The 57,671-nt window shown below is 42.0% G+C and carries 55 protein-coding genes (2 of these 55 cut by a window edge); 38 read left to right on the top strand and 17 right to left on the bottom strand.

The features are described from left to right. Positions 1 to 375, top strand: partial view of a DUF6492 family protein gene (locus ABWV72_RS06090; RefSeq protein WP_216047844.1) — the 3' portion only. Its footprint begins 528 nt before the window's first position; only the last 375 of its 903 coding nucleotides appear in the window; its start codon lies beyond the left edge, outside the window; its stop codon occupies positions 373 to 375. A 104-nt stretch (positions 376 to 479) separates the two neighbouring features. On the opposite strand, the gene ABWV72_RS06085 is transcribed toward ABWV72_RS06090, so the two are convergent. Then, positions 480 to 689 carry a cold-shock protein gene (locus ABWV72_RS06085; protein WP_008846166.1) on the bottom strand — a complete coding sequence of 70 codons (210 nt, stop codon included), beginning with the start codon at positions 687 to 689 and terminating at the stop codon, positions 480 to 482. A gap of 454 nt (positions 690 to 1,143) precedes the next feature. On the opposite strand from ABWV72_RS06085, the gene ABWV72_RS06080 reads away from it, so the two are divergent. After that, the gene (locus tag ABWV72_RS06080; RefSeq protein ID WP_303500315.1) at positions 1,144 to 2,649 is read left to right on the top strand and encodes a S10 family peptidase; all 1,506 of its coding nucleotides are present in this window, start codon (positions 1,144 to 1,146) and stop codon (positions 2,647 to 2,649) included. On the opposite strand, the gene ABWV72_RS06075 is transcribed toward ABWV72_RS06080, so the two are convergent. Beyond that, positions 2,636 to 3,379 (bottom strand): substrate-binding periplasmic protein, encoded by a 744-nt coding sequence (locus tag ABWV72_RS06075; RefSeq protein WP_216047842.1) that lies wholly within the window; start codon positions 3,377 to 3,379, stop codon positions 2,636 to 2,638. The two genes, ABWV72_RS06080 and ABWV72_RS06075, sit on opposite strands and share 14 nt — an antisense overlap. 143 nt (positions 3,380 to 3,522) lie before the next feature. Between ABWV72_RS06075 and prmA the strand changes: the two genes are divergently transcribed. The 7 genes from prmA to ABWV72_RS06040 all read left to right on the top strand — a co-directional run bounded on the left by prmA (position 3,523) and on the right by ABWV72_RS06040 (position 10,299). Further along, a complete protein-coding gene (prmA, locus tag ABWV72_RS06070; protein ID WP_216047841.1) occupies positions 3,523 to 4,401 on the top strand; it encodes a 50S ribosomal protein L11 methyltransferase in 879 nt (292 codons plus the stop codon). 404 nt (positions 4,402 to 4,805) lie between these two features. Next, the gene (gene dusB, locus ABWV72_RS06065) at positions 4,806 to 5,798 is read left to right on the top strand and encodes a tRNA dihydrouridine synthase DusB (protein ID WP_216047840.1); all 993 of its coding nucleotides are present in this window, start codon (positions 4,806 to 4,808) and stop codon (positions 5,796 to 5,798) included. A gap of 29 nt (positions 5,799 to 5,827) precedes the next feature. Beyond that, positions 5,828 to 6,121, top strand: coding sequence for a DNA-binding transcriptional regulator Fis (fis, locus tag ABWV72_RS06060; protein WP_040523552.1), 294 nt, complete (start codon positions 5,828 to 5,830; stop codon positions 6,119 to 6,121). Between the two features lie 129 nt (positions 6,122 to 6,250). Further along, complete coding sequence (purH, locus tag ABWV72_RS06055) at positions 6,251 to 7,849, top strand: bifunctional phosphoribosylaminoimidazolecarboxamide formyltransferase/IMP cyclohydrolase (RefSeq protein ID WP_216047839.1); 1,599 nt, start codon at positions 6,251 to 6,253, stop codon at positions 7,847 to 7,849. Between the two features lie 564 nt (positions 7,850 to 8,413). Beyond that, a complete protein-coding gene (locus tag ABWV72_RS06050; protein WP_216047923.1) occupies positions 8,414 to 8,647 on the top strand; it encodes a hypothetical protein in 234 nt (77 codons plus the stop codon). Between the two features lie 127 nt (positions 8,648 to 8,774). Beyond that, on the top strand, positions 8,775 to 10,061 hold the full coding sequence (purD, locus tag ABWV72_RS06045) for a phosphoribosylamine--glycine ligase (RefSeq protein WP_303500310.1): 1,287 nt from the start codon (positions 8,775 to 8,777) through the stop codon (positions 10,059 to 10,061). Position 10,062: 1 nt separating this feature from the next. Continuing rightward, positions 10,063 to 10,299, top strand: coding sequence for a VF530 family protein (locus ABWV72_RS06040; RefSeq protein ID WP_216047837.1), 237 nt, complete (start codon positions 10,063 to 10,065; stop codon positions 10,297 to 10,299). Here ABWV72_RS06040 and ABWV72_RS06035 read toward each other — a convergent pair. Next, entirely contained in the window at positions 10,279 to 10,887 is a 609-nt protein-coding gene (locus ABWV72_RS06035; RefSeq protein WP_342805744.1) for a 3'-5' exonuclease, read from the bottom strand. The genes ABWV72_RS06040 and ABWV72_RS06035 overlap by 21 nt on opposite strands. A gap of 75 nt (positions 10,888 to 10,962) precedes the next feature. Here ABWV72_RS06035 and ABWV72_RS06030 point away from each other — a divergent pair, with 75 nt between their 5' ends. The 6 genes from ABWV72_RS06030 to envZ all read left to right on the top strand — a co-directional run bounded on the left by ABWV72_RS06030 (position 10,963) and on the right by envZ (position 16,021). Next, complete coding sequence (locus tag ABWV72_RS06030) at positions 10,963 to 11,391, top strand: ion channel (RefSeq protein ID WP_216047835.1); 429 nt, start codon at positions 10,963 to 10,965, stop codon at positions 11,389 to 11,391. Between the two features lie 26 nt (positions 11,392 to 11,417). After that, positions 11,418 to 11,810: a cupin domain-containing protein gene (locus tag ABWV72_RS06025; RefSeq protein ID WP_353369318.1), complete on the top strand. Its 393-nt coding sequence runs from the start codon at positions 11,418 to 11,420 to the stop codon at positions 11,808 to 11,810. Positions 11,811 to 11,911: 101 nt separating this feature from the next. Then, positions 11,912 to 12,814: a phosphoribulokinase gene (locus tag ABWV72_RS06020; RefSeq protein ID WP_216047833.1), complete on the top strand. Its 903-nt coding sequence runs from the start codon at positions 11,912 to 11,914 to the stop codon at positions 12,812 to 12,814. After that, positions 12,814 to 13,797 (top strand): Gfo/Idh/MocA family protein, encoded by a 984-nt coding sequence (locus ABWV72_RS06015; protein WP_353369316.1) that lies wholly within the window; start codon positions 12,814 to 12,816, stop codon positions 13,795 to 13,797. Before ABWV72_RS06020 ends, ABWV72_RS06015 begins: the two co-directional genes overlap by 1 nt. A gap of 169 nt (positions 13,798 to 13,966) precedes the next feature. Continuing rightward, a complete protein-coding gene (ompR, locus tag ABWV72_RS06010) occupies positions 13,967 to 14,689 on the top strand; it encodes an osmolarity response regulator transcription factor OmpR (protein ID WP_216047831.1) in 723 nt (240 codons plus the stop codon). 39 nt (positions 14,690 to 14,728) lie between these two features. Then, on the top strand, positions 14,729 to 16,021 hold the full coding sequence (gene envZ, locus ABWV72_RS06005; protein ID WP_342805750.1) for a two-component system sensor histidine kinase EnvZ: 1,293 nt from the start codon (positions 14,729 to 14,731) through the stop codon (positions 16,019 to 16,021). Between the two features lie 154 nt (positions 16,022 to 16,175). Here envZ and ABWV72_RS06000 read toward each other — a convergent pair whose 3' ends face one another. From ABWV72_RS06000 to ABWV72_RS05980, 5 genes are all read right to left on the bottom strand, one after another. Then, a complete protein-coding gene (locus ABWV72_RS06000; protein WP_353369313.1) occupies positions 16,176 to 17,156 on the bottom strand; it encodes a leucine-rich repeat domain-containing protein in 981 nt (326 codons plus the stop codon). Positions 17,157 to 17,347: 191 nt separating this feature from the next. Continuing rightward, complete coding sequence (locus ABWV72_RS05995) at positions 17,348 to 20,320, bottom strand: TonB-dependent receptor (RefSeq protein ID WP_502902121.1); 2,973 nt, start codon at positions 20,318 to 20,320, stop codon at positions 17,348 to 17,350. A gap of 513 nt (positions 20,321 to 20,833) precedes the next feature. After that, positions 20,834 to 21,826, bottom strand: a complete 993-nt coding sequence (gene dgcA / locus ABWV72_RS05990; RefSeq protein ID WP_353369311.1) for an N-acetyl-D-Glu racemase DgcA — start codon at positions 21,824 to 21,826, stop codon at positions 20,834 to 20,836. Further along, positions 21,823 to 22,821, bottom strand: coding sequence for an N-acetyltransferase DgcN (dgcN, locus tag ABWV72_RS05985; protein ID WP_353369309.1), 999 nt, complete (start codon positions 22,819 to 22,821; stop codon positions 21,823 to 21,825). Before dgcN ends, dgcA begins: the two co-directional genes overlap by 4 nt. 89 nt (positions 22,822 to 22,910) lie before the next feature. After that, positions 22,911 to 23,807 (bottom strand): LysR family transcriptional regulator, encoded by an 897-nt coding sequence (locus ABWV72_RS05980; RefSeq protein WP_353369307.1) that lies wholly within the window; start codon positions 23,805 to 23,807, stop codon positions 22,911 to 22,913. 323 nt (positions 23,808 to 24,130) lie between these two features. Between ABWV72_RS05980 and ABWV72_RS05975 the strand changes: the two genes are divergently transcribed. The 4 genes from ABWV72_RS05975 (at position 24,131) to ABWV72_RS05960 (ending at position 33,296) form a co-directional block, all read left to right on the top strand. Beyond that, a complete protein-coding gene (locus ABWV72_RS05975) occupies positions 24,131 to 27,175 on the top strand; it encodes a TonB-dependent receptor domain-containing protein (protein ID WP_353369305.1) in 3,045 nt (1,014 codons plus the stop codon). Positions 27,176 to 27,243: 68 nt separating this feature from the next. Continuing rightward, entirely contained in the window at positions 27,244 to 28,824 is a 1,581-nt protein-coding gene (locus ABWV72_RS05970) for an N-acyl-D-amino-acid deacylase family protein (RefSeq protein WP_353369303.1), read from the top strand. A 7-nt stretch (positions 28,825 to 28,831) separates the two neighbouring features. After that, positions 28,832 to 31,417, top strand: a complete 2,586-nt coding sequence (locus tag ABWV72_RS05965; RefSeq protein WP_353369301.1) for a M14 family zinc carboxypeptidase — start codon at positions 28,832 to 28,834, stop codon at positions 31,415 to 31,417. 163 nt (positions 31,418 to 31,580) lie between these two features. Next, positions 31,581 to 33,296, top strand: a complete 1,716-nt coding sequence (locus tag ABWV72_RS05960) for a Na+/H+ antiporter NhaC family protein (protein ID WP_216047821.1) — start codon at positions 31,581 to 31,583, stop codon at positions 33,294 to 33,296. Positions 33,297 to 33,326: 30 nt separating this feature from the next. On the opposite strand, the gene hslO is transcribed toward ABWV72_RS05960, so the two are convergent. Together hslO and hslR are read right to left on the bottom strand one after the other, a co-directional pair. Then, positions 33,327 to 34,223, bottom strand: a complete 897-nt coding sequence (gene hslO / locus ABWV72_RS05955; RefSeq protein WP_342805764.1) for an Hsp33 family molecular chaperone HslO — start codon at positions 34,221 to 34,223, stop codon at positions 33,327 to 33,329. Positions 34,224 to 34,232: 9 nt separating this feature from the next. Continuing rightward, a complete protein-coding gene (gene hslR / locus ABWV72_RS05950; RefSeq protein WP_216047819.1) occupies positions 34,233 to 34,637 on the bottom strand; it encodes a ribosome-associated heat shock protein Hsp15 in 405 nt (134 codons plus the stop codon). A 144-nt stretch (positions 34,638 to 34,781) separates the two neighbouring features. Here hslR and gspC point away from each other — a divergent pair, with 144 nt between their 5' ends. From gspC to ABWV72_RS05890, 12 genes are all read left to right on the top strand, one after another. Beyond that, the gene (gspC, locus tag ABWV72_RS05945) at positions 34,782 to 35,723 is read left to right on the top strand and encodes a type II secretion system protein GspC (protein WP_353369298.1); all 942 of its coding nucleotides are present in this window, start codon (positions 34,782 to 34,784) and stop codon (positions 35,721 to 35,723) included. Between the two features lie 11 nt (positions 35,724 to 35,734). After that, positions 35,735 to 37,783: a type II secretion system secretin GspD gene (gene gspD / locus ABWV72_RS05940; protein ID WP_216047818.1), complete on the top strand. Its 2,049-nt coding sequence runs from the start codon at positions 35,735 to 35,737 to the stop codon at positions 37,781 to 37,783. 71 nt (positions 37,784 to 37,854) lie between these two features. Then, positions 37,855 to 39,345, top strand: a complete 1,491-nt coding sequence (gene gspE, locus ABWV72_RS05935; RefSeq protein ID WP_216047914.1) for a type II secretion system ATPase GspE — start codon at positions 37,855 to 37,857, stop codon at positions 39,343 to 39,345. A gap of 2 nt (positions 39,346 to 39,347) precedes the next feature. Continuing rightward, complete coding sequence (gene gspF, locus ABWV72_RS05930) at positions 39,348 to 40,571, top strand: type II secretion system inner membrane protein GspF (RefSeq protein ID WP_216047817.1); 1,224 nt, start codon at positions 39,348 to 39,350, stop codon at positions 40,569 to 40,571. After that, positions 40,571 to 41,011, top strand: a complete 441-nt coding sequence (gspG, locus tag ABWV72_RS05925) for a type II secretion system major pseudopilin GspG (protein ID WP_353369295.1) — start codon at positions 40,571 to 40,573, stop codon at positions 41,009 to 41,011. Before gspF ends, gspG begins: the two co-directional genes overlap by 1 nt. Positions 41,012 to 41,028: 17 nt before the next feature. Continuing rightward, positions 41,029 to 41,655, top strand: a complete 627-nt coding sequence (gspH, locus tag ABWV72_RS05920; protein ID WP_216047816.1) for a type II secretion system minor pseudopilin GspH — start codon at positions 41,029 to 41,031, stop codon at positions 41,653 to 41,655. Beyond that, complete coding sequence (gene gspI, locus ABWV72_RS05915) at positions 41,652 to 42,041, top strand: type II secretion system minor pseudopilin GspI (protein WP_216047815.1); 390 nt, start codon at positions 41,652 to 41,654, stop codon at positions 42,039 to 42,041. Before gspH ends, gspI begins: the two co-directional genes overlap by 4 nt. Beyond that, entirely contained in the window at positions 42,038 to 42,667 is a 630-nt protein-coding gene (gspJ, locus tag ABWV72_RS05910; protein ID WP_216047814.1) for a type II secretion system minor pseudopilin GspJ, read from the top strand. The genes gspI and gspJ overlap by 4 nt, the downstream gene beginning before the upstream one ends. After that, entirely contained in the window at positions 42,664 to 43,746 is a 1,083-nt protein-coding gene (gspK, locus tag ABWV72_RS05905) for a type II secretion system minor pseudopilin GspK (protein WP_353369292.1), read from the top strand. Before gspJ ends, gspK begins: the two co-directional genes overlap by 4 nt. Beyond that, on the top strand, positions 43,746 to 44,939 hold the full coding sequence (gspL, locus tag ABWV72_RS05900; protein ID WP_353369290.1) for a type II secretion system protein GspL: 1,194 nt from the start codon (positions 43,746 to 43,748) through the stop codon (positions 44,937 to 44,939). Before gspK ends, gspL begins: the two co-directional genes overlap by 1 nt. 1 nt (position 44,940) lies before the next feature. After that, entirely contained in the window at positions 44,941 to 45,420 is a 480-nt protein-coding gene (locus ABWV72_RS05895) for a type II secretion system protein M (RefSeq protein ID WP_353369288.1), read from the top strand. Continuing rightward, complete coding sequence (locus ABWV72_RS05890; protein WP_353369286.1) at positions 45,417 to 46,178, top strand: type II secretion system protein N; 762 nt, start codon at positions 45,417 to 45,419, stop codon at positions 46,176 to 46,178. The genes ABWV72_RS05895 and ABWV72_RS05890 overlap by 4 nt, the downstream gene beginning before the upstream one ends. 48 nt (positions 46,179 to 46,226) lie before the next feature. Here the strand turns inward: ABWV72_RS05890 and yrfG are convergent, their stop codons facing one another. Then, positions 46,227 to 46,907, bottom strand: a complete 681-nt coding sequence (gene yrfG / locus ABWV72_RS05885) for a GMP/IMP nucleotidase (protein ID WP_353369284.1) — start codon at positions 46,905 to 46,907, stop codon at positions 46,227 to 46,229. Between the two features lie 91 nt (positions 46,908 to 46,998). On the opposite strand from yrfG, the gene nudE reads away from it, so the two are divergent. The 3 genes from nudE to ABWV72_RS05870 are packed head-to-tail and all read left to right on the top strand — an operon-like array spanning position 46,999 to position 48,990. Next, positions 46,999 to 47,577 carry an ADP compounds hydrolase NudE gene (gene nudE, locus ABWV72_RS05880; RefSeq protein ID WP_353369282.1) on the top strand — a complete coding sequence of 193 codons (579 nt, stop codon included), beginning with the start codon at positions 46,999 to 47,001 and terminating at the stop codon, positions 47,575 to 47,577. Continuing rightward, on the top strand, positions 47,577 to 48,401 hold the full coding sequence (gene cysQ / locus ABWV72_RS05875; RefSeq protein ID WP_353369280.1) for a 3'(2'),5'-bisphosphate nucleotidase CysQ: 825 nt from the start codon (positions 47,577 to 47,579) through the stop codon (positions 48,399 to 48,401). The genes nudE and cysQ overlap by 1 nt, the downstream gene beginning before the upstream one ends. 10 nt (positions 48,402 to 48,411) lie before the next feature. Further along, on the top strand, positions 48,412 to 48,990 hold the full coding sequence (locus tag ABWV72_RS05870) for a YceI family protein (protein ID WP_353369278.1): 579 nt from the start codon (positions 48,412 to 48,414) through the stop codon (positions 48,988 to 48,990). Positions 48,991 to 49,426: 436 nt separating this feature from the next. On the opposite strand, the gene ABWV72_RS05865 is transcribed toward ABWV72_RS05870, so the two are convergent. The 4 genes from ABWV72_RS05865 to ABWV72_RS05850 are packed head-to-tail and all read right to left on the bottom strand — an operon-like array spanning position 49,427 to position 53,079. Next, the gene (locus tag ABWV72_RS05865) at positions 49,427 to 49,645 is read right to left on the bottom strand and encodes a YheU family protein (protein WP_216047805.1); all 219 of its coding nucleotides are present in this window, start codon (positions 49,643 to 49,645) and stop codon (positions 49,427 to 49,429) included. Continuing rightward, positions 49,642 to 50,685, bottom strand: a complete 1,044-nt coding sequence (locus tag ABWV72_RS05860) for a hydrolase (RefSeq protein WP_303500288.1) — start codon at positions 50,683 to 50,685, stop codon at positions 49,642 to 49,644. The genes ABWV72_RS05865 and ABWV72_RS05860 overlap by 4 nt, the downstream gene beginning before the upstream one ends. Then, positions 50,682 to 51,167, bottom strand: a complete 486-nt coding sequence (locus ABWV72_RS05855; protein WP_353369275.1) for a TIGR02444 family protein — start codon at positions 51,165 to 51,167, stop codon at positions 50,682 to 50,684. The genes ABWV72_RS05860 and ABWV72_RS05855 overlap by 4 nt, the downstream gene beginning before the upstream one ends. Beyond that, positions 51,145 to 53,079 (bottom strand): ATP-binding cassette domain-containing protein, encoded by a 1,935-nt coding sequence (locus tag ABWV72_RS05850; RefSeq protein WP_342805778.1) that lies wholly within the window; start codon positions 53,077 to 53,079, stop codon positions 51,145 to 51,147. Before ABWV72_RS05850 ends, ABWV72_RS05855 begins: the two co-directional genes overlap by 23 nt. A 117-nt stretch (positions 53,080 to 53,196) precedes the next feature. Between ABWV72_RS05850 and ABWV72_RS05845 the strand changes: the two genes are divergently transcribed. After that, positions 53,197 to 53,400 carry a YheV family putative zinc ribbon protein gene (locus ABWV72_RS05845; RefSeq protein WP_216047801.1) on the top strand — a complete coding sequence of 68 codons (204 nt, stop codon included), beginning with the start codon at positions 53,197 to 53,199 and terminating at the stop codon, positions 53,398 to 53,400. 388 nt (positions 53,401 to 53,788) lie between these two features. Here the strand turns inward: ABWV72_RS05845 and ABWV72_RS05840 are convergent, their stop codons facing one another. Then, complete coding sequence (locus ABWV72_RS05840; RefSeq protein ID WP_216047800.1) at positions 53,789 to 54,004, bottom strand: SlyX family protein; 216 nt, start codon at positions 54,002 to 54,004, stop codon at positions 53,789 to 53,791. Positions 54,005 to 54,011: 7 nt separating this feature from the next. Beyond that, complete coding sequence (locus tag ABWV72_RS05835; RefSeq protein WP_353369272.1) at positions 54,012 to 55,031, bottom strand: WD40 repeat domain-containing protein; 1,020 nt, start codon at positions 55,029 to 55,031, stop codon at positions 54,012 to 54,014. Positions 55,032 to 55,317: 286 nt separating this feature from the next. Between ABWV72_RS05835 and bamJ the strand changes: the two genes are divergently transcribed. The 3 genes from bamJ to ABWV72_RS05820 all read left to right on the top strand — a co-directional run. Next, the gene (gene bamJ, locus ABWV72_RS05830; RefSeq protein WP_216047798.1) at positions 55,318 to 56,049 is read left to right on the top strand and encodes a BamJ family beta-barrel-assembly machinery protein; all 732 of its coding nucleotides are present in this window, start codon (positions 55,318 to 55,320) and stop codon (positions 56,047 to 56,049) included. Positions 56,050 to 56,597: 548 nt separating this feature from the next. Then, complete coding sequence (greB, locus tag ABWV72_RS05825) at positions 56,598 to 57,071, top strand: transcription elongation factor GreB (protein WP_216047797.1); 474 nt, start codon at positions 56,598 to 56,600, stop codon at positions 57,069 to 57,071. 119 nt (positions 57,072 to 57,190) lie between these two features. Next, positions 57,191 to 57,671 carry the 5' end (the start) of a Tex family protein gene (locus tag ABWV72_RS05820; protein ID WP_353369269.1) on the top strand. 1,868 nt of this gene lie beyond the right edge of the window, so the window shows 481 of its 2,349 coding nt (coding positions 1-481); its start codon is at positions 57,191 to 57,193; the stop codon falls past the right edge of the window.

The following is a 57,671-nucleotide window of genomic DNA, read 5'->3' as shown; positions in this document are numbered from 1 at the left end:
AAGCAACTGACCGAAGAATTAACCACACTTTGGAAAAAAGATTGGGTAAAGGCATTATGTTCATTGCACAACCCTAAACATCCTGGGAATTGGCGGATATCACGATTTTTGATGCTGAAATGGACAGAGTATTCGCTGTATTATCTGTGTTCGATGAAAAATAAAAACCTAGATAAGTTTCATATCACCGCAGGAAGTCAGACCCACCCACAGTTATTACTAATCCATGATTCTCATCCATATGAAGATTGGGATACGGCGAAAAGCTTTTCATCAGATTGCCCAGGGCTTTTCTGTGTAGTTGGCAGTAAATCTCGATTAGAACCAGAAGAAGTCTGGCAACGGATTAGTCCATTTGTGCCAGTTAAATCGTAATAACAGTCAAGCATGGCATAAAAAGGCAATAAAAAAGGCAATCATGTGATTGCCTTTTTTGAGTTTTCTATCAATTCGTTAGACTAGTCTAACGATAAATTGAATTAGATAACTTGAATGTTCTCAGCTTGAGGACCTTTTTGGCCTTGGCCGATAGTGAATTCAACTTTTTGACCTTCTTTAAGAGTCTTGAAGCCGTCACCAACGATTGAACGGAAATGAGCGAAAACATCAGGGCCGCCTTGCTGCTCGATGAAACCAAAACCTTTATCTTCGTTGAACCACTTAACAGTTCCTACTACTTTATCAGACATATTATATCTTCCTGTAAAAATTAAATTGGGTGCCAAAATTGGCAGGTTTAGCATAAAAAGAGACCGAACTTAAAAACAACAGGACGAAGAACAACGATATAACAACGAACATGTAGATATTTAACGAGGTTTTCTTAGCTAGGCGAAGCATACCCTACTTTGAGATTCTGTCAAATTAAATATGTAAATTAATCCAATAAAATCTGGCATTTAATTTGTTATTGTACAGTTTTAGTACAGAATCATTAGCATTCTCGAATTCGATTTTCACACTGAAATCGTACAATTAATGTTCTATTTGAAATCGCTAATTTTGAGTTATTGGCATCGATTTACCATTAGCATAGCGATTCTTAAGGTAAGCGAGTATTAACCATATCCAAATCTGATTTGGTTGGGTAAAATGTTTATCAAATAACATTTTTCAATAAAAAAAGATGGCAAGTAGAACGATATGAAAAAAATAATACTGATCCTCACCACAACGTTGTTTTTAACCTTGAATGCGGATGCGAAAGAAGAATCCGACAAAGAAATCAAGCAAATTCCTGAAGCACAGATGAGCGTAACCGAGCATAAAGGTAAATTTAATGGCACCAGCATTAAATATAAGGTTAGCGCTGGTGATAGTCATCTTTTAGATGCCAAGGGCAAACCTAAAGCCAGTATTTTTCATATCGCTTACACGCGCACAGACGTGAAAAATTCCGAATCTAGACCGCTATTATTTGTATTCAATGGTGGACCAGGCTCGTCATCTGTATGGATGCACATGGGCTTGTTTGGCCCAAAACGTGTGGTATTACCTAGTGATGCAGAACAAGTAGGCGCTGCACCATTTAATCTCAAAGACAATCCTCTAAGTCTGTTAGATATTGCAGACATGGTATTTATCGATCCCGTCGGCACTGGATTCTCAACGCCTCTTGGTGAGTATGAAGGTAAAGCGTTTTGGGGCGTTAAACAAGATGCTGAAATACTCGCTGAGTTTGTGCGCGTGTACATTACTGAAAACAATCGATGGAATTCACCTAAATATTTGGCCGGGGAAAGTTACGGTACCACTCGTGCTGGGGCTATGGTTAAGGAACTCCAAGAAGGTTGGGGGTCGATTGATTTAAACGGAATCTTACTGATATCTTCGATAATCGATTTTCAAACTGGTGACTTCACCGAAGGCAACGATCTACCTTACGTCACGTTTTTACCAACCTACGCTGCCACGGCTTGGTATCACAATAAAGTCCCGAATAAATCTAACTGGAATAGTTTGCAGGAATTCGTTGCTGAGACACGAGATTTTGCGCTAAATGAATACGCAACAGTGCTACTCAAAGGTGCTCTTGCTAAACCCGCAGAAATTGATAATGTTGTAAATAAACTGCATGCCTATACGGGGCTCAAAAAGCAGTACATTACACAATCTAAACTGCGCATTAATGAATTTTTGTTTATGAAAGAATTGATGCGAGATGAAGGTAAGGTTGTAGGTCGATTGGACAGCCGTTATCTAGGCGAAGACGCGAACATTGTCGTCGACCAGTTTGAGGCTGACCCAGCATCTTATGCCATTGATGGAGCCTACACAGCGGCGATACAACATTATTTTGCCAACGATATTAACGTTAAGCGTTCTGAGCCTTATCACGTATTGAGCGGCGAAGTATTTGTTAATTGGAATTGGCTATATGGTAATTCAGCGCGCAGTCAGGGATTTATTAACGTCACGCCGTTTATATCCAAAGGTATGCGTCAGAATAAGGACTTTAGAGTATTCGTTGCCAATGGCTATTATGATTTGGCTACACCATTTTTTGCCACTGAACACTCGATGAACCATCACGGAATAGATCTTAACCGTGTCACTATGAAATATTATGAGGCTGGTCACATGATGTATATACATGAACCATCGCTGAAAACCTTAGTGAATGATATTCGAGCTTTTATTCTTCCTTAGAAGAACCAATCGACGGATACCCAGTTGAAACGGCAGCGTTGTAGAATTGATATTTTTGAATTAGATGCGCATATCTTTCAGAAGAAAAATACACTACCAACGCTTTATCGAATTGTTCTTGAATTTTTGGCTCGATAAAACCAACACGATAGAGACTAGGTGAAAAAAGCTGATGAATGACCACAGGTTGTTCATCAACTTTACCTAATAATGTCCTATTTAAATGATTGAAGATATTTACATCCAGTACAATCGCTTGGGCTTTTTTGCTAAATAATAATTTCAGTTGGCGCGCCTGATCCGGTACTTCTCTGTAGTTAGGATTAGCCGAGGCCATTTTCAAAAAGCCATTACCTAAAAGCCTAAATGCCGACTGAAATCCAACGATTGATAAATTAGACATGTCTTGCACATCAGTTAATTCGATTTGGGAAGCGGCCAATGTAACAACGACGTTCTGATATTGAATATAGGCTTTGGAAAGTGTCATTTGCTTGGCTTGACGTTTACTACTCAAAGTTGCTACGGCATCAATATTGGGCATATTAAGGGTGTCGTATGAACGACCGTAAGGAATTTGAATAAATTGAGCGTCATAGCCTATGCTTTTAATAACATCTCGTATCAACTCTATTTCAAACCCAGTTCTGGCATTATTCATCACATAAGGAGGCTTATCCCACCCTACTGCTACGAATAAGTTTTGCTGGGCTGCTACAAAGTTCGACACTATTAAATTCGTCAGACAAAACAGCGCTATAAAAATTCTATGGTTAACCATTAAAAGCATTAGATTCCGATTTAGTTGAAAATTAACAAGCCGATCTTTGTCTACCTTGATACTATTGTAAAATGACTTTATAGGAAACCCCGATGCCTTGGATTCAACTAATAATAGACACCCACGCTGAAAATGCGGAACAGATTGGCGACATGTTATCGGCCAATGGTGCGCAAGCTGTAACCTTTACTGACGCCAAAGATACACCAATGTACGAACCTAAACCTGGAGAGGTCATGTTATGGCCAGACACTCAAGTGATAGGCTTATATGACGCAGAGTTCGATATGCAGCGTGTTGTATCGCAACTTGAGAAGTCTAAGATTTTAGGAAAAGGATTTTCCCACAAATTAGATCAACTTGAAGACAAAGACTGGGAGCGGGAATGGATGGATAATTTCCACCCAATCCAGTTTGGCAAGCGGCTTTGGATATGCCCAAGTTGGCGAGACATCCCCGACCCAACAGCCGTAAACGTGATGCTTGACCCTGGACTTGCGTTTGGAACCGGTACTCACCCTACTACCTCTTTGTGTCTACAATGGTTAGACGCCCTCACTTTGGAAGGTAAAACCGTGGTCGATTTTGGCTGCGGTTCGGGCATTCTGGGTATTGCCGCATTGAAATTAGGTGCAGAATCTGTAGTTGGTATAGATATCGACCCTCAAGCTCTTTTAGCCAGCAAAGATAACGCTGGGCGCAATGATGTGGCAGATAAAATAAGCGTATTCTTACCTAAGGATCAACCAGATTTGCAGGCAGATATCGTACTTGCCAATATCTTAGCGGGTCCGTTGAGAGAATTGCGCGAAGTGATTACTAACTATTGCAAATCAGGTGGCCTGTTAGTTTTATCCGGTATATTGGCCAACCAAGCTGAAGAAATAGACCAACTTTATTCGGCAGACTTTGATATGGAACCTATCGCCATCGAAGGTGACTGGGCCAGAGTATCAGGTAAGAAAAAATAATTTATTTAGATCAATTGAGGTTCAAGTTGGTTTTTAGCTAAATTTGAGCCTCAGCAATCCCTTTTAATCCCCCCTCGGGTTTCAAAAACGACTTTTTCAAAAATTTTTTAAAAATAAAATCAGACCGATTAGTCCATCCGAAGGATTTGTAACAAAACTTCACAAATTGATATGAAATAACATAAGGTTTTGTTTAACAAATAATATTTCTCCAAATCAATAGTTTAAAAAATAACTCAAAGACTGGTCAGGCCATGGAAAGCTATGTCTGTCAAGGCCTTGAACGCAAATAAATTATACTTTTGTTTAAAATTTAGCCTTTTCAAAACGTTCAAAAAACCGTAACATAGCGCCCGTTTTGACTAGCCGAACATTTATTGTTCAACAAAAGGGCCTATTAACTCATGCAGATTGGTCAATATGTATTAGACAATAATCTCATGTTAGCACCTATGGCAGGTGTTACTGATAGACCCTTCAGACAAATGTGTAAACATTTGGGTGCTGGGCTTGTGGTGTCAGAAATGCTGTCATCCAATCCTAAGGTTTGGAATACAGACAAATCAAAGCAACGGATGGATCATACGGGTGAATCAGGCATTCGCTCTGTACAGATCGCCGGCGCAGATCCACAGCTTATGGCTCAAGCGGCACAACTAAATGTTAGTAATGGCGCTCAGATTATTGATATCAATATGGGGTGCCCTGCTAAAAAAGTGAATAAAAAGATGGCTGGGTCTGCTTTATTGCAATACCCCAAATTGGTTGAAGAAATTATTCAATCAGTGGTTAATGCTGTCGATGTGCCTGTTACGCTGAAAATTAGAACGGGTTGGAACCAAGATAATCGGAACGGTGTAGAAATCGCGAAGATTGCCGAAAACAATGGTATCCAATCTTTGGCAGTGCATGGACGTACTAAAGCCTGCATGTACAAAGGCAATGCGGAATTCGAAACGATTGCTAAAATAAAACAATCAGTTTCAATACCTGTTGTTGCAAACGGTGATATCACCAGTGCTTTGAAAGCAAAAGAAGTACTGGATATGACCAATGCGGATGCATTGATGATAGGTCGTGGAGCCCAAGGTAACCCTTGGATATTTCGCGAAATATTACATTATCTGAACACCGGCGCAGAGCTTCCCGCGCCAACTATTGATGAGGTTCGTAGCGTCATGCTTGAACACGTCAGTAATGTTCACCAGTTTTATGGTGATTTTATGGGAGCCAGAATAGCCCGCAAGCATGTGGGGTGGTATTTAGCAGATCACGACAAGGAACGCGTATTTCGAGCTAAATTCAATGTAATCGAAGATGCTCAAGAGCAACTCGACCAATTGAATACGTATTTTGAAAAACTGGCAGAGTGTCATTCAATGTCACCTGCTGCTTAATTTTTTATCAACTAAAGAGCACGATGTTTATGTTCGATCAAAATGTGACTTCACCTTTCACTACTACAGTGACAACTCCATCTCAAACTCAAGCTCAAAAGCCTTTGAGAGATTCTGTTAAACAAGCTGTTAATAAGTATTTAAGACAGTTAGATAACACTGACGTCGAAAATGTTTATGAATTAGTTTTAGCTGAGGTGGAAGCGCCTTTATTGGAAGAAATAATGACTTTCACTCGCGGTAACCAAACTCGCGCAGCTATCATGATGGGTATCAACCGTGGTACGCTTCGTAAAAAGTTAAAGCAATACGGAATGAACTAATGATTGGGTTTACCCACATCATGTTTCAAGTAACAATTTAATCTAAAGAGCACCTCAGGGTGCTCTTTTTGTTTTCGCTATACCTGACTATTTGGTCAATTTAATCTTCACACAATCAAGAGTAAAAGAATGACATCTGCTAAACCCATCCGCCGCGCACTATTAAGTGTTTCAGATAAAACCGGCATAGTTGAATTTGCCACCTCTCTAGTTGAACAAGGAGTTGAACTACTATCCACTGGTGGTACAGCCAAATTACTTGCTGATGCAGGTTTAAACGTAACAGAAGTATCTGATTACACAGGTCATCCAGAAATTATGGCCGGCAGGGTTAAAACACTACATCCAAAAGTACATGGCGGCATTTTAGCCCGTCGTGGTATTGATGAAGCGGTTATGCAAGAAAATGACATTCAAGCGATTGATTTAGTTGTCGTCAATTTATATCCCTTTGCAGCAACTGTAGCCAATGAAGGATGCTCTTTAGAAGATGCCATCGAAAACATCGATATCGGCGGCCCTACAATGGTTCGCGCAGCGGCAAAAAATCACAAAGACGTTACTATAGTGGTAAATGCTAAAGATTATCAGCGTGTGTTATCTGAAATGGCTGAAAATGAAGGTTCACTGACCTACAAAACACGTTTTGATTTAGCCATTGCAGCATTCGAGCACACTGCAGAATACGACGGCATGATTGCTAACTATTTTGGTGCGCGTATCGATTCCAATGAATGTGGTGATGATTGTGAACATCAACACAGTGAATTTCCTCGTACGTTCAATATGCAACTAAGCAAAAAACAAGATCTTCGTTATGGCGAGAACAGCCATCAATCGGCGGCGTTTTATGTAGAAAATCAGATTCAAGAAGCATCCGTTGCCACAGCAAAACAACTTCAAGGTAAAGAATTGTCGTTTAATAACATTGCCGATACTGATTCTGCCCTTGAATGTGTCAAAGAATTTTCAGAACCCGCGTGTGTCATTGTCAAACATGCGAATCCTTGTGGCGTTGCACTAGGTGATGATTTGTACACGGCTTATGATAGAGCATACAAAACCGACCCTACTTCAGCCTTCGGCGGTATTATTGCATTTAACCGTGAGTTGGATGCTAAAACCGCGCAAGCTATCGTTGATCGCCAGTTCGTTGAGGTGATTATAGCTCCAGTGGTGAGTAAAGAAGCTATCGAGATTGTCGCAACGAAGAAAAACGTACGTTTATTAGAGTGTGGTGATTGGTTAGGTCAGTTAACCGATGGTTATGACTTTAAGCGTGTAAACGGTGGTTTGCTAGTACAAGAGCGCGACTTTGGAATGGTTGAAGAGCAGGATTTGACCGTTGTCAGTAAACGCCAACCAACTGCACAACAGCTAAAAGATCTGATGTTCACTTGGAAAGTGGCTAAGTATGTTAAATCAAATGCCATCGTTTATTGCAAAGATAGCATGACAATAGGCGTGGGTGCAGGACAGATGAGTCGTGTCTATTCAGCTAAGATTGCCGGCATTAAAGCTGCTGATGAGAACCTAGAAGTAAAAGGTTCAGTAATGGCATCAGATGCATTCTTCCCATTCAGAGACGGTATCGATGCGGCTGCGGCAGCAGGTATTGTCGCTGTCATTCAGCCTGGCGGCTCTATGCGTGATAATGAAGTTATCGCTGCTGCAGATGAACACGATATTGCCATGGTATTTACCGGTATGCGTCACTTTAGACATTAAGCGCGAATAATCGAAAAATCCGGCATTAGCCGGATTTTTTTTGTCTGTAGGCGGGTGCTTTAGCGCCGCAGATTTACGCCGACATGTCGTATTCCCTTCCATGGCCTGAAGGCCATGCTACAACCCCACATTTTCGAATAATAATCCATGGCCTGTAGGCGGATGCTTTAGCGCCGCAGATATACACCGACATATCGTATTCCCTTCCATGGCCTGAAGGCTATGCTACAACCCCACATTTTCGAATAATAATCCATGGCCTGTAGGCGGATGCTTTAGCGCCGCAGATTTACGCCGACATATCGTATTCCCTTCCATGGCATGTAGGCCATGCTACAAGAATGAAATCTTCTGGTCCGTGGAACATTGCTGTTGGCTAACAAAATGAAGAATTTTGCAAATTACACAGCTAAGTAGTATTTTTGACTAATAAATCGTACTAGAAACCAAGAAATTAACATCGGCAATATTTAACTAACTGTTTTTATTATGAATTTTAATTGGTATTCAATTTGCTTTTGTAGACATTAAAGCACACAACAACAGTTTTAAAGAGGAATATATATGGACATTTTGCTAGTATTTGTTTTACCGATCGTCATTTTAGGAATGATATTTGGGCATAGACAAAAAATGATGGACGCTAAAGTGAAATTAGAGTCAGGCTCTGGCAACCTAGCCGCTTTAGAGGCTGAACTTAAATCAGTAAAAGAGCGCCTCAATACCCTTGAAGCAATAGTTACCGATGACAAATATCAACTCAATCAAGAATTTTCCAAATTAAAAAGTGCTAATTAGTATCCTCGAAGCCAATTGAAGATAAAAAGCGTGCAGTTAGACACGCTTTTTACGCTTTTATTCTGTACAATTCATCGCAATATTAAGCTCTACTCCTTACTCAATCAGTTAATAAGATAATCTATTCATGAAAATACTTATCATCGGCGGCGGTGGTCGCGAACACGCTTTAGCATTCAAATCAGCTCAAAATGACTATGTAGATACTGTTTATGTGGCACCAGGTAACGCTGGTACTGCTATAGAAGACAAATTGGTCAATATCGATATCCAAGCAGATGATGTGAACGGTTTACTCGAATTCGCCGTGCAAAATGCCATCGATTTAACCATAGTAGGACCTGAAGCACCTCTAGTTCTTGGCGTAGTGGATGCATTTCAAGCTAAAGGGTTAACCATATTTGGACCATCGAAGGCTGCGGCACAATTGGAAGGCTCTAAAGCCTTTACGAAAGATTTTTTAGCACGCCACAAGATCCCTACTGGTGATTATCAAAATTTTACTGAAATTGAACCTGCACTGGCATATTTGAAACAAAAAGGTGCACCTATTGTCATCAAAGCCGACGGCTTGGCTGCTGGTAAAGGCGTTATCGTTGCTATGACCGAGCAAGAAGCTGAAGATGCGATTCGCGACATGTTAGCTGGAAATGCCTTTGGAGATGCCGGTAGCCGTGTGGTCATAGAAGAATTTCTAGACGGAGAAGAAGCCAGCTTTATTGTTATGGTAGATGGTAAAAACGTCCTATCATTCGCCACCAGCCAAGACCATAAGCGAGTTGGCAACGGCGATACAGGTCCTAACACTGGTGGCATGGGTGCTTACTCACCAGCCCCAGTAGTCACGCCTGAAATTCACCAAAGAATTATGCAAGAAGTTATCTATCCAACGGTCAATGGAATGGCAAGTGAAGGAAATCCTTATTCAGGTTTTTTATATGCCGGACTGATGATTATGGCTGACGGTACGCCTAAGGTAATTGAATACAACTGCCGCTTTGGAGACCCAGAAACTCAGCCCATTATGTTACGTTTGCAATCAGACATAGTTGCACTTTGTTTGCAGGCTACAGCTGGCAAACTTGATCAAGCAAGCATCGATTTTGATCCTAGAGCTGCAGTAGGCGTGGTACTCGCTGCAGGTGGGTATCCTGGAAGTTACGCAAAAGGTGATGAAATTCAGGGGTTGGATCTAGCGTCACAAACTGAAGGCAAAGTGTTTCATGCCGGTACTCAGCTAGTAGATGGTAAAGTTACCACTAATGGTGGACGAGTATTGTGCGCCACCGCCTTAGGAAATTCAGTGACGGAAGCGCAAAAGAATGCCTATAATTTAGTCCATAAAATAAACTGGGACGGTATGTTTTATCGTGATGATATTGCCTACCGAGCCATTGCCAGAGAACAAAGTTAAATTGGACACTAAAGATAACAAACCAGGCAAACAGGGTGATCCTCTCCATGGCATCACCCTGAAAAAAATGCTTGAAGAACTGCAGAAAGAATATGGATTTGAAGGCTTAGGCTGGCGCATAAAAGTGAAATGCTTTATTGAAAATCCGAGCATGAGCTCAAGTTTGAAGTTTTTACGAAGAACGCCTTGGGCTCGTAAGAAAGTCGAAGAGCTATACTTATCGACCTTCTGCAAATAACAAATTTTCGATAGTAAGTGCCCGCTTATTAATCCACATATTAAGGGTCGCCGCTACGCTTCGCACGTCATAGAGTGCGTTGTGAATGTGGCCCTGTAATGTTAATCCATGAAAATTAGCCAGCGCACCGCTGGACTGCTCGAAACCCGCCAAACCTAATTTACGCGCGATAAATTGTAAATTATGAAAACCTTGCTGAAACTCTGGCAGCTCAACAGCATACAATTTGCAATTTTGTTGCAACACAGACAGATCATTGCCCCAAGAATACACTGGGAGTTTCCCCTGCCGACAAAAGTGATGGAACTGCGTCAATGCAGATGCGAAGTCTACGCCCAGTTCGTCAATCATGTTCTGTTCAATACCAGTTAGGTCTGTAATGTAATCACTGAGTTGCGGATTGATGGTTGGCTTTATCAACTCATTGAAGCTAGCTAATATGGAAACTGAAGATGCGGATACAGAGAGTTTTACTGCGGCCAGCTGAATCAACTCCCGTTGCTCCCAGCTTTTTGACCAGTTGCGCTGTTTCGACCCAACCCAAGCGGTAAATTCAGTATCAAAAAGCACGCATTCAAAAACTTGCATCAATCTCCACAGAGCATATAGTTAAATTAGTCTATAAACTTATAATGTAGTACAAATGCACAAAGTCAAATTATTATGTTAAACCAGATTGTAATAGGTTCTGTCATCATCATTTTGACGATTATCGTTCAAGTGATTTTTTTAGGTATTTTATCATCTCGTTTTGATCAAATACGTAAAATGGATTCCAAAGATTATAGACATATTAAAAGCCCCATTATCATTATACTGTCGGTCCTATGGATAGTGCTGGGGCTGACCATAGACATGTGGATTTGGGCTTTTGCATTTCTGTTAGTTGGCGAATTTAGTGAATTGGAAGAATCCCTTTATTTTGCCATCGCGTCCTTCACAACCCTTGGATTTGGAGATGTGATTTTAAGCCAACAATGGCGAATTATGGGCGCACTCAGCGCGGTAAATGGGCTTCTTGTGTTCGGACTGAACGCCGCATTTCTAGTGGAGCTGATGGGCATAACCTGGGGTAAGTCCAGACGTAAATAGAAATAAAGACACTAGGGGAAATTGAAGTGCAAACAAAAACACTATTTGAAACCTTTGCTGTTATAAAACCAGATCTCAGCGTCACCACAAAAAATCTTAGCGATTCAATTTACCAAGAATTAGACGATGAGTTTTCCTCTTTTAAAGGTCATTCATTAGTCTCTGCTCATGAGTTTAATGAAAACTGGCAATCTTGGGAAAAGCACCCAGCAGGGGATGAAATAGTCATACTTTTATCTGGTCAATGTGAATTAATCATCCGCTTTGATAAAAAACAGCAACAGCGTATTTTGAGCCAACAAGGTGACTATGTCGTGATTCCAAAAAATCATTGGCATACGGCGCGGATATCTACTCCCACTCGCATATTGTTTATCACTCCAGGGCAAGGAACGCAAAATACGACAACACCTTTTTAAGACAAAATTCGAATTGAATTAAATTTTGTCTAAGTAAATGACTTGACCATTGGCCTTAGCTTGCTTATAAATAGTGGTCCTTACTCCTCAAAACGTTCACTATGTCTGTAAAACATCCAATTATTGCAATAACAGGTTCCTCTGGAGCAGGTACAACTACGACGACCAATGCCATCAGGCATATTTTTCGTAATTTAGCTGTCAATGCGGCCTCTGTGGCGGGCGATAGTTTTCACCGTTTCACTCGTCCTGAAATGGAAGTTGAAATACGTAAAGCGCAAGAACAGGGGCGGCATATTAGTTATTTTGGTCCAAAAGCCAATGACTTCATTATGCTCGAAAAACTGTTCGCTCAATATGGAGAAACAGGCTCGGGTCAGCATCGCCAATATTTGCACACATTTGACGAAGCGGTGCCGTTCAATCAAATGCCTGGAACATTTACGCCGTGGCAAGATTTACCCGCAAACACCGACTTATTATTTTATGAAGGGTTACACGGAGGCGTTACCACTCCCGAAGCCGACGTGGCTAAACACGTTGATTTGCTGGTAGGCATGGTACCCATTGTAAACCTAGAGTGGATCCAAAAAATTATTAGGGATACCACTGACCGAGGTCATACCCGTGAAGCTGTGATGAGCAGTATTGTGCGAAGTTTAGAAGACTACTTTCACTATATAACCCCACAGTTTTCTAATACCCATGTGAATTTTCAGCGGGTTCCTACAGTTGATACCAGCAATCCATTCAGTGCGCGAGAAATTCCGACCCAAGACGAAAGTTTTGTAGTGGTTAGATTCCGCCGCGAAATGAAAAATGTAGACTTCCCGTATTTGTTAAAAATGATCGATGGTTCTTTCATGTCGAGAATTAACACATTCGTGGTACCTGGCGGAAAAATGGGTCTGGCAATGGAATTGATCTTGTCGCCACTTATTGAAGAATTATTGGAACGTAAACGTAAAGCCGGTTTCCAAATGGATTGGGTGACGAATAAGTAGTGGACGATTCAACCAATTCGCTCCGTTGGGGAATAATTGGATGTGGCAATGTCTGTGAAAAGAAAAGTGCTCCGGCTTACCAACAGGTCGACGGCTTTAGGCTACAAGGAGTAAGTGCTCGCACACCTGGAAAAGCATTAGATTTCGCAACACGACATAATGTACCCAATCATTATACATCTGCACAAGCACTCATAGATGATCCCAATATAGACGCCGTTTACATAGCAACTCCACCTGACAGTCACTGTGAGTTAGCATTAAAAGTCGCCAGCGCAAATAAAATTTGCTGTATAGAAAAACCGATGGCATTAAACTTCCGTCAATGCCAACAAATAGAGCGCACCTTTGAAACTCAAAAGCTGGCGCTTTTTGTTGCTTATTATCGCCGTTCATTACCTGGTTTTGTGCAAATTAAACAAGCAATAAGTAGCGGCAAAATCGGTCAAATTAGACAAGTTTCATGGCATTACAGTAGACCGCCATCAGATAATGATCTACGCCAAAAACCAAACTGGCGCACAGACAAAAATGTTGCCATTGGTGGGTACTTCGAAGATCTTGCCAGTCACGGTTTAGATATCCTTAGCTTTCTTCTTGGAAGGGTTCAACACGCACAAGGGATTTGTACGAATCAACAGGGGCTATACACTGCCCATGACGCTATTGTGGCTAACCTGCTGTTTGAAAACGGTGTGACAGGCAACGCCACTTGGAATTTTGCTAGTCACCTTTATCAGGATAAGATGCAGGTTTTAGCTGATAAGGGCAGCATAGAATTCGCCATTTTTGGTAATCAGCCGGCTAACATATATACCAAGGATGGCAATGAAACCCTAGCAATGCCGACGCCCGATCCAATTCAAGGTCCGTTTGTTCAAGCCATGGCCGACCATTTACGAGGCGTAAGCAAACATCCTAGTCAAGCTGTAAGCGCCAGCCACACTAATTGGATAATGGACAAAATTTTGGGTGTATTGTAAAAAAGTGACTCTAACAATCACAGCGATTCAGTAATTTACCGCGCTGAAATCCCTCCCACAAACAATTTGTAACACTCCACTTAACATTGTTACTTAGCTAATCTTTTGAATTCCCTACTATTCATTTATAGTGGTGTGATATTCGGTTTATTTCCTTTTGGGGCTCGACATGGGACAAGAAACACAAAAAGTATTGGTTGTTGATGATGATATGCGCCTGCGAAGCTTACTTGAACGCTATTTAGTAGAGCAGGGATATCAAGTGCGTTCAGCCGCCAACTCTGAGCAGATGGATCGTCTTTTGGAACGTGAAAACTTTCATTTGTTGGTACTCGATTTAATGTTACCCGGTGAAGATGGCCTATCGATCTGTCGTCGTTTACGTCAAAAAGAAAACGAAATACCGATTATTATGCTAACTGCAAAAGGTGACGAAGTAGACCGTATAATTGGGTTGGAGATGGGCGCTGACGACTACCTACCTAAACCATTTAATCCACGGGAATTATTAGCCCGAGCAAAAGCCGTATTGCGTCGTAAAACCAATGAAGCGCCTGGCGCGCCCTCGATGGAAATGCAGGTGGTGGAGTTTGGTAAATACAAATTAAACCTAGCTACCCGTGAAATGTTTTCAGATGGCGAAGCGATCACCCTAACAAGTGGCGAATTTGCAGTGTTAAAATCCTTGGTTACTCATCCCAGAGAACCTTTGTCTAGAGACAAGCTAATGAATTTGGCCAGAGGCCGTGATTACAGCGCATTGGAGCGCAGTATTGATGTGCAAGTTTCTCGTTTACGCCGCATGTTGGAAATAGATCCGGCTAACCCTCGCTACATTCAAACCGTTTGGGGGTTAGGATATGTGTTTGTTCCCGATGGCGAAGCACAGTAATTGCCCCAACTCATTAATATCTGGGTTGAATAGTCACTGGTGAGAATCTTTCCTAAAAGCGCATTTGGCCAAACCGTTTTATTAATTGGCGTATTGTTACTGATTAATCAGGTAGTCTCTTATCTGTCAGTGACCTATTATTTTATTCGTCCAAATTATCAACAGATAAACTCGTTAATCGCCAAACAAATTAACATGGTATTTTTGGAAGAGGTTGATTATCTCAATCCGAAAACCCAAGACAATATCTTTAATGCCACAAACATTCGAATCTACACAGAAAAACAAGCCATTGAAAGTGGACTTCAACAGGCCATTTATTATCAATTTTTCTCTCGACAAATTTCTGATTTACTCGGTGGAGAAGCAGACGTTAGGATCTCAGCCTCAGAGCCGTTCTTAATTTGGGTCAATCCTCCACAGGACTCTAACGTGTGGATATCCATTCCCATGGCTAGCTTCACTGAAGGCGATATATCCCCCTTAACTATTTATTTGATAGTAATCGGTATTTTGAGTGTGGCAGGTGGTTGGATTTTTGTTCGCCGCTTGAATAAACCGATTCACGCCTTACAGGTTGCCGCATTAGAGGTGGCAAAAGGTAACGTGCCAGCGCCATTAAAAGAGCAAGGTGCAAGCGAACTGATTGCGGTAACCAGTGCATTTAATCAAATGTCTAAGGGAATTAAGCAGTTAGAGGATGACAGAGCGTTATTAACCGCGGGTATTTCACATGATCTGCGCACGCCGTTGACACGAATACGTTTAGCCAGTGAAATGCTACCTGATGAACAATTATGGATAAAAGAAGGCATTGTTCACGACATCGAAGACATGAACGACATTATCGATCAATTTATTGATTATGTTCGACAAGATACGCGGGAGCGTCGTGAAAAATTGTCGTTAAACGAATTGATTGAAGATGTGGTTCAAGCCCGTAATATTCAAGAAAATCACCATATCGATACCCACTTATCTGAATTACCAATGCTGATGATTCGACGAGTCGCAATCAAACGCGTACTAGATAACCTGATTGAAAATGCGTTTCGTTATGGCAGTCAAAATATTCTGATTACCAGCGGACATGACAAACGCAACAGACAAGTATTTTTTGAGGTGCGAGATTACGGTCCAGGTATCCCTGAAGAAAATATTGAAGACTTATTTCAGCCTTTTACTCAAGGGGATAAAGCCAGAGGTAGTGGCGGTTCTGGACTGGGATTGGCAATTATCAAACGTATTGTAGGGCTGCATAAAGGTAAAATCGAACTCAGTAATCATTCTGAAGGTGGGCTACGGGCAAGAGTCACCCTACCCACAGACTAACCGATTAAGCCATTGGCAAATTGATGGATGACGCAAGCTTTAAATGCTTTGCTTTAATAATTCAAGGCAGTAAGTTTGTTGTCATGTTTACAACAACCCTACTCCTTGATATGACCGCCAATCTCGGTGTTTTATTGGGTGCTTCTGGCTTGCCCTAATCGCCAACAATAGCGCGATAACTATGAGCAAAATTTGCAGGTAAAATAACGTCTCCCGCATTGAAAACAGTTCCATCGCTGGCTTGCCATTTTAGTGCTTTACCGGTGCTGGAACCCTTTGGTAAAACAAAGCTGTTCAAATCACTGTTAATTTTAAAAATATCTTCCCCAATGAACCTCAAGCCAGCAGGCAAATCCACATGGCTTAGGCGGTTAGCAAGAAACGCTTTGTGCCCAATGGACGTAAGCCCAGCAGGTAGATCCACACTGGTTAAGCGGTTATCTCTAAACGCACTATCCGCAATCGACGTAAGCCCCGCAGGCAAGTCTACGCTGATTAAGAAGTTTACATTAAACGCACTTTCCTCGATGGTCGTTATTCCAGCAGGCAACGTTAAATTGACTATGCGGTTATTTTGGAACGCAAAATCACCAATGGATGTAACCCCAGCGGGCAAATCCACGGTGATGAGGCTGTTATCTCGAAATGCGCTGCTCTGAACCGACGTCAGCCCAGCAGGCCATGTCACGCTGATTATGCTATTGGTGGCAAACGCGCTTTGTTCGATAGTGGTCAGCCCTTCAGGCAAATCCACACTGGTTATATTGTTGAACTCAAAAGCAGCATCGCCAATGGATGTCAGCCCAGCGGGTAATTCTATTTTGCTTATGCGGTTATTCTGAAAAGCGAATTCGCCGATGGATTTAAGCCCGGCAGGAAAAACCACACTGGTTAAGCCATTTGCTTGAAAGGCATTACCGCCAATCCCCTTTATCTTTTGTCCGTCGAGCATGTCAGGAATAATAATATCCGGTTGATGATTATTGCCATTAATGTCAGTAAGAATAGATGAGGTAATTATTCCATCGACTACCGTCACATCTGTTGTTTTGAGGGTATAAGGTGTTTGTGAATTGGCTATAAAACTGAGTGCAAACAAAACGATTGCACTGAATATCATTCTACTCATCTTCATATTCTATGATCTCCTGGTAAGCTGTATTTGAAGTGTTGGGAAGGTATCGCCTCTAGGCCATATCAATTTATTCGAGAACATAAAGTGCGATTTCAACTTCATGAAATGACTATATAATCGGGTCACATTTTCATATGAACCCGATTATTCTCAATTAAATATCAAATAGTTAAGGCTATTGAACTGACATTTTACCAGTGGTAGCTAGCACCAAATGTAATACGACGGTCTGTCAGTCCTTGGAAACACAATAAAGAACCCTCAGTAACACAGGATTGCTCGACTTCTGATTCCGTTAAGTTCACCGCTTCAATGCCAATGTTCAATTGCTCAGTTACATCATAACTAACGCTGGCATTAAGTTGCCCTCTGTCTTCTTGTACAACCATGAAACCCCAAGGGTAACTAGATGTACTACCAAAATCTTCTGAACGATAAGCTTCACGCCATGTATAACGCATACGTGCTGAAAGACCGTACTTTTCGTAATACAAGGTGAAGTTATACGCATTTTCAGAAAGATCCGGTAATCCATGCAAAGCAGAAACATCGATATCATCTATCCCTGTTGAAGCTGCAAAGACCGCATTCGCGCGATTTGTGGCATTATCAATTGCTTCACCACCATCGAACTTTTGGATGGTGTAGTTAGCTAGAATACCAAAGCCCGATGCCCAACCTAACTCATCTTCAAAGCCAGATAGATCATACTGGACAGCCATTTCAATCCCTTTTTGAGTAGTTTTCCCGGTGTCATTGATGGTAGTCGACCAAGGCACACAAACACCTACACCAACAGGACCGAATACATTGATATCAGCAATGGGATTCCAGATGCCGCCTTGCTCACACTCAGGACCGATAATGTCACGAAAACCAGTCTCAGGATCTTCATACGGGTCGTTTTGTTGACCAACGTGTAAGTCTTTACGTGTTTTATGGAAGTAACCTATGCTCACAACACTTGCTTCTGCAAAATACCACTCAGCAGAGATATCAAATGAGGTTACTTCTTCAGGGACTAAGCCAGGATTACCCACTGAAACGGCTGGGTTAGGGCTTGTTGAATAGGTAACTGAAGTTGAAAGGTCGTTAAAGTCAGGTCGGCGAATATCTTTTCCCCAACCCGCGCGCAGAACGATGTCGTCTGTTACATCAGCAACAATGTTGATTCTGGGTAGTAGGAAATCATAGTCACCAACGGTTGTGACCTGTGAAATAGTAGGGTCGCCATTAGCATCTGTGGTAATTGAGTTACCTGTTGAAGCCACTTCGGTTTCTAAATAACGGACACCAAAATTACCGCGTATGTATTCGGTTGAGAAGTTTGCCTGCGCGTAAATAGCGTCAGTAGTTTCTTCAATATCAAAGAATGCGTTAACTTCTGAAGTGGGTGCAGTAATGGGAATGGAACCACCATGTGCAGTAACCGCTTCATTGAGTATGCGTAACACCTTGTCTTGACCGGCCGTTATCATTTCAGGATTTACCATAAGGAAATCTTTAACAAATAACTCTCTGCCATCTGCATCACCAAAGTTATCAGGGCCTGCAGTGAGAAGCTCTGCGAACAAATCACCTCTCGGGCTATCTGAATAATTTCTTAAACTAACGTTGGCACGAATTTGGTCAGTCATACTAGTGGCTTTACTATGACGATATCCAAGGTCAAGTGTGGTAAACACAGACCAATCTAAGTCATAGACAAAATCAGCTCGAAAAGCGTCTTCAGTGTTTTCGGTAAGATCTCGCGCTGTGTCTACTGACCGTAACATATAGTTAGCTGGGTCCATCATGTCTGCTACACTTGGTGCGTTTGCCGCATCAAATGCAATACCAAAAGCGAGTGAGCCACCGGTTAAGTCATATTCGAATGGGGTTCCATTTTCATTAGATGAATTAACCGCTGCATTAGGGTTGATAAAGTTAAGAGTGGTGTTAATTCTTGGATTGGTGGATTCAGAATTAGAGGATGCCACCTCTACAGTGACTTTTAAGTTTTCACCTTGCCATTCACCGCCAAGCCTAAATATTTCACTCTTGGTTACACGTGAACTAGTATCGCCTGCAAAGCGCAAGTTGGGATCGGCACCGCCATCTTCTACCGGAATAACACCTTTTAATGCCGCTTGGATACTGCCAAGATCTTGGCCATCTAAATTACCAAAGTTAACGGTTTCGAATTCACTAGGCACGGAAATACCAATCAGGTCACTGACACCAGATGCCTGTGCAGATATACTTTCTGCGTAGCGCTGTTGATCATTGATAACGGCATCAAAGTAAAATTTCATATCCGCATTGGGAGCCCATTCTAAGGAGCCAGCAAAATTCTTTGTTTCGTATTCATGGTTATCGTAATCTTGGTTAAGAAATTGAATTCCTAAAAAATCAAACTCTTGCGCATTGACTGTACCTCCGTCTGAAGTAACAACGTTGTCTCGGTCAACTCGAGGACGGAATGCAGTCACGTCTTGCTCAGCATAACTAGCGCTAAAAACAATACCAAATTCACCGATGTCGGTTTCCCAATTGTCGCCGTAGGTTCCTGACAATCGAGGCTTCACACCATCAGTAGAAAGACTACTGGATTCACCTTGCACTCTTACTGAGGCTAATGTTTCATTTAATTGCAAGGGACGAATGGTGCGTAAGTTAATAGTGCCACCCACAGAACCTTCGATGGTTTTTGCATCAGGTGCTTTGGTAACTTCAACACCTGCAATTATTGAAGCAGAAACATCTTCAAAGTTAATGCCGCTTCGACCAGCCCCTGAGCCAACCGTAGAAACACCATTAATTTCCGTTCGGTTTGCGTTGGTGCCACGGATCTGCACGCCTGTGCCCACACCCGCAGAACGCGTAATTTGTATACCTGTGACATTTTCTAAAACCTCAGCAAGGTTTTGGTCAGGCAATTTACCAATATCTACCGCTTCGATAACTTCAACCAGATTATTTGATTCGCGTTTTTCTAAAAGTGCACTTGTAAGCGCACTGCGTATTCCGCTTACCTGTATAACTTCAAGCTCTTCATCAACTTGCGCTTCTTGCGCCAAAATGGTTGGTGCTGTCAGCATCGCAACTAACGCTGCACTGTATATTCCTGTATTTGTTCTACGACTCTTTAATACAGAACTTATTTTATTAAGTTTCGCTTTCATGTGGTCTCCATTTACTTGGTAGTGTCATATTTATTGTGTATGTCTTAGCTATTTGTAAATAAATTGTTGTAACGGCGGAGCCAACCAGTTTGTCGTCTGCGTATGCTGAGTGAGCACTGTGTATTCGTTATACATAGCAATTTTGGCCTCATACTAAGTCACCAATCTGATTGAGTATAGATGACAACAAAACCGGTTTACTAAACCGGTTTATTGAATTAAATTAACATAAAATTACAGAATGTCAATATTCGAGTATTTAGGGGGTTAAGGAATTAACACGACGAGCAGATCGCCCAGAGAAATAAAATGCGCACAGCACACAAAAGACGTTAACGAATAAGTCAGGTTGGCTATAGCCCATCCAATAGATGTTGGTATTGTTCTGTGTTTAGTTGGCATAAGACCTCTTTTGAAAGCAGAGGTCTTGTCTGATGTAGATTAGCTTAGATTGATTATTGTTGCTTTGCTAGACGCGCTTAGGTTAGGCCCAAGAGCAGAATTTGCGTGGTTTTATTCAGCTTGCCCCCACAACGATTGCGAGTTTATGCACATCTTGCCATCAACAAATCCAAACCCACCGGGACGATCCTTAGCAATTAAAGCCGGGCCATCTAAATCCACAAAGTCAGCTTCGGCGGCCAACAAATAAGCAGGTGCCATTGCCAGAGATGAGCCAACCATACAGCCCACCATGATTTTAAGATTGTGTTGCTTTGCTAAGCGCAGTAGCCTCAATGCTTCAGTCAATCCGCCGGTTTTGTCGAGTTTGATGTTCACCGCTTGATATAGAGGAAGTAATCGCTCTAAGTCATCGCTGGTGTGGCAAGACTCATCGGCACAAATTGGAATACTCGACTTAAAATCAGCCAAAGCCTGATCATCACCACTGGGTAAAGGTTGTTCAATTAGGGCCACCTTGCATTCCCTTAAAGGTTCAACCACCTTCTCTAACAACTCGATGCCCCAAGCTTCATTGGCATCAACAATAAACTCACTGTTTGGGCATACTGCATGGATTGCTTGCATCCTTGCAACCACATCTTGCTCATCAAGCTTCACTTTGATTACTTTATTTGCCGCTAACTTAGCGGCCGCTTTCGCCATATTATCAACACTATCAATGCTAATGGTTTGCGCACTGTGACAAGACGATAATTGCGGCATACCAGCTAACTCAGCGACACTGCGGTGCTGTTGTTTGCTGTGCAGATCCCACAGCGCGCAATCTAAGGCATTTCTTGCCGAACCTGCGGGTAACAAGCTGCTCAATTGGTGCAACTGTTGTGTGCTGACAATCTGATCTTTGATACTTTCTAACTGCCTACATACAGCCTGTATTGTTTCGCCATAATGACTATAAGGTACAGCTTCCGCCCAACCTCGATATTTGCCATCAGTTATAGAGACAACCACTACGTCGGCGGCGGTTTTTTCGCCACGGGAAATCCGAAAAGGAGTAATCAGTGGAAAACTTTCAGTAACAACGCGAATATCTAAACTCATAGCAAATTATCTACGATAGAAGTCACTCCGTGACGAATTGGATCACTACAGGGTAAACCGGTTTGCTGACTGATCTCTTTGCATATTTGTAATGCTGAATCAGCATCAACAGAAGATGTATTCACTGCAATACCGACAACCCGCGCTTGCGGATTGGTAAGTTGAGCAGCGGCTAAATTAAGTGCAATGGTTTGTTCAATAGAAGGCAATGCTTGATGAGTAAGCCCGCGCATATGTTGTCGACCTAGAGCATGACAAACCACCAGCGCATCTGGCTGTGAACCATGTAACAAGCCTAAGCTTACGCCAGCAAAAGCTGGATGAGACAAGGAACCTTGCCCTTCTATGATGTCCCAGTGATCAGCGCTATTTTCTGGACTAATCGTTTCTGCAGCGCCAGAAATGAAATCGGCAATAACACAATCAATGGCCACACCTGTTCCCGACACCAAAATTCCACTTTGTCCAGTTGCTCTGAAGGTGGCTGGAAGTTGCCTTCCCTGAATCTCTTTAGTGAGACTAAGAGAAGTGTACATTTTGCCAACCGAACAATCTGTGCCAACGGTCAAAAGGCGATTACCAAGACGTTTTTTACCTGTTCCCGTTCTAAACCGAGTGACGGGATGACGAATATCAATCAGTTGAAGATTAAGCTCGTCAGCCTTTTGCTGCAATACTGGAATATCGGTTAACTTGTCGTGTAAACCGCTCACAATATCCATACCAGCATCCATTGCTTCGAGTATTGTAGGTATCCAACTTGAGTCAAGGAATCCTCCGCTATTAGCGAAGCCTAACACAAAGCTTTTGGCCCCTGCTTTAGCCGCCTCTTGAATATTCATTGATGGGCAGCCTGTAGTAACACTGCAACCTGGCAAGCGGTATTCAGCTAAGCATTTTTCAGGACTCCAATCAGCAGCACTTCGAGCCATTTTAATGCTAAGCGAATCCGTAGCGTCTCCTACAAATAGCAAATACGGATAGTTAATATTCATCAAGATTCCTTTAAAATAGATATCACTCCATATTAAAGATATTTTATGCGAACTAAATTAGTATGATTTAGGTGAGTCATAACTCCAGGTTATTGCTGGTTATAGACGAGGTTCAATTCGGCCCTGACAAAATCCAAAAAGTGTTCACAAATCCGAGATAGCGGTCGCGTTTCTAAATGTAGCCCTTTTATTTTGAAATCCAAAGGGGGATTAAACGGCGAGACACCGACATTATCAGTGATATTGCTGATTGCTGTGAGTTTATCAATAGTACAGCAGCCCATTCCTTTATCGACCAAACTTGCAGCGATGTAGTAGGTATCAACCTGCATATTACTGTGAGTTTCCATGCCCAGAGACTCGAAGCGATCTAAGACTAAATCACCGAGTGGGCCACTATCCCAGATACTAATTAATTCCTGTTCCGCCAGAGACTCAACGCTAACAATTTTAGTGTCTGCAGGAAACGATTGTTTGGGATATAAAATAACCACTTCACTGCTGCCTAATTCAACTTCTTCAATTCCTGGTAGAGGAGGTGATGAATAAAGTAGCGCGAGGTCACACTTATGTTCTAACAAAGTTTGCAGTGCGTCATCATTGTGCATAGTTTGTAATTTAAACTGAACATGGGGGTGCACTTCCCTGAATTTAGCAATCGAACGAGGGATAACACCAAAACCAAGGCCAGGGGTTAATGCAATATCGATGACGCCACTATCACGGCGATTAATATTTTCTGCTAATGCGTTTATCGAACGAAGCTGTTTGTATAATTTATCGATTTCCGGAAAAAGTGTTTTCGCTTCACTCGTTGGAATAAGCTTACCTTTATTACGTTGGAATAAATCGAACCCCAATTGTTGTTCTGCATGAGATAGCACTTTAGAAACCGAAGGCTGAGATACATAAAGTAATTTAGCCGCATTAGTAATTGAGCCTGTAGTGTAAATAGCATGAAAGACTTCGATATGACGTAAACGCATTAATTTTTCCAAGTTGAATAAATTTTAGGATACCATAGGGGATAATCTGGCAGCATAAATTTTAGCGTGCCCCAACCCCTATTTTAAACTTTAAAAAATTGAAAAATAGCCAGCGATAACACTCAAAAATAATCATAAGCGTACCGCGGACAGCAATACTCACCAAGTCAATTATTGGAAGCCTTTGTGTGTCAGCCCATAACCATAGGCTATAACTAGCAGATTTTTTATTAATTGTGTTCATAAACATAATTGTAGAGTGTAGTACTCGCAAAAATAATAACTTTCTAAGCAAATTAGGAAAGAACCTAGGAAAACAGATAATGCCAAAGACCAACACATCACACTATCGCAAAAGTAAGCTAAATATAGCGATACTTGCCGCTATCGGGTCACTTTCAATTTCCGGAATAGCTGCAGCGAATCAGCAAAACAGTCAAGATAATTTATCCCTCGAAAAGCAGTCCCAACAAACTACTCTAGAACAAGTTGACTCAACCGTAGATGGCAATGAAAAATCTAAAGATGTAGAAAAAATCATTGTTGTAGGTTCCAGCATCAAGGGCGCAAATATAACAGGCGCTTTGCCCGTCACATTAATTGATGCCAGCGATATAGAAGCGATTGGCGCGACTTCTGGAATCGAATTATTTGCATCTATTCCAAGTAACGGCAGCGTTAATTTTAACGGTAATGACGTGGTTAGCGGCGTATACCAATCTCGCGGTGATGTAGCGTCAATCAACCTACGCAGTATAGGTACTGGTAATACCTTGGTGCTGTTCAACGGCCGAAGAATGGTACAACACCCTGGTACCCAAACTGAAAATTCAGTACCTGTTACAACCGTAAATATGAACTCAATCCCTGTACTGGGCATTGACCGAGTGGAGATTTTGCATGACGGTGCAGCAGCGATATATGGATCTGATGCCGTCGCGGGTGTGGTTAACACTGAGATGCGTAAAGATTTCGCCGGCTATAAATTTGACGTTCAATATGGTCAGGCTGAAAATACCAGTAGAGAAAAGTTAAATATAAATACCTTAGCTGGTTGGGACATTAACGATGGCATGACCAACATCACCACTGCAATCAACTATTATCATGGTTCAGAAGTGATGGCTTCCGAAATCGACTATGCCGCCGATGCAGATAAACGTAGCTTCTTAGTAGGAACGGACTGGGAAGGTGATACCAATTTCCGAAATACATCTACCACAACGCCTTGGGGAAGATTTGATGCAAGTCAGTCAGTTACAGGCCTAACCTCATCCGCAGGACGTTTTCATGTTGAACCTGTAGATGCAACCGATAGTAACCAACAATGTGTTCTAGCTAATGGTTTATGTTTAGATAGCGGCAGTATTACTACCAATACGCAAGCCTATAATACCAACAGTGTTCGCACCATGATCCCAGAAACTGAGCGTTTAAACACCTTTGTTTACCTAAATCATGAACTGAACGATGACGTTAGTTTATACGGTGAGTTAGGTTACTACTGGGCTGAATCAAACTCTCAACGTGCAGAAACTGCAACACTTACCTCAGCTCCGGTCACCATTGCCAGCACAGCTTATTGGAACCCTCTTGGTAGTGGTCCAAATAGACTTTCTGGCTATGACACCCCAGCTGAAGGTTTAGACATATCAATTAATGCCTACCGCGTAGTCGATGCGGGTACCCGTAATATCAATGTCGAAAATACATCTTATCGTGTACTAGGTGGTGCCACAGGTTCATACAAGGATTGGGAGTGGGATTCCGCGGCTTTGTATTCAAAAGCAAAAACCGTTGATACAACCCATAATCGTATTAGTCTAAGTTTGTTTCAAGATGCCGTGAATCGTCTCGATGAAAGTGCATATAACACTTTCTGTGGCGCAACCTGTAACTCACAAGAGACTATCGATAGTTTTCTTATCGATGTAAGTCGGTCTGGCGAAACAGCGCTGGGTTTAGTTGATTTCAAATTTTCCAATGCGAATCTATTTAGTTTGCCAGCAGGTAATGTTGGAGCAGCTTTTGGCACAGAATGGCGCTATGAAAGCTTCGAAAATATTTATGATGACCGATTAAACGGCACCACTGTCTATACTGATGATGTGACTGGCTTAGCATATGAATCAGACGTAATGGGCTCCAGTGGACAACCTAATGCGGATGGATCACGTAATGTTTTATCTGCCTTCGTTGAATTTGCAGGTCCGTTAATTAGTCCAGAAATGGAAATTCCGTTAGTCCATAAACTAGACTTCCAAGTAGCTGGTCGTTATGAGCGCTACAATGATGTTGGGGATGTATTCAAACCTAAAGCCGTTCTTAGTTGGTATCCAGTTGAATCACTACAGATTCGCGGTTCATATGCTGAAGGATTTCGCGCTCCTAACTTAGAGCAATTGCACACAGCAAGTACCACCCGAGTTAACTACCCGGTTGATTACTATCGTTGCCAAGCCCAGATCAACAAAGGTGAGTTAGACAGTATCAGTCAATGCAGCAGTGGTGATAGTGCTGAGAACATTCGTTTGGGTAACACCGAACTTGATCCAGAAAAAGACTACAACTACGGCTTAGGATTGGTTTTCACACCTGAATTTATCGATAACTTAACATTGACCACGGATTACTGGCGCATAGAGCAAGAAGACTTAATTGGAATCCGCTCTTACCAAAATATTGCTGACCTAGATTATTATCAGCGCTTAAATGGCAGTTCTAACCCTAACGTTATTCGTGAAGAAGTGAACGCTGATGACATCGCTTTTTATGAAGGTTCTGGATTAGAAGCTGTGGGTGATATGAGTGAGATTATTGGTTTATTTGAAAACCTTGATTCGCGCACCACCGAAGGTCTCGATATTGGCGCTTACTATAAGTTAAACAATACCAGCATCGGTGACTTCTCATTTAAGTTTAACGCGGCTAAGTTGTTAAAAGCGTATCAATCAATCGATTCTGAATCCGCAAAATTACAAGAACTGGGTCTAACATTAGACGATGTGGGTGATTTAATTCAATTAGATGGCCGTCCTGAATGGCAAGCAAGTACTACTATTACTTGGCGCTATAATAATTGGGGAGCTGGGATCTACGGTAAATATGTAGGTGATTTCTACGATACCAGCGCCGTTAATGATAACTCAGGCGAGTTCTGGACAGTCGATAGCTGGACAACCTTTAGTATCTACGGTCAATATACTTTCGACCAAGGTTCATTAGAAGGTACAAAAATGCGTTTAGGTGTACGTAATCTATTCGACAAAGCGCCACCATTGGCCGATGAAACATACGGTTACGACGCCAGTCTGCACAGCGCTGAAGGACGTTATTTGTACCTTAATTTAAGCATGAGCTTCGATTAAGCAGCGTTTTTTTTACACTTTAATCGGGCGACTTAGTCGCCCTTTTTCACTATAGAGTAATCCCTAAAATGTATAACAATTGCCGACTGCGGTTCTTTTCAATATTATTTGTAGCAATCACATCCTGTGCCGCTTGCACTCAAAAATCTGAATCAATCGATATGATTATCACAGGTAAAAATATTTATACTGGTAATGAGCAACCAGCATTTTCAGGTTATATCGGCATTGATAAAGGCAATATTTCTTTTATTAGCGATACGCTTCCTGCGCATATTACTGCCACACAAACCATAGATGCAGGTGACAACATCATAGCGCCAGGTTTTATTGATACCCATACCCATGCCTGCAATGATTTTGGTAAAGACTCCCCGAATACAAATGTGAACTACACCACCCAAGGTGTAACCACTGTTTTTTGCAATGTCGATGGTGGCGGTAGCGTTGATGTCGCGGCAAAACTTAATCAATATGAACAACAAGGAATAGGCACAAATGTCGCCCTCTACGTTGGTCATGGCTCAATTCGTAAAGCGGTCATGGGCATAGAAGATCGCGCTCCAACCGATGCTGAGCTTGAGCAAATGAAAAGCCTAGTAGAACAAGCAATGAAAGCCGGAGCCTTAGGACTTTCAACAGGCTTGTATTATGTACCCGGTAATTACGCGATGACCAGTGAAGTGGTTGAACTAGCAAAAGTCGCAGCCCAGTATAATGGTGCCTATGACAGTCATATTCGCGACGAAAGCAGCTACAGCATAGGGCTGGTTAACGCAATTAAAGAAGTCATTCAAATTGGTCAACAAGCAGACATTCCCGTGCACGTTGCGCATATCAAATCATTAGGCGTTGACGTTTGGGGTAAAAGCGCAGAGGTGATCAAGTTAATAGACGAAGCTCGGCAACAAGGTATCGACGTTACTGCAGATCAATATCCTTGGCGCGCTTCAGGAACCAGCGTAGCAGGTAGTTTGGTACCAAGATATATCATGGCAGGTAGCAAAGAAGCGTATCATGCTCGAATGGAAGATGACGCACTATGGCCAACCTTGAAATTAGAAATGGCTGAAAATTTAAGACGCAGAGGCGGCGCAGAGTCGTTACTCATTAGTGATCCCAAACGCCCCGACATACGCGGAAAAACCCTAGCCGAGGTTGCAAGTTTGTGGGAGATTGAGCCAATTGATGCAGCTCGTCAAATTATTCTAGAAGGTAATGCGCGGGTCGCCAGTTTCAATATGTCTGATCAAGATATGAAAGCTTATATGACGCAATCTTGGGTAATGACCTCTTCCGATGGCAGCACTGGCCATCCTCGAAAATATGGCACTTTCCCCAAAAAGTTTCGTGAATATGTTAAACAGAAAGGTTGGTTAAGCACCCAAGAGTTTATTCAACGCAGTAGTTATTTACCTGCTAAAACCTTTGGATTGACAGGCAGAGGCGAATTGAAAGCGGGTTACGTTGCCGATATCGTAATATTTAATCCTGAGACTTATCAGCAAAAAGCGAGCTACTTACAGCCTACCGAACTTAGTGAGGGAGTAGAATGGTTAATCGTTAATGGCCAACCTGTCATTGAACAAAGCGTCGTTAATCAGACCTTAGCAGGACACCCCATCCGTCAATCTTCAGCATCAAGGTAAAATAACCATGCAGAACTATTTTCTAGCGCTCGTGAGTGTTGCGCTTTTATTTACCGCTTCCGTTAGTCCCAGGGCCAATGCTGCCCCTCAGGCTGACAGCTTTTATTCGCCGTCGACGGTTTTCGATCCTAGCGTCACTACCCCTGAGGACTTTTTAGGTCATGGGTTAGGTCAAAAGATGGTCCAGAACAATATGCTGACAGCTTATTTTCGTCAGCTAGCGGCGCAATCTGAGCGAGTCAAATATGAAGTAATTGCCTACAGTAATGAAAATCGACCAATAGTTACTTTAACCATAACCTCCCGGCAAAACATGGCCAATTTAGCGCAAATTCAAGCGAACCACATGGCCATACAAACCCCTAAAGGTAAAAGTACAGTCAGCGCAGATATGCCAGTAATTAGTTGGATTAATTTTGGTGTGCACGGTGGCGAAGTGAGCTCAACCGATTCAGCCTTGCCGATTGCTTATCATTTAGCTGCGGCCCAAGGGGAAGAGATCGATAACTTACTTAAAAACAGTGTCATTCTGCTCACGGCCAGCTTTAATCCAGATGGTAACAACCGTGAAGCGACGTGGAATTGGCAATATTCATCGAATGTCACGATTACCGATCCTAATCACGCTTTACATGGCTCTCCTTGGCCCTCAGGTAGAACTAATCATTACTGGTTTGATCTGAATAGACAATGGATGTTACAGCAACAGCCCGAACCTGTGGGTTGGGTCAGTAAGTTTCATCAATGGCGACCAAACATAGTCGCAGACTTCCATGAAATGCGCTCATATAAGTCGTTTTATTTTCATCCTGGCGCACCGGATAGAGTGCATCCTCTGATTAATGATCAGGCCATGCAATTACTCAGCGATGTAGTGCAAGGACCGCGAGACTTTTTGGACAGCGAAGCTCAGCTATATTTTAATCAAGAGTCTTACGACAATTTTTATTTAGGCAAAGGCGCGACATATCCTCATTTGTTTGGCAGCTTGGGAATATTGTTTGAACAGGCTAGCTCGGCAGGTTTGCTCGACACGCCCCGAGGTGTGTTGTCATTTGAGGATAATATTCGAACTTATTACCATGTGGCCTTAGCGCTTCTGGAAAATGCCGCTGAAAAGCGCCAAGCACTGCTTTCATTTCAACAGGATTTTGCCAGCAACTCGGCTAAAATGGCCGCACAAGATGACATAAAAGCATACATCTACAGCGCCCCTGAAGATCCAGTAAGATTGTTCCATTTCAATCAACTATTAACTCGCAACAAAATCCAGATCAAACCACTGACAAAAGATTTTGCTGTGAACGGTAAAACATTTCGTAAAAACGAAGCGTTTATCGTGGAGTCAAAGCAGGCCAATTATCGTATGCTTAAAGGTCTGTTTTCCAAGATAACCACCTTTGAAAATAATACCTTTTATGATGTGTCTGGATGGACATTGCCCCTTGCTTTTGGGATTGACTTCGAGCCTCTAACTCGCACTAGATATAAAGCTGGTTCAGCTATAACAGTCGAGTTCCCAACACAGCAACCACCAAGCAGGGCAAATGTCGCCTATGTTTTTGATTGGAGCCACTACAACGCGCCGAAAGTACTAAATACGCTACTGCAGCAGGGATATCTACCGCGCATTGCCACTGAACCTTTTAAGGCACAAACTGATAAAGGTATCCAAGCATTTGGACGGGGCAGTGTCATAGTGCCGGTGCTCAAGCAGATAGGTGCTAATGCAAACGTAAACGGCGAAAATTTATATAACATAATCCAGCAGGCAGCAATTCATGATGGGGTAAAAGCCTACGCATTAAACAGCTCCCATACCACCAGCATAGGTATGGATTTGGGCAGCAATAGTATTGACGCTGTCACTTTACCAAAAGTCGCACTGGTTATTGGGCCTGGAATGTCTCCCTATCAGGCTGGTGAGGTGTGGCACCTGTTAGATAAACGTATGCATATGCCTGTTGTTTTACTAGATAAAAGTAAACTTTCTAGTGCGGATTTGTCAGCCTATACCCACCTAGTCATGACGGATGGAAAATATTCAGATATCAGTAATTCGCTACAAGAGAAGATTTCAACTTGGGTAAGGAAGGGCGGATCTCTGGTTGGTATCGGTGATGGTGCGCGCTGGGCAGGAACAAAATTACTGGATATTAAAGTGGCTGACATTGGCAAAGGAAAATTAGCCTCACAATCGCGAATTGATTATTCAAATAAGGCAATGGTTAAGGCACAAGATATTATTGGTGGTGCGGTTATGGCCGGTGATTTAGATATTAGTCACCCACTAGGTTACGGATATACCCGCCGCGAGATTGCCAGCCAACGTAGCGGTCTTTTAGCATTTGAACCGCCTAAAAATCCCTACGCCAGTGTAATAAAAATTGCCCAGAATTCACTATTAAGTGGCTACGCTTCTGCTGAAAACCAACAGCAATTAGCAGGCAAAACCAGCTTGGTAGCAGAAAGAAAAGGCAAGGGCAGTGTTATATTATTTACTGATGATCCTAATTTCCGCGGATACTTTTATGGCACAGAGAAGCTGTTTCTAAACAGTCTATTTTTCTCAACCCTATTTACTGCGCCTTAATCGGTAAAAACAGGCAAATCACAGATCAGGCAATCTAATATAAAAGCCTCCAAGTTATAACCTGTAGTTATGATTAGGAGGCTTTTTGTGAGGCCTTGATATTATCCTGCCGTGTTAGGCTTTAATTAATCGATAACTAGACGTATCCGTTGTTTTATTCATCATGCATTATAATAAATTAGCGCTTTACCTATTTGTTCTGGCTTTGTTCTCCGCGTTTTATATTAATACTTCTGTCACACCAAACTGGGTAGAACAGCAGCATTCTTACCCCACTTATAACAATGCATCAGGCGAACTTGTTTACACCATCAATAATCATCAGTTTGAAGTCAAAAACATCGTTGATTATCAACTCTCCCCATTGCGACAAAGCGCTTTAGATCAGTATGGTAAACCTGCGTTATCTGAGCAATGGGTAAGGATGCCTGACCAACAACTGGTGTTACTCAAGACCGCTTTCCATTTTGGTATTTGGTCGTTATTACCGGCCGTCATTGCTATTTCATTATGTTTGCTTACCAAACAGCCGATTCCTGCCCTATTAGGTGGCACAATTATCGGCGCACTCATGTTAGGTCGGTATGATATTACCGATAAAGTGCTGCTTCCAAGCATCGCCTCAGACAGCGCTGCAACCATTGTTTTATTGTACCTTTGGCTGCTTGGCGGCTTGATGGGAGTCTGGACTCGCACTGGAGCAGCACAAGCATTCGCTCAGGCGATGACCCGTCATTTTGTTAAGGGGCCGCGCTCAGCGAAGCTGATTACATGGATATTAGGCGTATTCTTTTTTCAAGGAGGAACAATAAGCACAGTATTGGTGGGGACAACGGTTAAGCCCTTTGCAGATGAAGCAAAAGTCAGCCACGAAGAAATGAGTTACATTGTAGATTCAACGGCATCGCCCATCGCGTCAGTCTTAGCCTTCAATGCTTGGCCAGTCTATGTACAATCATTGATATTTGTGCCTGGTGTGGCTTTTCTGGCAACCGAGTCTGATCGAATCCGTTTTTTCTTCACCAGTATCCCTTTTAGCTTTTATGGAATTCTCGCGGTATTGGGTACGCTCTTGTTGTGCTTTAACGTTACATGGCATTGCGGTAGTCGAATCCGTACAGCCCGTTTACGGGCGCTCAATACTGGCCGCTTAGATGCAAAAGATGCAAACCCGATACATACTGATGAATTACAAAAATCGGAAGTGCCTAACCATTATTCGCCGAGTGTTTATGAATTTGCAGTGCCTTTGGTCACCTTAATTGCTATCGCAGTAGGAACCTTTATTACGCTAGGTTCGCCGAAAGTAAATTGGGCATTCGCTACAGCACTTTGCTTGTCTTGTGTAATGGCCTTATCACGAGGGATGACCTTAGACGAATTGCTTGGCGGCATTGGTAATGGTCTAAAATCAGTGGTCGTTGCTTCTGTGCTGTTGGTATTGGCGATTACAATTGGCGGTATCAATAAGGAAATTGGTGGTGGTTTATTTTTGATAGATTTACTCGACCATCAAATAGCATTTTGGATGTTACCTGTCATTCTCCAGATTCTAACCATGATCATTGCATTTTCAACCGGAACAAGTTGGGGTACATACGCAATTGCATTCCCTTTAGCCATGCCGTTAGCTTGGGCAATCGGTATCAATCAAGAAGTTGCTCACCCAGAAATTTTCATGGCGATTTGTTTTGCGACGGTTTTGAATGGCAGCGTATACGGGGATCAATGCTCTCCCATTTCGGATACAACCATTTTAAGTGCGATGACCACAGGTTGTGACTTGATGGACCATGTTAAGTCACAAATAATACCTGCTAGCATAGCCGCAACATGCGCAGCTATGCTTTGGACTTTATCTGCATTGCTGTTGGTTTAACCAACAGCATTCAAATATAGCAGTAGCGAACTATTGTGTCTGCGTAGGCTGAGCATGGCCTTCGTTATGAATTGCTTCGATATCTATCGCATCGAAACTGTATTCCTTGTGGCAGTATTGGCAATTCAACCTTACGGCACCATCTTCGGCCACAATATTAAGTAACTCTTGTTTATCAACATTTGCGATCGCCGCAGCACTGCGTTCTTTACTGCAGGTACAAGAGAACTTGATGTCTTGAGGTGGGTAAAGTTGGACTTCTTCTTGATGATAAAGTCGGTGCAATACTTCAGTGGCTGGCAGCCCTAACAATTCCTCAGCAGTAATAGTCTGGCTAATCGTAGTTAAGTGAATGAAGTCAGTGTGTTCAGACGCATCTGTCATTTCGCTACTGGTTGGCAAGACTTGCAAAAATAAACCACCAGCTCTATTTATTTCACCTTTGAGAGAGGTTTTTAAAATGACTTTGGTAGGCAGTTGTTCAGATTGGCTGAAATACCCTTCAAGACACTCTGATAAAGTCGGCTTGTCGATCGCCACCATGCCTTGATATCGCTCTCCCACTTCAGGAGTAATGGTAATAACTAACACTCCCTTAGGCATGAGTTCGGTTAACGATGTTGGAAGTTCAGCCGCTTCTGAGTCCCACCGTGCCACACCACGCAATTTTTGATCATGAGTACCATTTATTACTGCGTACTTAACCAAACCTTCACTTTGCAATTGCAAAGCAATATCACCTTTGAACTTTAACGTTGCAGTCAGCAAAGATGCAGCAGCCATTAATTCACCCAGTAATTGTTGAAGGACAGGGGGATATTGCTGTGAATTTAGAATTTCTTGATAACTATTTTCTAGTTGCACAAGTTCACCGCGTACGTTGGCGTTGTTAAAGACATAACGATGTAACTGATCAAAATGGGACATAAGATTCTCTTACTGCTGTTTAAATTGAATTATTTTGCGACGCTGCTTTTTATCCGGTCGTGTCTCTGGTCTCGGACTATGGAATGCGCTTAACTTGCGCGCCTCTGCATTTTTTTCACGTTGCGCGATGCTTTTTTCTGTTTCCGCGTAGAGTAATTGAGCTTGTGGTGCACTTACTCGTTTATCACTTAACCCTTCAACAATTACTTCCTTGCTATCGAATCCGGCAGGGAGCACAATTGTCGCACCCAATTCGACACTTCGACTGGCTTTTGCTCTTTGTCCATTATATTGCACCTTGCCAGATTGCACCATGTCTCGAGCTAAAGATCGGGTTTTAAAAAATCGAGCAGCCCAAAGCCACTTATCTAAGCGAACTATTTCAGTGTTTTTGTTGTCTGTCTTATTCTTCATATATAGAACCTATTGGGCTTAAGCTTAAAAACCTTAGAATTGTAATTATATGGTAATGTTAATCTTTAATAGTTGTGGCCCTTTAATCTACTGGTTATCATTGTCCCCGTTTAGCGACGATAATCGACCAAAAAGTGGTAAAAGATGAGCCTTAGTAGTACAAACTTAAGTCAAATATGGCTGCAAATTAGCAAATATCAATCACAGATTAATCTGTTGGTTGTTATTTTGTTGGTTCTGTATCTTTTGGCTTTTTTAGCTGAGATGACTTGGCGGCTAATTCCAGAGCCACAAAACACTTCAAATCAAAGTTTTCAAACTAACCAAACTGGCAATACTTCAAGCAACTCTGGCTCACGAGTGAGTTTGTCACAGTTGAAAAGTTTAAACCTGTTTGGCGATTTAACCGCAAAAGAAGTCACCACGGTTAAACAAGAAGTAACGGAAGCACCTGAAACCCGCTTGAACTTAACCTTAACAGGTGTGGTCGAGACTGATGAGCCAGGTGTTGGTGCGGCGATAATTGAGAATCGCGGTTCACAGAATACCTATGGCATCGATGATGAAATTGATGGTACCAATGCAAGCTTAGTTGAAGTGTTCGCAGATAGGGTAATCATAAAAAATGGTCCTCGTCGCGAAACCTTAATGCTAGACGGGTTAGAATACTCAAAAGAAAGCCAAGCATACCAACCAGTTGTTGAAACGACCGCTGATAATAGAATAGATGACAAAGAACAATATACCGAATTGACCCCTGAAATGGTGGAAACGACCAGAGAGATACGGCGCAACCCTGCCGGATTTACCGATTACATTATGGTCTCTCCGGTTCAAGGCCAAGATGGTTTAATTGCCGGCTATAAAATAGCCCCTGGTAAAAATCCAAGTTTATTTAAAGGTGCTGGATTTTTAGTCGGCGATGTCATTACCGAGATTAACGGCTTAGATTTGACTGATCCTGAACAAGCTATAGAAGCCTTGGCAGCATTAAATCAATCGGATTCGTTACAACTAACAATTAGTCGAAGTGAGGAACTTCTCACTTTGTATTTGGATTTCCCTGAAGGGGGAGAAGATTTATGAGGATTACCCCTATGACGCAAACAAGCCGTAGTAGATTTAGAGGCTTATGTTTGGCAGCATGTGCAATGCTTTTGACGATGTCGACGATGACATCCGCTAAAGAATATTCCCCCAATTTTAAAAATGCTGAGATTTCCGAATTCATAAATATTGTAGGCAAGAACCTGCAAAAAACCATAATCGTCAGCCCAGACGTACGCGGCAAAATCAGCGTACGTAGTTATGACTTGCTTAATGAAGAGCAATATTACCAATTTTTCCTCAACGTATTACAAGTATACGATTTTGCCGTGGTAGAAATGCCAAATGGCATATTGAAAGTAGTTCGAGCTAAAGACGCAAAAACATCTAATATTCCGGTTATTCAAGGTACTCCTTTTGATGGTGATGAAATGATCACCCGAGTGGTTCCGGTATACAACGTGCCAGTGCGAGAGCTTGCCCCGATTCTTCGCCAGTTGAACGATCAAGCAGGTGGTGGCAACGTAGTGAGCCATGACCCATCCAACGTCATGATGCTGACCGGCCGAGCTGCTGTGGTAAATCGCTTGGTAGAGATCATTGAGCGTGTGGATCAAGCTGGTGATGAAGAAGTTGAAATAGTAGAACTTAAATATGCATCTGCATCAGAGATGGTGAGAATTATTGAAAACATCAATAAAAATGCATCCAAAACCCAAACAACCGGTAAATCGGAGCCTCGTCTGGTAGCTGACGACCGAACCAATAGTGTAATAGTGTCTGGCGATAACAAAGGTCGCAAACGCTTAATTAACCTAATTACCAAAATGGATAAAGAATTAGAAACCAGCGGTAATACTCGGGTTATTTTTGTGAATTACGCTAAAGCAGAAGAGCTAGTTAAAGTTCTGCAAGGAGTAAGTGCTAGCATTCAAGCCGAAGAACAAGGCGGACAAAGCAGCAATACAAAAAGTAGAACATCTAACAACCGTGAAGTAAGTATCGATTTTCACTCAGATTCCAATGCACTCGTAATCACCGCAGAGCCTGACATGATGCGTTCGCTAGAAGAAGTCATTCGTCAGTTGGATATACGTCGAGCACAAGTAACCGTTGAAGCCATTATTGTTGAAGTATTTGAAGGTGACGGCACAACGGTAGGTGTTCAGTGGGCCAGTGAAGATGGTGGTGGTCAGCAATTTACAAATGGTGTTGTGGGGATTGGCTCGTTAGCAGTTGCAGCCGATGAAGCAGAAGATCAAACAACCACGACCACAGGGTTCGATGACGATGGTGACCCGTATTCATATGACTCTGTCACATCTGGTGATTTCACTTCACTAGCATCCTTGCTAGGCGGCGTTAACGGATTCTTAGTTGGTGTAGTGAAAGATGGTTGGGGGGCAGTACTACAAGCAGTAAGCACTGATACCAATTCTAACGTTCTCTCTACTCCACACTTAACCACCATGGATAATGAAGAAGCGTTCTTCATCGTTGGTCAAGAAGTACCTATTATTACCGGTTCTTCAACGGGTTCAAACAATGCCAACCCATTCCAAACTGTGGAACGACAAGAAGTAGGTATAAAACTAAAAGTGACACCTCAAATCAACGAAGGTGATGCGGTTCAACTATTAATTGAACAAGAAGTCTCTAGCGTCAGTGGTGCGACATCTGTTGATATTGCGATTAACAAACGGGAAATTAAAACCACAGTAATTGTGGATGACGGCGGTACAATTGTACTGGGTGGCTTAATCGACGAAGAAGTGCAGGAAAGTGTTTCCAAGGTGCCTATATTAGGTGATATTCCTTACCTAGGTAACTTGTTTAAATCCACCACTACCAGCAAGCGCAAACGTAACTTAATGGTATTTATTCGTCCGACCATCGTGCGAGATGGCGCGACTATGAATTCTATTAGCCATAAAAAATACAACTACATTCGTGCGCAGCAACTACAGCGTCAATCTGAAGGTATCCCTTTGATGCCTAATACTGATACACCTGTATTACCGGAGTGGGAAGATGAACTATCTTTACCGCCTTCTTTCGAAGAATACATGTTGAATAAAGAGCAGGAAAGCAAGAATTAATGAGTATTGAAACAGCTGAAAATGCTGAACTCAATCCAAATCTGTTAGACGCTGAAGTTAATTCTACGGAAATGGCTGATGAAGATGTGGTTCAACACAAGCAGTTAGCATTTAGTTTTGCGAAGCGTCATAAAGTGTTGTTGGATACCGGTGAAGAACCCGCTATTTTGTATCACACAGCAAGCACAGATTTTTCAATTTTCATTGAGGTACGTCGATTTCTGCAGGCTGACTTTCAATTAAAAGAAATTGCCGACGAGCAATTTGAAAACCTGCTTACCAAGGCGTTTCAGCGCGACTCGTCAGCGGCTAAACAGCTGATGGAAGATATCGGCAATGAAAGTGACTTATTCGCGTTAGCTGAAGAACTGCCTGATACCGAAGATTTATTAGAAAATGAAGATGATGCGCCTATCATCAAGTTAATCAATGCAATGTTAAGTGAAGCAATTAAAGAAGGTGCTTCTGACATTCATATTGAAACCTTCGAAAATCAATTAATAGTGCGATTTCGTGTAGACGGAGTGTTACGGGAAATATTACGGCCAAACCGTAAATTATCTTCCATGCTAGTGTCCCGTATTAAAGTCATGGCGAAGTTAGATATTGCCGAAAAGCGCGTTCCTCAAGATGGCCGCATTACCTTAAGAATAGCCGGACGCGCTGTGGATGTTAGGGTTTCAACCATGCCTTCGAGTCATGGTGAACGTGTGGTTCTGCGTTTGTTAGATAAAAATAACGCCCGCTTAAATTTAACTGATTTAGGTATGACCGCAAAAAACCGTGAAATTTTTTCCGTTTTAATTCGCAAACCTCACGGGATTATTTTGGTTACAGGTCCTACTGGCTCAGGTAAAAGTACAACCCTATACGCTGGCCTTTCAGAAATAAATTCGAAAGACCGGAATATTTTAACCGTTGAAGATCCCATCGAATTTGATTTACAAGGCATCGGCCAAACTCAAGTTAATCCCCGTGTAGACATGACGTTTGCGCGAGGTTTGAGAGCAATATTACGGCAAGATCCTGACGTGGTCATGATCGGTGAAATTCGCGATCTCGAAACAGCACAAATTGGTGTGCAGGCCAGTTTAACCGGTCACTTAGTATTATCTACGTTACACACCAATACCGCCGCAGGAGCCATAACTCGACTTGAAGATATGGGAATTGAACCCTTTTTGTTATCTTCCAGTTTACTGGCTGTTTTGTCGCAAAGACTAGTAAGAACCCTTTGCCCTGATTGTAAAACGCCTCACCTTCCAAGCGAAGCCGAGTGTCAAATTTTAGGCTTAGAGCATGCCTCCAATAGCCAAAATATTTATAGTCCCAAAGGCTGTGCAGCTTGTAATCAAACAGGTTATCGCGGTCGGACCGGGATCCACGAATTACTGGTAGTTGACGAACCAACCCGTGAAATAATTCATAACGGTCATGGTGAGCAAGCTATAGAAAAACATGTTAGGAAAAATACACCGAGTATTCGCGAAGACGGCTGTAACAAAGTACTTCTTGGGTATACATCCTTAGAAGAAGTACTGCGCGTTACCCGGGAGGATTAACCGTGGCCGCTTATGCTTACAAAGCGATTACCCAATCTGGTCGCAATAAAAGTGGTGTTTTAGAAGGCGATAACGCTCGGCATATTCGACAACAGTTGCGAGAATTAGAGCTTATTCCGCTAGAAGTAGAGCAAGTAACGGAACAGCAACAGCGCGACAACAAAAATCGATTTACCTTGTTCACTCGCGGCATATCCGCCAGCGATTTAGCCCTTTTAACACGGCAAATTGCCACCTTGGTTGAATCTGCTTTGCCAATCGAGGAAGCACTTTTAGCGGTAGCAGAACAATGTGAAAAGCCCCGTCATAAAAATATGATGATGGCCGTTCGCAGTAAGGTAGTAGAAGGTCATTCTCTTGCCGATGCAATGGGAGAGTTTCCGCAAGTATTCGATGAGCTATTTCGAGCAATGGTTGCAGCAGGTGAAAAGTCAGGGCATTTAGACACAGTACTTAATCGACTGGCCGATTACACAGAAAAAAGTCAACGCACTCGCAGCCAAATTACCCAAGCACTGGTTTACCCTGCCATCATGCTATTTTTTGCATTTGGTATTATTTTCTTACTGTTGACCGTAGTAGTGCCTAAAATTGTAGGACAATTCGACAACATGGGTCAGGAACTTCCTGCAATTACCAGCATCTTAATCTCTGTGAGCACTTGGTTACAAAGCTACGGTCTGATTGCAATAGTGTTAATTGTTATATTGATAATCTTGATTCGCAGAATACTCAAACAACCGCTTATGAAAAAACGTTATCACAAGTTTATTTTGGAATTACCTTTGATTGGTAAAGTATCCAAAGGCTTGAATACGGCGCGTTTCGCCAGCACATTAAGTATACTAACCGCGAGTGCAGTGCCGTTGTTAGAGGCGATGCGCATAGCCGGTGATGTACTTGAAAATTTGCACATTAGAGAAGCTGTAGCCGATGCGGCAATTAAAGTGAAAGAGGGCTCTAGTCTGCGTGGAGCCTTAGAAAAGACCAAAATGTTTCCGCCTATGATGATGCATATGATTGCATCGGGTGAAAGAAGCGGAGAGCTTCAGCAAATGTTAAAACGAGCAGCAGACAACCAAGATAGGGAATTCGAAGCCCTAGTTGGTGTCTCATTAAAAGTTTTTGAACCAATTTTGATTGTTAGTATGGCAGCAATTGTTTTGTTTATCGTACTGGCAATTCTACAACCAATTTTAGCGCTTAATAATATGGTGAATATGTAATGAAAATGAACAATCCTCGACAAGCTGGTTTTACCTTAATAGAGGTAATGGTGGTGTTATTGATTATTGGTATCATGGCGGGCCTAGTGGCACCGCAAATACTCGGTAACCAAGAAGAAGCTCAGCGAAAAGCTGCTGCTATTGATATTCAATCATTGGAAAGTGCATTGACCCGCTACAAGTTAAGTAACAACCGTTTCCCAACCACCGAGCAAGGGTTAGATTCTTTGGTTAACGAACCGACAATAGACCCTATTCCACGCAATTACCCAACCGGCGGCTATATTAATCGTTTGCCTAATGACCCTTGGGACAATCCTTATCAATTGGTTAGCCCAGGTGAAATAGGCGTGATAGATATTTTTTCTAATGGCCCAGATGGTGAACCAGGAACGGAAGACGATATTGGTAACTGGAATCTTGGCGATTACCTAAACTAAACATTGAGTTGCCCATAATGCGAGCACGGTCATTAAAGTACCATTCAGGATTTACTCTCATCGAGATCATGGCGGTGCTAGCAATTATGGGAATTGTTATAAGTGTAATTTCATTTAATAACTTCTCACCGACCCCTTCTGAAGAATTAGAAAAACAAGCGAAACGATTCCAGATAGTAGTGGATATGGCATCTGATTTTGCGGTGTTAAACCAGCAAGAGTTAGGTATTCGTATTGAACCTGAAACCGCTGAATATATATTTATGCAGTTAGATGAAGAACAAAATTGGCAACTACTGGAAGGACAACAAGCGTTCGGTCGTTATCAATTACCAGAACCCTACTCTTTGGCGTTAGAGCTCGACGAATTACCTTGGATTGAAGAAGACAATTTGTTTAGCGACGGTATATTCGATGAATCTTTATCCTTTGATGAGGACCGCGTTGACATTGGCAGTGAAGAAGAAGAGAAAAAACTACCGCCACCACAAATCATGTTGTTATCCAGTGGTGACGTGACACCATTTAGTTTAACTATGATGTATGAGCCTGATTTTTCTAATGATGATCCCGTGTATTTTAAGCTGAATGCCATTGATAGTGTGCCCCTTGAAAGGTTGGGTCCTTTGGATAGTGACTTATGAACACTAACACTCACAACAAAGGTTTCACCTTGTTAGAAGTCATGCTGGCGCTACTGATCTTTGCGATAACCGGCACCGCTATCATGAAATCGGCCACTGACCATTTAAACGGTGTCAGCCAAATCGAAAATATTACCTTTGCCACTTGGGTAGCCAATAATCGCCTTACCCAAATCAACATCGAAAATAGCTGGCCCCTAAAAGACAATTTGAAGGGCGAAGAAAAGATGGCTGGTACTACTTGGTACTGGCAACAAAAATTATTGTCCACCCCGGATGAATCTTTGATCGGGATTGAAATCGTAGTGGGGACCGACGAAAATTTCGACCGCACGATAACCAGTGTGACCTCCTATATGGCTAAACCCAAGAGCACAATAAGATGATTGGTCAAAAGCAACGCGGTTTCACACTGATTGAAATTATGATTGCTGTGGCAATCTTCACTCTTATCGGTATCGCTTCCACCAGCGTAATGACCGCCGTTATCGACAGTGATGAATTATCTGAAAATCGTTTCGAAAAACTACAAACTTTGCAAAGAGCGATGCTCACCATTGAACGAGATATGCTTCAAGCGGTGCCCAGAGCAGTGCGCCTAGACGGTGAAGAGAATACGCAAGTTATGCACGCAGAAAAGAACTTCTTGGAAAGCGAAGCTGATGGTTTTGCTTTTGTGCGAGCTGGATGGCAAAACCCGCAACTAATGTTACAACGCAGCACCTTACAAAGTGTTGGCTACCGTATGCAAGAAGGTAGGTTAGAGCGTTTGTACGGTAATTACGTTGATAATGTAGTTGGTTATGAACCCAAAGTACGGGTTTTATTAACTAAGGTAGATGATTTTCAAGTACATTTTTTATTAAACTCTGGCGAAGATTCTGCCGACTCACAAAGCTGGGATGATTCTTATGCTCAAGATACCCTGCCAGTAGCCGTGAAGATTACCATCACCAGTCAAGAATTCGGCGTCATTGAGCGTAAGTTTTTAATGAGCAGCGCAGATTCGTGAATACTAGCTTGGCAAATTATTCAAAGCAGCAGGGGGTCGCTTTAATCATTGTTTTGATGATTGTCGCGCTGGTTGCGATTATTGCCACTGAAATGGGGTCAAGATTGCAACTTCAAGTGACTCGCGCAACCAACATTAAAGATAACAATCAAGCATTTTGGTATGCAATGGGGGCTGAGCAATTTGCGATTAAATCCATCGGTGAACTATTAGAGTCAAATCCTGATGTGATTTCATTAGAAGCTGGCTGGTCTGAACAATTTACCTTTCCTTTAGAAGGTGGCGGTATTCAAGCTCAGTTGACCGATATGCAAACCTGCCTAAATCTCAATGCTATCGACTCGGTAAATCGAGTACAACAAAGCAGCAGTCAAAACGGCAATGATAGCGATAACACTAACGGCGACAGCGAGGTTAAAAAGGTGCTACGTGGAAATAGCAGCGGTGATATCAATTCCGTCCCTGAAGAGGCCCTAGCGTTTGAACGCTTATTGACCAACGTTGTGCCAGAGTTGGATAACTATTCAATTGAAGTTGTCAGAGACTCGTTAATTGATTGGCTAGACCAAGATGACAACATGTCACAAAGCGGGGCCGAAGATGCCGACTATGCAGCGTTAGTAAACCCTTACTTAGCCGCAAACAACTTAATGGTCAGTAAGTCTGAAATACGTCTAGTTAACGGCGTTAAAGCCCAATGGATTAATGACCTGCTGCCGATGGTCTGTGTTATTCCAAATGTGTCAGAAATGAAAATTAATGTGAATACTGTAAAAGAAGACCAAGCTCCTGTATTAGCAGCATTAACAGGTGCACCAGTATCGGAAATTCAAAGCCTCATCAGTAATCGTGCACCTGATGGCTACCAAAATGTGCAGGATTTCTTAGCGGAAACACTGTTTACCAATCACACATTAACCGAACAACAACAACGTTGGTTTGATGTAAAAACAGAATACTTTCTATTACATACCAAGACCCGTTACAATAACGCCACATTTGCTATGTCTTCCCTACTGAAAGTAGAAAATAACGACCAAGTGATTGTCATACGACGAGAATTTGGAGGAGTACTTTAATGGAACATCTGGTTATCCGCCTAGGCTCAACCACTAGTGACCCAGTCAATTGGTTAGTATGGTCTGGTCAAGAGCAGGAAATTATTGCCTCTGGCGTACTAGATAATGCGGAACAGCTTAATTCTTTATCTGAACGTGCAGGCAAACGTCCTATTACCGCCTTAGTCCCAGGTTGTGACTTTTTGTTGAAATGGGTCGCCATGCCAGCGAAGGCATCGCGAAAAGCGCTAACGGCGATACCATACATGCTTGAGGAAGATTTAAGTATGGATATTAGCGAACAGTTTTTTGCCTTAGGGGAAAAAAATGGCAACATGCAAGCGGTTGCAGTAGTTAGCAGAGATAAGATGGCAAACTGGCTAGAGGTTATCAAACAAGCCGGTTTGTACTGCAATAAAATGCTCCCCGATATACTTGCCCTTCCCTACATTGAAGATGCGTGGAGCTTAGTAACCCTTGGACAGCAAGCTATTATTCGTCAAGATCAATGGCAAGGTCTGCAAGGTGATGCAACTTGGTTATTGCAAGCCACTGAGCATTTTGCAAAACAGCAAACAACACCGCTAAAAGTAGCGAATCACAGTGACTTAGATATTTCTAACTTAGCCAACGTTGAACAAATCGAACAGCAGTTAGACTTACCCATGCAATTGCTTGCAACAGGTGTCTTAAAAACCACATTTAATCTGTTACAAGGCGAGTTTAAAGCTAAACAACAAAGTCGTAGTCAGTGGCGTCAATGGCGAGTTGCAGCGGTTTTAGCTTTTCTCGCCCTTGTGGTTACATTGGTTGATAAAGGCGTGCAAGTTAATCAACTTAAACAACAAAGTGCAGATCTAACTAAGCAAATGCACGAGCAATTTGCCAAAGCCTTTCCTAATCAACCAAAACCCACAAGAATCCGTTTAGCGATGGAAAGAGAACTGGCTAAATTAGCCAACGGGGGCGGACAAACATCAATGCTAGCAATGATGTCACAACTCACCGAAGCTTTTCAAAGTAGCGACGTTAAACCACAAACTATACGTTTTGATAGTGCGCGTTCAGAACTGCGACTACAGGCCGTTGCAGCAAACTTCGAAGCATTAGAACGATTTAAACGTTTAGCCCAAGAAAAAGGCTTTGAGGTACAACAAGGTGCAATTAACAACAAAGACAACCAAGTGATTGGTTCGTTATCGATAAGGAGCTGATATGAAAGATTTGTTGGATAAATTTAATCAGCTATCTGAGCGCGAAAGAGTATTAGTGGTAGTGTCGGGTTTGTTGTTAATAGTCGCTCTATTTTACTACCTAATATGGGCACCTATTGATAACTCTTTGCAAACTCAAAGCAAGTTAGTCGCGACTAAACAAGCCGACCTAATATGGTTTAAGCAAAATGCGAATCGTGCAATCCAAATGCGCAGTGGGAATGCAAATGCATCGGTATTTTCAGGCTCACTACCTCAAGCAGTCAATCAAACGGCTGGACGAGTGAAAATAGCAATTTCTAGAATGCAGCCTCAAGGTGAAGAGTTAAAGGTATGGGTAGACCAAGCCCCCTTTAACGATGTAGTGAGTTGGTTACAAAGTATGGAAAGTCTTGGGATCCGCATCATTAATGTAGATTTAGCGGAAGCCAACGTGTCTGGAATGGTAAAAGTCAGAAGTTTGCAGTTAGGAAAATCATGAAGCAAGTTGTTAAGTGGAGTCTTCTAGGCATTTTAGCCTTTTTGATTTTACTCATTATTAAGTTACCCGCTAGCCAAGTTATTTATCGCGCGAACCAATCCAATGATCTGAGCATTGAAGGTGTGCAAGGAACGATATGGAATGCCTCAGCTAGTATTATCAGTGTAAATAACATGACCATTGAAAATGTTAGCTGGCAGGTGTCATTTTGGGATTTGTTATTTGGTCAAGTGACGCTAGACATAGATGGAGGAGATTTACGTTCAAGTGACAAAGTCTCATTACAAGGCATCATTAGCATTGATATGTTCGACCCAAGCCATGTTCAATCTTCCGATTTAACTGTGTATCTACCGGCAGATATGGCTATTGCCCAAGCCCCCTTACCAATAGCAGTAAACGCGGGAGGCCGCTTTAAAGTCTCCTTAACTGAACTAGATTATGCTGGAAGATGTATTGGTCTATCCGGTAAAGGTCAATGGTTGAATGCGGGGTTAGAAGGCTTAGTAGGGCTTAGTGAACCTTTGAGTTTAGGTAATTTTCAAGCAAATCTAAGCTGCATTGAAGATGATATTCTAGTCAAAATCACTCCACCCAACGTATTCAATTTAAGCGCTGATGCTCGGATTCCAAGCTCATTAAAAGTGAAATTAAATGGTCAATTCAAACCCGACGATAGTTTACCCAAACAAGTTAGGGATGCCGCTCAGTTTTTTGGTCGTCCCGATAACCAAGGGTTTTATAAAATAAAATTTTAGTATCACAGGGGGGACATAAGCTCCCTCTGTCGACCTAGCTTTGGTAATTTATTTTATCGGGTTGTTGTTAATATCATCGATTAAGAATCGATAATCTTGAATACTCGTAAACTCATCAATATTACGGATTTCACCTTGGCTATCTGGATTCTCAACCGCTAACAAGTGAGCAATCCCGAATTCTTTAGCAGCATGTAAAATCGGTACACTATCATCGACGAACAAAGTACTTTGCACATCAAACCCTAAGCGTTTCTGCAATTTTTGCCACAACAGCTGGGATTCTTTAGTTACCCCAAACTCATGGGTAGAAATCAAGGTGTCTATATGACTATCCAATTGAGTCTGCTCGATTTTTAGAGACAAGCTTCCCGGGTGCGCATTGGTTACCAGTACAACTTCTCTGCCACTGTTATGCAAAGCATCGAGAAATGGCAAAGTGTCTTCACGCATACTGATCAAGTGTTTGATTTGTCGTTTTGCCTCAATAATATCCATATCTAGCTTTTCCGCCCAATAATCAAGACAATACCAGTTTATCGTTCCCATCACCTTTTGGTATTCAAGGTGAATATATTCTTTTGCTTTTTCGAGACTGATAGCTTTTTTTTGTGCTATCTTTTGCGGTACAACTTCCATCCAAAAATGGTTGTCAAAGTGCAAGTCGAGTAGGGTTCCATCCATATCGAGTAAAACAGTTCTAATTTCGTTCCAGGGCAACATTGGCAAGTCAGTGATCCATGAGTTAAAGTAAGGCAAATGTAGTATAAAGTGCAGCTCCTCAATAACGGAACTGCCGTTAGTTTAACGTGATAGGTAAATGAATAAAATAGACCCGAATAAAACACTGCCCCAAATTCATCAACGAGAAATCGTCGCCAAAAGCGGTTTATTTCGTGTCGAACGTTTAGATCTTGAATTTTCGAATGGCGCAACTCGTCAATTCGAAAGGATGGCTGGTTCAGGCAGTGGTGCAGTAATGATAGTCCCTTTCATCGATTCTGAAACCCTTTTGCTTATCAGAGAGTACGCAGCTGGTACCCACTCTTATCAGCTTGGTTTCCCTAAAGGCTTAATTGATCCAGGGGAGTCACCTCTTGAAGCAGGCAATAGAGAGTTAAAAGAAGAAGCTGGATATGGCGCGAACGTGTTAAAAGAGGTTCATACTGTCAGTATGGCTCCGACTTTTTTTGATGCGAAAATGAATATTTTATTAGCTCAAGATCTTTATGAGTGCCGTTTAGAAGGGGATGAACCAGAACCTTTAGAGGTCATTCCATGGTCTATACACGAGCTAGACGCTTTACTGGCTCGTGACGATTTTATCGAGGCTCGCTGTATCGCAGCTTTATTTTTGGTACAAAAATATTTGGCAAAAAGTTCATCAGGGGAAAAATAATGGCAGTAGACCCTCGAAAAAATTTGTTAGAAATAGCTAAATTTGCGGCTAAAACCGCAGGCGAAGAAATTTTAAAAATCTATGATAGCGGCGACTTCAAAGCATATGAAAAAGAAGACGAATCTCCAGTTACTTCTGCAGATTATAAAGCCAATGAAATTATCATGGATATTTTGTTAAAAGAAACCCCCGACATCCCAATAATGTCTGAGGAAACCAATAACGGTGACTTGGCGCAGCGTAAACATTGGCAACGCTATTGGTTAATTGATCCTATTGACGGCACTCAAGAATTCATAGCACGCAGTGGCGACTTTGCAGTCAATATAGCGTTAATTGAAGACAATGAGCCTGCGTTAGGAGTTATTTATTGGCCTGCTGGAGAAACTCTTTATTTTGCTAGCAAAGGACATGGTGCGTTTAAATCTTGCTCGTTAGAAAATAATAAACAAATTCATGTGCGTAAATTTGCAGAACCCGATACTGATGTGGTGATGATCGCTATCAGCCGGCGTCAGCCGCGGGAAAGAATAATGAACCATATGAGCGATTCGCGTTCATATCAAACACTCCCCCTAGGAAGTTGCTCTCTTAAAGCCTGCTTTATCGCAGAGGGGAAAGCAGACGTATTTTTACGCGTTGGGGTAACTGGTGAGTGGGATACCGGTGCTTCCCAATGTATCGTTGAAGAAGCTGGAGGTACTGTACTTTCAGCTGAATTCCAACCACTTACTTATAACCGACGAGATACGACTGACAATCCAGACTTCGTAGTGTTAGGGGATCATCAAGTAAATTGGCAATCAATTGTCGAATATAAATAAGGAATAGCAAATGAGAACACATAGTCTTATAAGTTTTGCCATATGCTGTGCGGCATTTGGGTCATTTTCCCACGCAAGTTGGACCCTTGATAATGATTCTTCAACAGTCAACTTTATCTCCACAAAGAACGAGCACATCAGCGAAATTCATCATTTTACCAAGTTATCTGGCAAACTAAGTGATTCCGGCCAGCTTCAAGCAGCGGTGCAATTGAGTTCAGTAGAAACCAATATAGCCATTCGTAATGAGCGTATGCAGACATATCTTTTTGATGTGAAAAATACACCAGAGGCGACGATCACAGCCCAGCTACCTGAATCAGTGATGGGCATGGGTGCAGGAACATCAGCCATGGTGACCCTTGATACGAATATTACGATCAAAGGCAAGTCTGCTCCTTATAGCGTTGAATTAAGCATAAGCAAAGATGATGATGGCAGCTTCCATGCTACAACGGTTAAGCCCGTTCTAATTAAAGCAGCAAACCATGATTTAGATCCTGGCATTGCTAAGCTACAAGAACTTGCGGGTCTAAAAAGTATCGGGTTAACCGTTCCAATGACGTTTTCTGTGACATTCAATCAATAGTCACCTGTAGCGCGGGACAATTACTCCCGCCCACAAAGTCTGTAGCACGGCATGTATCCCGTGCAAAGATAAGACAAATCCAGTTCAAAGCGCGGGATAAATAATCCCGCCCACAAAGCCAGTAGCACGGCATGTATCCCGTGCAAAGATAAGACAAATCCAGACCAAAGCGTGGCACAAATACTCCCGCCCACAAAGCCTGTAGCATGGCATGTATTCCGTGGAAAGATAAGACAAATCCAGTCCAAAGCGCGGGACAATTACTCCCGCCCACAAAGTCTGTAGCACGGGATTTATCCCGTGGAAAGATAAGACAAATCCAGTCCAAAGCGCGGGACAATTACTCCCGCCTAAAAACCTGTAGCACCGGATTTATCCCGTGAAAAGATAAGACAAAACCAATCCAAAGCGCGGAGTAAACGCTCCTGCCTACAATCTAATTTTGGATCTGCTCCTTGGTCACAATATTCACGCTTTCGTGTAATTCAGAATACTGTACAAAAGCTTGCCCCGACTTAAGTTGCATCATGACGTGATTAACTTTTTGTTCAAGATCATATTCCATTTCCCCGTAATCGGTTCCTTCTTGAAGAACAAAGGCTTCAACTAAATTGTTCAAGGTTTCTGGAGCAATGTCACTTAAAGGAATAATCATTCTTTAACACCTTTGTGGATTGAAAAGGGCGCAATAAAATCAGAAATACGTTTATGGAACCATATGTTGGGCTTCCAAGGAGTACCTTGTAAAAATCCCACATGCCCGCCGGTGTCACTCAACTCCAATTGAACCGCCTCAGAAAGCTCGTGTTCTTTAGGTAAAACCGCCTCATTCATAAAGGGGTCATCAATAGAATGGAGAACCAAGGTGGGGGTTTCAATATGCTTGAGAAAACTAATTGCACTGCACTTTTGGTAATAATCTTCGGCATCAGCAAAGCCGTGTAATGGCGCGGTAACATTTTGATCAAAATCTCTAAAGTTTGCCAATTTGGCAACTTTTTTATCATCAATGGGAATCAAACCTTTATAGTCAATAAGTCGCATTTTTGAACGTAGGGTTTTCACCATACTTTTTAGCAAATAGCTTTGATACACTTTAGAAAAGCCATGGTTAATACTGTCAGCACATTCAGCCAATTTAAATGGTGTAGAAACGGCTACCGCTGCTTTTAAAAATTTTTGCGCCGGCGTTTCCCCTAAGAACTTGAGTAGCATATTGGCACCCAATGAAAATCCGATTGCCACTTTAGGTAAATCAGGAAATTTTTTATCCAACCAAGCCATAAAGTAACTAGCATCTTCAGTTTCACCTGAGTGATAAGCGCGAGGCGTGGTATTCAGCTCACCTCCACAACCACGAAAATGCATTAACACGGTTTGCCAACCTTGAGACTGCAATTCAGCCATAAGATCATTGGCATAATGAGATTTCACAGAGCCTTCTAAACCATGAAATAGCACCGCAATCCCTTTGTTATTTTCCGGTGATTCTGGCTGCCCCCAAACCACTTTTACGCTATCGCTGTCAGGCAGTTTCAGTTTTTCTACCCGTAAAGCTAAAGGACGACGACGCTGAATAAACCTTGGCCATAAGGTTTGAACATGACGGTTTTTAGCCCAAAACGGCGCTTTGAAATCACTTCGTTTTATTCTATTTTTATTCGCTTCGGTGGCAAATTTATATTTATCGTTCATATCTCAAGATTAGTTTGATTACTAGAAATTGTGGCGGCCAGTTGTTCCACTATACACTTTAAATCAGCAGTATCTAGGGATTCAAGGGAGTCCAAATAATGGTAAAAATTAGATTTTCTTTTGGCATCTAAATAATGCTGATTGCAAAAACTGATAATCAGTGTTTGTTGTTGTTTTTCAGCTTCCAATTCCTGCTCTAACAGTTTTGCGTAAGTATTTGGCTTGTTCGTTTTGGCATCTATTCGTAAACGCCTAATGGTTTCCACTTGTGCGACTGAAGGGGCAATAAATTCTGATAACTCAACAAATTGAGATGAGCTTACCTGTCGATTATGGGTATCGAGATATGCACATATTAGCAGCAGATTTACGTTCATAGAGTATTCATTCTGCAGTTGCAGAGTTAAACGTTTTACTTCCGATTTAGCATAATGACGTAAAGAAAACTGCCAAAAATCCTCAGCTAACCAATTGTTGTTCATCAAATTCCTGTTGTTTTAATTCGAGCTCTTCTTGAGCCTCCATCCACAGTATTTCGGCCTCTTCTAAGTCTCCTTTTATATTGCCCTGCTCAAGTAACAGCTGTTTCAATTTAGCCTTGTTTTCATCAAGATAGAGATCAACATCAGTGAGTTCCGACTCGACTTTTGCAAGCTTCTCAGAACACTGATTCATCTTCTTTTCGGCGCTTTGAATTGCTTTACGCAATCCTTGTGTAGCTTGCCTAAACTCAGCTTCTAGTCGCTTTGTGTTCTTCCGATCAAATTTGTTCTCTACAGGTTTAGCCGTTGAAGAATCTATATTCTTATTCGCACTTTTCTGACTAGCATCCTTTAATAACCAATCACGATAGTCTTCTAGATCACCATCAAAGGGCTGCACCTTGCCGCTATCCACTAAATAAAAATCATCGCAAACTGAAGTGAGTAGGAAACGATCATGAGAAACTAACACCATTGCCCCTTCAAAGCTCTGCAACGCGATATTAAGAGCATGGCGCATTTCAAGATCCAAGTGGTTGGTAGGCTCATCCAATAACAAAAGATTCGGTTTTTGATACACCAATAAGGCGAGAACCAAACGCGCTTTTTCGCCACCAGACATAGGCTCAACTTTTCCTAATGCCTGATCACCATGAAATCCAAAGCCGCCTAAAAAATCCCGTAATGCCTGTTCAGGGGCAAGTTTATCGAGTCGATAAAGATGATCTAACGCACTATCTTGAGGTCGCAAAAATTCAAGCTGATGCTGTGCAAAATAGCCAATGCTCAGCCCCGCAGATGTCATATATTCACCGCTCATTGGCGTTTTTTCGTTTGCCAACAATTTAATTAAGGTCGATTTACCTGCGCCATTTCGTCCTAACAATCCAATTCGACTGCCTGGGACCAAATTCAGATGTAAACTATCAATAATCACAGTGTCATCGTAACCCACTTGCACTTGTTCCATTTTTACCAATGGATTAGGTAATTTAGGAGGGGCAAAAAACTCAAATGAAAACTGCGATTGCGCGTGAGCTGGCAGCAAATCTTCCATTTTCTCTAGTTGTTTAATCCGACTTTGCGCCTGCTTTGCTTTACTAGCTTTAGCTTTGAAGCGATTAATGAATGATTCAAGATGAGCGACTTTCGCTTGTTGCTTTTGATATTCCAAATCTTGTAGGCGTAATCGTTCTGCACGCTGACGCTCGAAAGACGCGTAGTTTCCGGTGTAACTAATCAGCTTTTGGCTTTCCACACTGAGTATTTCGTTCACCGTATTATCAAGAAAAGATTTATCATGTGATATAAGAATCAATGTTCCTGTATATCTTGTTAGCCATCTTTCTAGCCAAATAACCGCATCTAAATCCAAGTGGTTGGTAGGTTCATCAAGTAGCAGCAAATCAGAATGACATAGCAATGCTTGAGCAAGGTTAAGACGCATTCTCCAGCCACCTGAAAAGTCAGTGACTGGTTTTGTAATTTGATGGTGACTAAAACCTAGGCCAGCCAGAATGGTCGCGGCTCGAGATTCGATATCATAAGCCCCAGCGTGTTCCAATTGACCATGTAGCAAGGCAATTTTTTCACCATCATGATTTTCTTCAGCCGTTGCCAACTTCTGTTGTAATTGTCGATACAGCAAATCACCATCAATTACGTAGTCTATCGCACTGCGATTTGACGCTGGAGTTTCCTGGGCCACCGACACAATTTGCCAATTTTTGGGTAATTGACAATCCCCCGCATCAGGATGTAACTCCTGTCGCAGCAAGGCAAATAAGCTAGACTTACCACAGCCATTAGAACCAATAAGCCCCACTTTGTGGCCTGGATAAATAGTCGCAGATGCGTGTTCGAGGAGGACTTTACTGCCTCGCAATAAAATCAGATCTGAAATTTGAATCATTTACGAAGAATACTAATCAAATTAGTTGAATTGGCGTATTATATACTTATACCGCTTGAAATTGCGCGTTTGTGCACAACTGAAAAGCTAATTATTCCATTCAAGTAGCAGATATCAATGACTAACAAAACTAAGAAACGCTTTGTCGCCGGTGCTATATGTCCAAAGTGTAAAGCGCAAGATACAATAATGCTGTTTTTCGAAAACAATGTCGAAAAGCTCGCCTGTGTGGAATGTGACTACACAGAATCACAAACTGAAAAGCAAGTTGACTCAGCCAAACGGCAAAATGAAAGCGTGATTGGTGTTTTCAAACCTTAAACACATATTCGCGATTAGCTACCTATGGAAAATTGCGAATTCCACGAGATAAGTTTGGAAGGTCAAACCAAAAGGTCGAAGGTGTAGACACTTGAAGGCAGCAGTGGCAATCGTCGCAGCGCATTAAATTTGAAGATCCTCACCCGCAACATTCAACTCAATCCCTGATTACGCGGCTCTACATCTTACGGGTAAGAGCATAAACAAGTTAACTTCGCGGCAATTGAAGTTAGTAACATGGTCTGATGCATATACGTAGTTAAGTAAATCACCTAACAAGCCAATGTTGTTCAGCAAACTGGCTTGAGGGAAATGGTGAATTAGTTAGAAAGTGAGATTAACAAGATTCGATAATCAGCGCAACAACGAACCTTGTTGATAGGCAACTCTAATAATGAGGTGGCGGTGCTTCTTCACTGGAATCAGCAATATTTGACGGCTCAATCTGCTTCATTCTTTCGGTCATGTGTTTCAATTGAAATGCCATTCTATCAATTTGAATCTGCTGATCTGCGAGCGCTTTATTAAGTTGTTCTATGGTGTCTTCTTGAAACGCTAACTGCGTTTGCAGATGCGCTATTTCACTGTGTAAATCGGTACTCATTGTTTTACTAATCTTCCTGTTCAAATGGCCAATACTCGGCCAGCCCACTGCTACTTTCAGATAATAGCTGATTATTTTGATTGAAGCTCACAGCATACACTACCGCACTTTGTGGTTGCGTACCCTCCTTAGGGGTGACACGCCACTCTTGTACTTCACTGCCGGTCTCCACTGACCAAAGGTTTAACGCTCTGCCTGGTGATCCTGTGGCTAAATATTTTCCGTCTTCGGAAAACGTGGCGACACTGAATATTTTTTGGCGCTGTATATAAGATAATTGACTTATCTCTTCACCTGTTTGCACGTTCCAAATTCTTGCCCCGCGCTTGCTGTCTGCGGTGAATGCATAACGACCTAAATCATCTAACGCGACCTTAGTGACGCGACTTGAATGAGTGAAACGGTGTATCACTTGCCCGCTGCGAGTATCCCACAGGTAGGCAACATAGTCGTTGCCACCGGTCAGTGCGTAAAACCCATTTGGCGAAATATCAACACTATTTATTTTTTCTTGGTGTCCCAGAAACTCGAGGCGGCGTCCTGTGGCAGGTTCGAAAAACATGGCTTTTCCGTTACCTCGACCGACTAAAACACCACGGCCATTGTTGCTCACAGCAATATCGCGAACACTTGCTTCATCTATTCGCCAAAAACCTTCAGGTTCACCAGAGGATAGATTCCAAAGTGCAAAAGCTTCTCTATCGGCGGTCACCACATAGCTGCTATCAGCGGCTATATGCACTATGCCAACGGTATTATTAACATGGCCTTCTTCTTGGTGACTCCACTTATATTTTTCTGTTTGTTCAACTAAATCCCAAACTAGAATTCCCTGTTGTGCTGTAGAGACTACCGCCAACTTACTATCCGCAGAAATATCTGCCGCATAAGTGCCTTCAATAGCATGTCGAATAGATTTATCAGGCTCACTGATCACGCCACTGCATGCGCTCAGTGCAAAAATACAGACTATCCAAATTAATTTAAATCGGTTTTGCAAAATTATTCGGTCCACAGTTTTGTGCATACTGTCTATTCAAGTTTGTGTATTAGGTCAGTTCGTTTAGTATATACCCAAGTCACCTTAAAATGCGCGTTTCACAACGATAGGTAAGGTTAATAGCTTACAATATAGTGGTTATTGCATCTGTTTTCCTGTCGTTTGTTGCTAGCAAGTTTATCCAGATAGATTTAAACTGCCCCGCAAATATTTTTGAGGACGTTGGACTTCTGCCCAACTTTAAAAAGACGCATTTGGACTTTTTGCTTGTGGAAATAAGCAAATTGATTTTTAGAAATTTTGGAGAAATTGAATGAAAAAGGCAGCTATTGCATTTGTCGTCGCTTCTGTTTTCGGCATAACTGCTTGTCAACAAAAAGCCGACCCGTTACAGATTGAAGAAGTTAAATTCACATCCGCAGAAGAAGAACAGGCTTATGCGTTTGGCGCAAGCGTAGGTGGTTTTGTTGAGCAACGTTTAGCCGCTCAAGAAAGTATGGGCGTTGAACTTGATAGAGCACTAATTTTGAAAGGCTTTGCAGCAGCCATGCAAGCACAATCTCAATTGGAACAAGGCGAAATTCAAAAATTGAATGCAGACATTGATAAAGCAATGCAAGCAGGTCAATTGCTACTAGCAGAGAAAAATATCGAAAAAGGCAAACAGTGGTTAGCTGAAAATGCCAAGAAAGAAAACGTCACTGAGACTGAGTCAGGCTTACAATATGAAGTTCTGATTTCCTCAGAAGGCGATAGCCCTTCAGCTGAAGATACTGTTCAAGTACATTACCGTGGTACTTTATTAGATGGTACTGAATTTGATTCGTCTTATAGCCGAGGTGAACCTGCTACTTTCCCACTTAACCGTGTGATTTCTGGTTGGACTGAAGGTGTGCAGTTAATGACTGTTGGTTCTAAATATAAATTTTATATTCCATCAGAACTTGCTTATGGCGAACGTGCTACAGGTAAAATCACACCAAACTCAACACTTATTTTCGAAGTTGAGTTGCTGGATATCTTAAATAAAGAAGCCGTTGAATAATAGAATATTCCTATTAGGTTAAATACATAAAAAAGCCGGAAGTCATTTTGACTTCCGGCTTTATTTTTTGCTATCAGCGTGATCCTTGCTGTACCTAGTTCCACGTTTTTTATTGGTCTTTCTAGTCGACCTTAAGGCCCGAAATAAACCCGGGTTTGTAATTAAATTGTACTACCTAATTGTATACACGGCTGAACAGGATTGATGTTCATTGCCGACGTTTTTATTACCGATAGGCCTCCTTAAAAAGTCACCTTCGATTTATTTACGTTATATAACAAAACACTGTAACATACTCGGTAGAAAAGCCAGCTACAGCGCAGGTTAAGACGACATTTTTTTACGATTTACTTTACGCTTCAGTGCGTCGCTTAACTATGTTTAATGATAGTCCAATTTTGTTTTTTTTCATGCAAAATTTAGCTGTTTCTTGGAACGTTTTTGACTAATAAAACAGCAGTTATAATTTATAGTTAGATCACTACTTGGCAACTATTGGCTAAGTCTTTGTATCCACAACAGTGTTTAATAAAAAAGAGGTTTTTTGCTTGAGAACCCCGTTAATTACCCGCAAGGGTTACCAACAATTACAGAATGAACTCGAACACTTATGGCGAGTAGAGCGTCCTGAAACAACGAAAAAGGTAACTTGGGCCGCAAGCTTAGGTGATCGCAGTGAAAACGCCGATTATCAGTACAATAAGAAACGTTTGCGAGAAATTGACAGACGCATTCGCTATCTCACAAAAAGTCTCAAACATTTAAAAGTAGTCGACTATTCACCACAGCAAGAAGGCAAAGTATTTTTTGGTGCCTGGGTGGAAATAGAAAATGAAGACGACAAAACCTTACGCTTACAAATTGTCGGCTACGACGAAATCTTTTCCCGTAAAGATTGTATTTCCATCGACTCTCCCATGGCGCGAGCATTATTGAAGAAGGAAGTTGACGAGGAAGCTACCGTGCGCACCGAGGCCGGTGAGTTCAATTGGTTAATAAAAAGTATTGAATATGAAAAATAACCACGGTTAAGTGTTTTTTATCTTCAGCTGCACTGTTAAAGTTGCGGCTGTTTATTTTTGGGCTCTAATTAGCCTATTTTCAGTTTTCCAAGGCGATAACGCCTTATCAAGGGTCTTGTATGATCATCGAAAAAATTGCTAGCGAACTCAGCGTTGAGCAGAAACAAGTTAACGCTGCTGTTGAATTATTAGACGGCGGTGCAACAGTACCGTTTATAGCTCGTTATAGAAAAGAAGCCACCTTTGGCCTGGATGACGCGCAGTTAAGAGCGTTAGAGCAACGTTTAGGCTACTTACGCGAAATGCAGGAGCGTATGGTGGTGATCCTGAAATCTATTGATGAGCAGGGCAAATTAACGCCAGAGTTGAGTCAAAAGATACGGGCGTCTGAAAATAAAACCGAATTGGAAGATTTATATTTACCATTCAAACCGAAACGACGCACCAAAGGGCAGATTGCCATAGAGGCAGGTTTAGAACCATTAGCCGACAAGCTGTTTGCTAATCAACAACTCAATCCAGAAACAGAAGCTGAGAGTTTCGTCAATCCAGAGGCCGGTGTCGCGGATGTAAAAAGTGCATTAGACGGTGCCAAATATA

This window comes from Aliiglaciecola sp. NS0011-25, assembly GCF_040370605.1.
In the GTDB taxonomy this organism is placed as follows: domain Bacteria; phylum Pseudomonadota; class Gammaproteobacteria; order Enterobacterales; family Alteromonadaceae; genus Aliiglaciecola; species Aliiglaciecola lipolytica_A.
Note: the sequence above shows the minus strand (reverse complement) of the source record. Positions and strands in the feature narration are given on the sequence as shown.

Bases quoted from the DNA above. Each gene is read 5' to 3' on its own strand.
- ABWV72_RS06085 (WP_008846166.1), bottom strand. From the start codon at position 689: ATGTCTGATAAAGTAGTAGGAACTGTTAAGTGGTTCAACGAAGATAAA.
- ABWV72_RS06080 (WP_303500315.1), top strand. From the start codon at position 1,144: ATGAAAAAAATAATACTGATCCTCACCACAACGTTGTTTTTAACCTTG.
- prmA (WP_216047841.1), top strand. From the start codon at position 3,523: ATGCCTTGGATTCAACTAATAATAGACACCCACGCTGAAAATGCGGAA.
- dusB (WP_216047840.1), top strand. From the start codon at position 4,806: ATGCAGATTGGTCAATATGTATTAGACAATAATCTCATGTTAGCACCT.
- fis (WP_040523552.1), top strand. From the start codon at position 5,828: ATGTTCGATCAAAATGTGACTTCACCTTTCACTACTACAGTGACAACT.
- purH (WP_216047839.1), top strand. From the start codon at position 6,251: ATGACATCTGCTAAACCCATCCGCCGCGCACTATTAAGTGTTTCAGAT.
- ABWV72_RS06050 (WP_216047923.1), top strand. From the start codon at position 8,414: ATGGACATTTTGCTAGTATTTGTTTTACCGATCGTCATTTTAGGAATG.
- purD (WP_303500310.1), top strand. From the start codon at position 8,775: ATGAAAATACTTATCATCGGCGGCGGTGGTCGCGAACACGCTTTAGCA.
- ABWV72_RS06035 (WP_342805744.1), bottom strand. From the start codon at position 10,887: ATGCAAGTTTTTGAATGCGTGCTTTTTGATACTGAATTTACCGCTTGG.
- ABWV72_RS06030 (WP_216047835.1), top strand. From the start codon at position 10,963: ATGTTAAACCAGATTGTAATAGGTTCTGTCATCATCATTTTGACGATT.
- ABWV72_RS06020 (WP_216047833.1), top strand. From the start codon at position 11,912: ATGTCTGTAAAACATCCAATTATTGCAATAACAGGTTCCTCTGGAGCA.
- ompR (WP_216047831.1), top strand. From the start codon at position 13,967: ATGGGACAAGAAACACAAAAAGTATTGGTTGTTGATGATGATATGCGC.
- ABWV72_RS06000 (WP_353369313.1), bottom strand. From the start codon at position 17,156: ATGAAGATGAGTAGAATGATATTCAGTGCAATCGTTTTGTTTGCACTC.
- ABWV72_RS05995 (WP_502902121.1), bottom strand. From the start codon at position 20,320: ATGAAAGCGAAACTTAATAAAATAAGTTCTGTATTAAAGAGTCGTAGA.
- dgcA (WP_353369311.1), bottom strand. From the start codon at position 21,826: ATGAGTTTAGATATTCGCGTTGTTACTGAAAGTTTTCCACTGATTACT.
- dgcN (WP_353369309.1), bottom strand. From the start codon at position 22,821: ATGAATATTAACTATCCGTATTTGCTATTTGTAGGAGACGCTACGGAT.
- ABWV72_RS05980 (WP_353369307.1), bottom strand. From the start codon at position 23,807: ATGCGTTTACGTCATATCGAAGTCTTTCATGCTATTTACACTACAGGC.
- ABWV72_RS05975 (WP_353369305.1), top strand. From the start codon at position 24,131: ATGCCAAAGACCAACACATCACACTATCGCAAAAGTAAGCTAAATATA.
- ABWV72_RS05970 (WP_353369303.1), top strand. From the start codon at position 27,244: ATGTATAACAATTGCCGACTGCGGTTCTTTTCAATATTATTTGTAGCA.
- ABWV72_RS05965 (WP_353369301.1), top strand. From the start codon at position 28,832: ATGCAGAACTATTTTCTAGCGCTCGTGAGTGTTGCGCTTTTATTTACC.
- ABWV72_RS05960 (WP_216047821.1), top strand. From the start codon at position 31,581: ATGCATTATAATAAATTAGCGCTTTACCTATTTGTTCTGGCTTTGTTC.
- hslO (WP_342805764.1), bottom strand. From the start codon at position 34,223: ATGTCCCATTTTGATCAGTTACATCGTTATGTCTTTAACAACGCCAAC.
- hslR (WP_216047819.1), bottom strand. From the start codon at position 34,637: ATGAAGAATAAGACAGACAACAAAAACACTGAAATAGTTCGCTTAGAT.
- gspC (WP_353369298.1), top strand. From the start codon at position 34,782: ATGAGCCTTAGTAGTACAAACTTAAGTCAAATATGGCTGCAAATTAGC.
- gspD (WP_216047818.1), top strand. From the start codon at position 35,735: ATGACGCAAACAAGCCGTAGTAGATTTAGAGGCTTATGTTTGGCAGCA.
- gspE (WP_216047914.1), top strand. From the start codon at position 37,855: ATGGCTGATGAAGATGTGGTTCAACACAAGCAGTTAGCATTTAGTTTT.
- gspG (WP_353369295.1), top strand. From the start codon at position 40,571: ATGAAAATGAACAATCCTCGACAAGCTGGTTTTACCTTAATAGAGGTA.
- gspH (WP_216047816.1), top strand. From the start codon at position 41,029: ATGCGAGCACGGTCATTAAAGTACCATTCAGGATTTACTCTCATCGAG.
- gspI (WP_216047815.1), top strand. From the start codon at position 41,652: ATGAACACTAACACTCACAACAAAGGTTTCACCTTGTTAGAAGTCATG.
- gspJ (WP_216047814.1), top strand. From the start codon at position 42,038: ATGATTGGTCAAAAGCAACGCGGTTTCACACTGATTGAAATTATGATT.
- gspL (WP_353369290.1), top strand. From the start codon at position 43,746: ATGGAACATCTGGTTATCCGCCTAGGCTCAACCACTAGTGACCCAGTC.
- ABWV72_RS05895 (WP_353369288.1), top strand. From the start codon at position 44,941: ATGAAAGATTTGTTGGATAAATTTAATCAGCTATCTGAGCGCGAAAGA.
- ABWV72_RS05890 (WP_353369286.1), top strand. From the start codon at position 45,417: ATGAAGCAAGTTGTTAAGTGGAGTCTTCTAGGCATTTTAGCCTTTTTG.
- nudE (WP_353369282.1), top strand. From the start codon at position 46,999: ATGAATAAAATAGACCCGAATAAAACACTGCCCCAAATTCATCAACGA.
- cysQ (WP_353369280.1), top strand. From the start codon at position 47,577: ATGGCAGTAGACCCTCGAAAAAATTTGTTAGAAATAGCTAAATTTGCG.
- ABWV72_RS05870 (WP_353369278.1), top strand. From the start codon at position 48,412: ATGAGAACACATAGTCTTATAAGTTTTGCCATATGCTGTGCGGCATTT.
- ABWV72_RS05865 (WP_216047805.1), bottom strand. From the start codon at position 49,645: ATGATTATTCCTTTAAGTGACATTGCTCCAGAAACCTTGAACAATTTA.
- ABWV72_RS05860 (WP_303500288.1), bottom strand. From the start codon at position 50,685: ATGAACGATAAATATAAATTTGCCACCGAAGCGAATAAAAATAGAATA.
- ABWV72_RS05855 (WP_353369275.1), bottom strand. From the start codon at position 51,167: ATGAACAACAATTGGTTAGCTGAGGATTTTTGGCAGTTTTCTTTACGT.
- ABWV72_RS05850 (WP_342805778.1), bottom strand. From the start codon at position 53,079: ATGATTCAAATTTCAGATCTGATTTTATTGCGAGGCAGTAAAGTCCTC.
- ABWV72_RS05845 (WP_216047801.1), top strand. From the start codon at position 53,197: ATGACTAACAAAACTAAGAAACGCTTTGTCGCCGGTGCTATATGTCCA.
- ABWV72_RS05840 (WP_216047800.1), bottom strand. From the start codon at position 54,004: ATGAGTACCGATTTACACAGTGAAATAGCGCATCTGCAAACGCAGTTA.
- ABWV72_RS05835 (WP_353369272.1), bottom strand. From the start codon at position 55,031: ATGCACAAAACTGTGGACCGAATAATTTTGCAAAACCGATTTAAATTA.
- bamJ (WP_216047798.1), top strand. From the start codon at position 55,318: ATGAAAAAGGCAGCTATTGCATTTGTCGTCGCTTCTGTTTTCGGCATA.